The organism is Thioalkalivibrio sp. AKL19 (assembly GCF_000420165.1).
Taxonomy (GTDB): Bacteria; Pseudomonadota; Gammaproteobacteria; order Ectothiorhodospirales; family Ectothiorhodospiraceae; genus Thioalkalivibrio.
Window position 1 is genome coordinate 113998 of record NZ_ATUK01000013.1, and the last position, 56956, is coordinate 170953.

47 protein-coding genes and 2 tRNA genes (2 of these 49 running past the window's edge) are annotated in these 56956 nt (G+C 66.7%); 26 read left to right on the forward strand and 23 right to left on the reverse strand.

What is annotated here, in order from left to right; translation table 11 throughout:
* From F817_RS14770 to F817_RS0108775, 5 genes are all read left to right on the forward strand, one after another.
* Positions 1-1213, forward strand: partial view of a flagellin gene (locus F817_RS14770; RefSeq protein ID WP_024327294.1) — the 3' portion only. 248 nt of this gene lie to the left of the window's left edge; only the last 1213 of its 1461 coding nucleotides appear in the window; its start codon lies off the left edge, out of view; the stop codon is at positions 1211-1213.
* A gap of 163 nt (positions 1214-1376) precedes the next feature.
* Positions 1377-1715 carry a flagellar protein FlaG gene (locus F817_RS14720; protein WP_255347012.1) on the forward strand — a complete coding sequence of 113 codons (339 nt, stop codon included), beginning with the start codon at positions 1377-1379 and terminating at the stop codon, positions 1713-1715.
* A gap of 939 nt (positions 1716-2654) precedes the next feature.
* Positions 2655-4019 (forward strand): flagellar filament capping protein FliD, encoded by a 1365-nt coding sequence (gene fliD / locus F817_RS0108765; RefSeq protein WP_018952390.1) that lies wholly within the window; start codon positions 2655-2657, stop codon positions 4017-4019.
* Between the two features lie 58 nt (positions 4020-4077).
* Complete coding sequence (fliS, locus tag F817_RS0108770; RefSeq protein WP_024327295.1) at positions 4078-4488, forward strand: flagellar export chaperone FliS; 411 nt, start codon at positions 4078-4080, stop codon at positions 4486-4488.
* Entirely contained in the window at positions 4489-4881 is a 393-nt protein-coding gene (locus F817_RS0108775) for a flagellar protein FliT (RefSeq protein WP_024327296.1), read from the forward strand.
* A 597-nt stretch (positions 4882-5478) separates the two neighbouring features.
* Here F817_RS0108775 and F817_RS0108780 read toward each other — a convergent pair.
* Entirely contained in the window at positions 5479-5769 is a 291-nt protein-coding gene (locus tag F817_RS0108780) for a GIY-YIG nuclease family protein (protein ID WP_024327297.1), read from the reverse strand.
* 620 nt (positions 5770-6389) lie between these two features.
* Complete coding sequence (locus F817_RS0108785) at positions 6390-8582, reverse strand: bifunctional (p)ppGpp synthetase/guanosine-3',5'-bis(diphosphate) 3'-pyrophosphohydrolase (RefSeq protein WP_024327298.1); 2193 nt, start codon at positions 8580-8582, stop codon at positions 6390-6392.
* Between the two features lie 101 nt (positions 8583-8683).
* On the opposite strand from F817_RS0108785, the gene F817_RS0108790 reads away from it, so the two are divergent.
* The 6 genes from F817_RS0108790 (at position 8684) to F817_RS0108815 (ending at position 13409) form a co-directional block, all read left to right on the forward strand.
* Complete coding sequence (locus F817_RS0108790) at positions 8684-9514, forward strand: alpha/beta hydrolase (protein WP_024327299.1); 831 nt, start codon at positions 8684-8686, stop codon at positions 9512-9514.
* A 136-nt stretch (positions 9515-9650) separates the two neighbouring features.
* Complete coding sequence (locus tag F817_RS0108795; RefSeq protein WP_024327300.1) at positions 9651-10679, forward strand: hypothetical protein; 1029 nt, start codon at positions 9651-9653, stop codon at positions 10677-10679.
* Positions 10680-10750: 71 nt separating this feature from the next.
* Positions 10751-11497 (forward strand): class I SAM-dependent methyltransferase, encoded by a 747-nt coding sequence (locus tag F817_RS0108800; protein WP_024327301.1) that lies wholly within the window; start codon positions 10751-10753, stop codon positions 11495-11497.
* A gap of 8 nt (positions 11498-11505) precedes the next feature.
* Complete coding sequence (locus F817_RS0108805) at positions 11506-11763, forward strand: DUF167 domain-containing protein (RefSeq protein WP_024327302.1); 258 nt, start codon at positions 11506-11508, stop codon at positions 11761-11763.
* 57 nt (positions 11764-11820) lie between these two features.
* On the forward strand, positions 11821-12855 hold the full coding sequence (pyrC, locus tag F817_RS0108810; protein ID WP_024327303.1) for a dihydroorotase: 1035 nt from the start codon (positions 11821-11823) through the stop codon (positions 12853-12855).
* Positions 12856-12929: 74 nt separating this feature from the next.
* Positions 12930-13409, forward strand: a complete 480-nt coding sequence (locus F817_RS0108815) for a hypothetical protein (RefSeq protein ID WP_017940689.1) — start codon at positions 12930-12932, stop codon at positions 13407-13409.
* A gap of 18 nt (positions 13410-13427) precedes the next feature.
* On the opposite strand, the gene F817_RS0108820 is transcribed toward F817_RS0108815, so the two are convergent.
* Positions 13428-15395: a bifunctional diguanylate cyclase/phosphodiesterase gene (locus F817_RS0108820; RefSeq protein ID WP_024327304.1), complete on the reverse strand. Its 1968-nt coding sequence runs from the start codon at positions 15393-15395 to the stop codon at positions 13428-13430.
* Between the two features lie 102 nt (positions 15396-15497).
* Here F817_RS0108820 and F817_RS0108825 point away from each other — a divergent pair, with 102 nt between their 5' ends.
* The 4 genes from F817_RS0108825 to F817_RS0108840 all read left to right on the forward strand — a co-directional run bounded on the left by F817_RS0108825 (position 15498) and on the right by F817_RS0108840 (position 18818).
* Positions 15498-15872 (forward strand): DnaJ family domain-containing protein, encoded by a 375-nt coding sequence (locus F817_RS0108825; RefSeq protein ID WP_024327305.1) that lies wholly within the window; start codon positions 15498-15500, stop codon positions 15870-15872.
* Complete coding sequence (locus F817_RS0108830; RefSeq protein ID WP_024327306.1) at positions 15869-16957, forward strand: PA0069 family radical SAM protein; 1089 nt, start codon at positions 15869-15871, stop codon at positions 16955-16957. Before F817_RS0108825 ends, F817_RS0108830 begins: the two co-directional genes overlap by 4 nt.
* A 148-nt stretch (positions 16958-17105) precedes the next feature.
* The gene (locus F817_RS0108835; protein WP_024327307.1) at positions 17106-17915 is read left to right on the forward strand and encodes a hypothetical protein; all 810 of its coding nucleotides are present in this window, start codon (positions 17106-17108) and stop codon (positions 17913-17915) included.
* A gap of 15 nt (positions 17916-17930) precedes the next feature.
* Positions 17931-18818, forward strand: a complete 888-nt coding sequence (locus tag F817_RS0108840; protein WP_024327308.1) for a mechanosensitive ion channel family protein — start codon at positions 17931-17933, stop codon at positions 18816-18818.
* A 517-nt stretch (positions 18819-19335) separates the two neighbouring features.
* On the opposite strand, the gene F817_RS0108845 is transcribed toward F817_RS0108840, so the two are convergent.
* Both F817_RS0108845 and F817_RS0108850 read right to left on the reverse strand, forming a co-directional pair.
* Positions 19336-21042: an ExeM/NucH family extracellular endonuclease gene (locus F817_RS0108845; protein WP_024327309.1), complete on the reverse strand. Its 1707-nt coding sequence runs from the start codon at positions 21040-21042 to the stop codon at positions 19336-19338.
* Positions 21043-21061: 19 nt separating this feature from the next.
* Complete coding sequence (locus tag F817_RS0108850; protein ID WP_024327310.1) at positions 21062-21499, reverse strand: Rrf2 family transcriptional regulator; 438 nt, start codon at positions 21497-21499, stop codon at positions 21062-21064.
* Positions 21500-21745: 246 nt separating this feature from the next.
* Here F817_RS0108850 and F817_RS0108860 point away from each other — a divergent pair, with 246 nt between their 5' ends.
* Complete coding sequence (locus F817_RS0108860) at positions 21746-23053, forward strand: methyl-accepting chemotaxis protein (RefSeq protein ID WP_024327311.1); 1308 nt, start codon at positions 21746-21748, stop codon at positions 23051-23053.
* Positions 23054-23172: 119 nt separating this feature from the next.
* Entirely contained in the window at positions 23173-24054 is an 882-nt protein-coding gene (locus tag F817_RS0108865; protein ID WP_024327312.1) for an undecaprenyl-diphosphate phosphatase, read from the forward strand.
* 10 nt (positions 24055-24064) lie between these two features.
* Here F817_RS0108865 and F817_RS0108870 read toward each other — a convergent pair whose 3' ends face one another.
* Both F817_RS0108870 and F817_RS0108875 read right to left on the reverse strand, forming a co-directional pair.
* Positions 24065-26587: an ABC transporter permease gene (locus F817_RS0108870; protein ID WP_024327313.1), complete on the reverse strand. Its 2523-nt coding sequence runs from the start codon at positions 26585-26587 to the stop codon at positions 24065-24067.
* Entirely contained in the window at positions 26584-27294 is a 711-nt protein-coding gene (locus F817_RS0108875; RefSeq protein ID WP_024327314.1) for an ABC transporter ATP-binding protein, read from the reverse strand. The genes F817_RS0108870 and F817_RS0108875 overlap by 4 nt, the downstream gene beginning before the upstream one ends.
* Between F817_RS0108875 and F817_RS0108880 the strand changes: the two genes are divergently transcribed.
* Positions 27293-27979, forward strand: a complete 687-nt coding sequence (locus tag F817_RS0108880) for an arylesterase (protein WP_024327315.1) — start codon at positions 27293-27295, stop codon at positions 27977-27979. The genes F817_RS0108875 and F817_RS0108880 overlap by 2 nt on opposite strands.
* 18 nt (positions 27980-27997) lie before the next feature.
* Here the strand turns inward: F817_RS0108880 and F817_RS0108885 are convergent, their stop codons facing one another.
* The 7 genes from F817_RS0108885 to F817_RS0108915 form a co-directional block, all read right to left on the reverse strand.
* Positions 27998-28324: a hypothetical protein gene (locus tag F817_RS0108885; protein ID WP_024327316.1), complete on the reverse strand. Its 327-nt coding sequence runs from the start codon at positions 28322-28324 to the stop codon at positions 27998-28000.
* A gap of 64 nt (positions 28325-28388) precedes the next feature.
* Positions 28389-28465, reverse strand: a tRNA-Arg gene (locus F817_RS0108890).
* Positions 28466-28513: 48 nt separating this feature from the next.
* Positions 28514-29431: an HPP family protein gene (locus F817_RS0108895; RefSeq protein ID WP_024327317.1), complete on the reverse strand. Its 918-nt coding sequence runs from the start codon at positions 29429-29431 to the stop codon at positions 28514-28516.
* 423 nt (positions 29432-29854) lie between these two features.
* On the reverse strand, positions 29855-32110 hold the full coding sequence (locus F817_RS0108900; protein WP_024327318.1) for a bifunctional diguanylate cyclase/phosphodiesterase: 2256 nt from the start codon (positions 32108-32110) through the stop codon (positions 29855-29857).
* Positions 32107-32952: an alpha/beta hydrolase gene (locus F817_RS0108905; protein ID WP_369774208.1), complete on the reverse strand. Its 846-nt coding sequence runs from the start codon at positions 32950-32952 to the stop codon at positions 32107-32109. The genes F817_RS0108900 and F817_RS0108905 overlap by 4 nt, the downstream gene beginning before the upstream one ends.
* Positions 32953-33198: 246 nt before the next feature.
* Positions 33199-34014, reverse strand: a complete 816-nt coding sequence (locus F817_RS0108910; RefSeq protein ID WP_024327320.1) for an OmpA family protein — start codon at positions 34012-34014, stop codon at positions 33199-33201.
* Between the two features lie 4 nt (positions 34015-34018).
* The gene (locus F817_RS0108915; protein ID WP_024327321.1) at positions 34019-34858 is read right to left on the reverse strand and encodes a motility protein A; all 840 of its coding nucleotides are present in this window, start codon (positions 34856-34858) and stop codon (positions 34019-34021) included.
* Between the two features lie 122 nt (positions 34859-34980).
* Here F817_RS0108915 and F817_RS0108920 point away from each other — a divergent pair, with 122 nt between their 5' ends.
* The 5 genes from F817_RS0108920 to F817_RS0108940 all read left to right on the forward strand — a co-directional run bounded on the left by F817_RS0108920 (position 34981) and on the right by F817_RS0108940 (position 41134).
* Entirely contained in the window at positions 34981-35571 is a 591-nt protein-coding gene (locus F817_RS0108920; RefSeq protein ID WP_024327322.1) for a LemA family protein, read from the forward strand.
* Positions 35572-35584: 13 nt separating this feature from the next.
* On the forward strand, positions 35585-37552 hold the full coding sequence (locus tag F817_RS0108925) for a M48 family metallopeptidase (RefSeq protein WP_024327323.1): 1968 nt from the start codon (positions 35585-35587) through the stop codon (positions 37550-37552).
* A gap of 55 nt (positions 37553-37607) precedes the next feature.
* Positions 37608-37694: transfer RNA gene (locus F817_RS0108930), tRNA-Leu, on the forward strand.
* Between the two features lie 322 nt (positions 37695-38016).
* On the forward strand, positions 38017-38766 hold the full coding sequence (locus tag F817_RS0108935) for a 7-cyano-7-deazaguanine synthase (protein WP_231369401.1): 750 nt from the start codon (positions 38017-38019) through the stop codon (positions 38764-38766).
* 211 nt (positions 38767-38977) lie between these two features.
* On the forward strand, positions 38978-41134 hold the full coding sequence (locus tag F817_RS0108940; protein WP_029681081.1) for a diguanylate cyclase domain-containing protein: 2157 nt from the start codon (positions 38978-38980) through the stop codon (positions 41132-41134).
* Here the strand turns inward: F817_RS0108940 and mnmD are convergent.
* The 4 genes from mnmD to F817_RS0108960 all read right to left on the reverse strand — a co-directional run bounded on the left by mnmD (position 41104) and on the right by F817_RS0108960 (position 46404).
* On the reverse strand, positions 41104-42915 hold the full coding sequence (mnmD, locus tag F817_RS0108945; RefSeq protein ID WP_024327326.1) for a tRNA (5-methylaminomethyl-2-thiouridine)(34)-methyltransferase MnmD: 1812 nt from the start codon (positions 42913-42915) through the stop codon (positions 41104-41106). The two genes, F817_RS0108940 and mnmD, sit on opposite strands and share 31 nt — an antisense overlap.
* Before the next feature lie 133 nt (positions 42916-43048).
* Entirely contained in the window at positions 43049-44548 is a 1500-nt protein-coding gene (locus tag F817_RS0108950) for a peptidoglycan DD-metalloendopeptidase family protein (RefSeq protein ID WP_024327327.1), read from the reverse strand.
* Between the two features lie 99 nt (positions 44549-44647).
* Positions 44648-45430: an ABC transporter permease gene (locus tag F817_RS0108955; RefSeq protein ID WP_024327328.1), complete on the reverse strand. Its 783-nt coding sequence runs from the start codon at positions 45428-45430 to the stop codon at positions 44648-44650.
* Positions 45427-46404, reverse strand: a complete 978-nt coding sequence (locus F817_RS0108960; RefSeq protein WP_024327329.1) for an ABC transporter ATP-binding protein — start codon at positions 46402-46404, stop codon at positions 45427-45429. The genes F817_RS0108955 and F817_RS0108960 overlap by 4 nt, the downstream gene beginning before the upstream one ends.
* 103 nt (positions 46405-46507) lie before the next feature.
* Here F817_RS0108960 and F817_RS0108965 point away from each other — a divergent pair, with 103 nt between their 5' ends.
* The gene (locus F817_RS0108965; protein ID WP_024327330.1) at positions 46508-47893 is read left to right on the forward strand and encodes a M17 family metallopeptidase; all 1386 of its coding nucleotides are present in this window, start codon (positions 46508-46510) and stop codon (positions 47891-47893) included.
* Positions 47894-47955: 62 nt separating this feature from the next.
* Here the strand turns inward: F817_RS0108965 and F817_RS0108970 are convergent, their stop codons facing one another.
* Positions 47956-49383, reverse strand: a complete 1428-nt coding sequence (locus F817_RS0108970; RefSeq protein ID WP_024327331.1) for a Glu/Leu/Phe/Val dehydrogenase — start codon at positions 49381-49383, stop codon at positions 47956-47958.
* A 56-nt stretch (positions 49384-49439) separates the two neighbouring features.
* On the opposite strand from F817_RS0108970, the gene dusA reads away from it, so the two are divergent.
* Positions 49440-50429 carry a tRNA dihydrouridine(20/20a) synthase DusA gene (gene dusA / locus F817_RS0108975; protein WP_024327332.1) on the forward strand — a complete coding sequence of 330 codons (990 nt, stop codon included), beginning with the start codon at positions 49440-49442 and terminating at the stop codon, positions 50427-50429.
* Positions 50430-50452: 23 nt separating this feature from the next.
* Here dusA and F817_RS0108980 read toward each other — a convergent pair whose 3' ends face one another.
* Both F817_RS0108980 and purB read right to left on the reverse strand, forming a co-directional pair.
* The gene (locus F817_RS0108980) at positions 50453-51625 is read right to left on the reverse strand and encodes a cupin domain-containing protein (RefSeq protein WP_024327333.1); all 1173 of its coding nucleotides are present in this window, start codon (positions 51623-51625) and stop codon (positions 50453-50455) included.
* Positions 51626-51638: 13 nt separating this feature from the next.
* Positions 51639-53006: an adenylosuccinate lyase gene (gene purB / locus F817_RS0108985; RefSeq protein ID WP_024327334.1), complete on the reverse strand. Its 1368-nt coding sequence runs from the start codon at positions 53004-53006 to the stop codon at positions 51639-51641.
* Between the two features lie 95 nt (positions 53007-53101).
* Between purB and F817_RS0108990 the strand changes: the two genes are divergently transcribed.
* On the forward strand, positions 53102-54484 hold the full coding sequence (locus F817_RS0108990) for a lyase family protein (RefSeq protein ID WP_024327335.1): 1383 nt from the start codon (positions 53102-53104) through the stop codon (positions 54482-54484).
* 7 nt (positions 54485-54491) lie between these two features.
* Here F817_RS0108990 and F817_RS0108995 read toward each other — a convergent pair whose 3' ends face one another.
* Positions 54492-56441 carry a bifunctional diguanylate cyclase/phosphodiesterase gene (locus F817_RS0108995; RefSeq protein WP_024327336.1) on the reverse strand — a complete coding sequence of 650 codons (1950 nt, stop codon included), beginning with the start codon at positions 56439-56441 and terminating at the stop codon, positions 54492-54494.
* A gap of 29 nt (positions 56442-56470) precedes the next feature.
* Positions 56471-56956: the 3' portion of an HDOD domain-containing protein gene (locus F817_RS0109000; protein WP_024327337.1), read on the reverse strand. Its footprint extends 354 nt past the window's final position; 486 of the gene's 840 nt are visible here — the last part of the coding sequence; its start codon lies off the right edge, out of view — the gene reads right to left on this strand; its stop codon occupies positions 56471-56473.

The window sequence follows — 56956 nt, forward strand, 5'->3', positions numbered from 1 at the left end:
GGAAGTGCAGAACAACCTGCAGCGGATCCGCGAGCTGGCCGTACAGTCGGCGAACGCGACCAACTCAGAGTCTGACCGTGAAGCCCTGAACCGGGAAGTTCAGCAACGCCTGGAGGAAATCGATCGCGTATCATCGCAAACGTCGTTCAATGGCCAGAAGATTCTGGATGGCTCGTTTGGCGACGCCAAATTTCAAGTGGGCGCGAACGTTGGTGAAACGATCGATCTCAATCTGGAATCCAGCACGCGACTTGACGCGCTGGGTTCGCTGGCCGTAGCTGAAGGCGATTTGGCGAGCGTCTTCACGGATGCTATTGCGACCACTTCCGGAGCTGACACTGGTTTCACCGATGGAACATCGGATGCCGCTGGTGAAGAATTCACTCTATCGATTGATAACGAGACGGTGTTTTCGAAGACTTCTGGGGCTGCCAGCGAGTCCTTGACCGGTGCAGAAGTGCAGGAGGCCATTGATGCATTCGTCGAGAATTCCGATGGGGCCTACACTAAGACGGGTAGCCTCGGTGACGGCGATCTGGTGATCTCGAGGACCGATGGGTCGGACATGGAGATCGCGCTCGTGAATGAATGGGACTCGGGCGATTTCAATAATTCCACGTTTGTAGCCACGCATACTGATGGGGAAGAAGCGGGGACACTGGAGGTATCTGACGATTTCAACATCACGGTCGGGGACCTTGATCCGGTAGCGGTGGCGGACGGCGAATACGCGAATGCGGATGAGTTGCTCGCTGCAGTGTCCGAAGCGCTTGGGGATTCTGCATTCGCTGCGATCGATGCGGACGGAAATCTGCGGATTAGTTCGGATCAAGCCATTTCGTTTGACGGCGCCGCAGCCACGGAGCTGGGCTTTGCCGAAGAATACGAGGCGGATTCCGGCAACCTTGGCAACGCGGATGTTCTGACGGTTTTTGGTGCGAACGACGTGATTCAGCGTGTTGATGTCGCATTGACTGAAGTCAGCGACATCCGCAGTGATTTCGGGGCAATCCAGAACCGCTTCGAGTCGACTATCTCCAACCTGACCCAGACGACGGAGAACCTCGAGGCCTCCCGGTCGCGTATCCGCGACGCGGATTTCGCTTCCGAGACCGCCGAGCTGACCCGGGCGCAGATCCTGCAGCAGGCGGGTACCTCGGTGCTCTCCCAGGCCAACGCGGTTCCGCAGAACGCCCTGGCGCTGCTGCAGTAAGTAAGAGCCGTACGCAGGGTAGGTTAAGGACGGAGGCGCCGGGGTTCCCTCGGCCCTCCTTCCGTCTGAAGAGGACAGTGCCATGAGTGATCAGGTGGGTAATGTCACTTCACCGCCAGTCTTGATGACGCCGCGGGGTCCGGCATCGGACAATCGTCCGGGGATGGACGCCGCGGATTCTCGTGTTTCCGGTCCGGATCAAGGCCCGCGGAGTGGGGAAGAAACCCGCACCCGGTCACCGGAGACGCCTCGATCGGCGCCGCCGGTGGAGGCGTCGGATCTCGAGAAAGTGGTGGAATCGATCAATAACTATCTGCAATCGAGCAAGCGTTCGCTGGAGTTCGCGGTGGACGACGTGAGTGGCCGGACGGTCATCACGGTGATGGACGGTGACCGCGAGAACGTGATCCGGCAGATACCACCGGAGGCGGTGCTGGCCCTGGTTGAGCAGTTCAAGGAAGATCAGGGGCTGGACGGGACTGGACTGGTGGACAAGGCCTGACGGCTTCGCTTCTACCGCCAACGTGTTTGATTGATTGAGCCGGATCCGGCATGGGTCCGGCTTTTTTTGTTGTGGCATCGTCATCGGAGCCGCAGACCATGCCGGCCACCATTAACGTCATCCCGGCCGTAGCGCAGCGGAGAGCCGGGATCTCTTGCGCCGGGATGCCCCGACGTTTGTGCCACCTTCAGTGGCGGAGATCCCGGATAACCGCTGCGCGGTTTCCGGGATGACGGATTTTGGGCGGCAATTTCGAATGTTCGAGTAGGCATCGGGCCCTGGGGGCATTCTTGCCATCCTCCAGGCCGGGCTCCCTTGATCGTCATTCCGGGCGTAGCGCCCCCATCGCGTCATCCCGGCCGTAGCGGAGCGGAGAGCCGGGATCTCTCCATGCTGGGGGATGCCCCGACGTTTGTGCCACTTTCATGGCGGAGATCCCGGATAACCGCTTCGCGGTTTCCGGGATGACGGGGTTGGGGGTTGGGATGCGTTTCCAGTGTTTGCGCCATCGTATTGGCTGGTGCTTCCGGGGCCGTGATTGCGGTTACGCCTGCTCCACCCATCTCCACGACGAAAGTCCTACTATCGTCATCCCGGCCGTAGCGCAGCGAAGAGCCGGGATCTCCATCGTTGGAAGGTCCACACGGATGGGGCATCCGTTGCTCTGGAGATCCCCGATAACTGCTGGGCAGTTTCCGGGATGACGGGAAGCTGCGGGATGATGGAGGCAGGGGCGGTTGGCGATTGGTGTCAGGTTTTGGAGATTGCTTCGCCATGATGGCCTGAGCCTGGAGCGGGGCGGGTAAACCCGATTGGGACTGAAGTGCGGCTTTGAGCGGGTTTTTTCTGTGGTGGGCTCAAGATTTGGGATAGTCTGTCGTTGTAGAGGGTATAGCGATTGCAATGGCTTCGAGACGTCGAATGCCGAGGAGCAAGAAGATGGCGATCAGTTCGTTGGGTGTCGGTTCCGGGCTGGATCTGAATCAGCTGGTAGGTGAGCTGGTTCAGGCTGAAAGGGCCCCGAAGGAAAACCGTTTGAACCAGCGCGAGGAGCGGCTGGAGGCCCAGGTTTCGGCGTTTGGCGCCCTTCGCAGCGGCATTGATCAGGCGCAGCAGTCCATGTCTGATCTGTCGCGCTTTCGCCCGGAACAGACCGTGGAGATGTCGAACGAGGATGCGGCCTCGATCACCACAGACGGTACGGCGGACAACGGCCGCCTGTCGCTGGAGGTCCAGCAGCTCGCGCAGTCTCAGGCGGTCGCCAGCCAGGCGGGTGCCTTCGAGAGTCGTGACGACGAGGTGGGTGCCGGGCGACTGAATATTCAGGTCGGGGCGGGTCAAGCGTTCCAGATTGACGTGGGCGAGGGCGATACGCTGCGCGATGTTCGCGATGCGGTGAACGCGGCTGATGGTGGTGTCACCGCGTCCATCGTGAACGACGGCCAGGGTTCGCGCCTGGTGTTCAGTGCGAACGAGACGGGGGAGAACAACACCATCTCGGTGTCGGTGGATGGCGATCCGGACCCGGCCAATGAAGGTATTGGCCGCCTCGCATCCAGCAACCTGGAGCAGACCCAGGAGGCGCGCGACGCCATCGCAACAATCAATGGCATGACCGTGACCAGCAGTTCCAACACGCTGGACGATGCGATCGAAGGCATGGAGATCGAGTTGCGTCAGGTCACCACGGGCCCGGTCAACGTTACCGTATCGGAAGACCGCGATGGGTTGCGTGAACAGGTTGCGGGATTTGTCGAGAACTACAACGCGATTGTTTCGCAGATGCGCGACCTGACGGCTTACGATGCCGACGAGCGCCAGGCCTCGATCCTGACGGGCGACGGGACAGTGCGAAACATCCAGGGCCAGCTTTCTTCGGCACTGATGCAACGAGCCGACGTGCCCGGAGCGAGCAACACCATGTTCGTCGAGCTGGGGATTACCACGAACTCGGACGGCACGCTGCGTTTCGATTCCGACCGCTTCCGTGAGGCGGTCGAGGAGGACGGGTTCGAAAACATCTCGCAGACGGTGCGCCAGGTCGCCGGCGGGATGAATGACGTGTTGAGCTCGTTCCTGGGCTCCCAGGGCATCCTGCAGATGCGCACTGATGGCCTGCAAAACGATCTGAGCCGGATCGGGGAAGATCGAGAACGCCTTGATACTCGGATCGAACAGCTGGAACAGCGTCTGGTGCGGCAGTTTTCGCGCATGGACCAGACTGTCGCCCAACTGCAAAGCAGTGGCGACTACCTGATGGGGCAACTAGCCAATATGCCGCTGGCGCAGAACCGCAGCAGGTGATTGGCGGGTCATTAAGGCGTGCCGGCGGGGACGGCGAACGGATAACGGAGAAGAGCGGATGTACGGACCAGGCATGAATCGGGGCGTGAACCAGTATCGTCAGTCGGGCGCTTTGGCGGAGGCACAGGTGGCCGAGCCGTATCGCCTGATCCAGATGCTCTTCGAGGGCGCACTGGAGCGGATTGCGGTCGCGAAAGGGGCGATGCAGCAGGGTAATGTGGCTCTCAAGGGCGAGAAGATCGGCAAGGCGATCGACATTGTGGAAGCACTGCGCGCGGTGCTGGACCACAAGCACAGCCCGGAGCTATCCGGAAACCTGGATGCGCTTTACGAGTACATGAGCCGTCGCCTTTTGGAGGCGAATGTGCAGAATGATCCGGCGGTGTTGGATGAGGTGTCCTCGCTGATCCGGGAGATCAAGGCAGGCTGGGACGACATTCCTCCCCAGGAACGCCGCAAGGCTGGCTGAATGTCCTCGCATACCGCCTCCCAGTCGGGAGCACCGGACGCCAGCGTCACGCTGGAAGACGGGATCGAGGGCGTTCGGGGGGCCATGGATGCCGCCTTGGCCGACGAAGATTGGGACCGTTTACAGGAGCTGGACGGGATTGCCCGTGCGTTGGTAGAGCGCGCCTTTGGCGTTGAACCCGCCCCGCAGCGGGATGACGACGGTACCTCACTGCGGGCTGCCTTGCAGTCCCTGGCGCGCTTCTATGAGCAGCACCTCCCGGAGCTCCAGGCGCGGCAGGCCGATGTAAGCCGGCAACTCCGAGACCTGCGCAGCGGTCGCCGGGGTATCTCCGCGTACGAAACGACCCGCCGGCATACCATGCGGGCGAACCCGGGCAAGCCGAGCGACTAACGCGGTCCCGCAACGGGTCGAAACTTCTCCGTTACTCCCAAAAGCCCGATTATCCCCTCCCGTCATCCCGGAAACCGCAACGCGGTTGTCCGGGATCTCCACGGCCAGGGTCGCCCGAGCTCTGGGCGATATCCGACGTGATAGATCCCGGCTCTTCGCTGCGCTGCGGCCGGGATGACGATGAGGGGGAGCGTCTAGCCGTACAGGCGTTGCGAAAAGCACTCGGAATCGCTACGAACCTTTTGTCATCCCGGAAACTGCGGAGCAGTTATCCGGGATCTTCGTGGTGTGGGCTGCCCGTGCGTTGGGGTGAATCCGGCGTGCGAGATCCCGGCTCTTCGCTTCGCTGCGGCCGGGATGACGATGAGGGGGGGGCGTCTAGCCGGACAGGCGTCGCGAAAAGTACTCGGAATCACCACAAACCTGTTGTCATCCCGGAAACTGCGGAGCAGTTATCCGGGATCTTCGCGGTGTGGGCTGCCCGTACGTTGGGGTGAATCTGGCGTGGGGAGATCCCGGCTCTCCGCTGCGCTGCGGCCGGGATGACGGGTTGAGCGGGTGCCCTGCCAACTTCGAGTCTGCCACTAAGCGAATCGGCTAGAAGAGGTTGTCGTAGAGGTCTCTCCAGGTGGGGTTTTCTGTTTCGACAAGGTCGATCTTCCAGGGGCGTCGCCAGCGTTTGATCTGCTTTTCTCGGCGGATGGCTTCGTCCATGGACTCGTGTTGTTCGAACCAGACGAGGCGGTAGAGCTTGTAGCGGCGGGTGAAGCCGGGTACGAAGTCGTCGCGGTGTTGGGCGATGCGGCTGGGGAGGTTGCTGGTGACCCCGGTGTACAGGGTGCCTTCTCGCCGGTTGGTCAGGATGTAGACCGCCGGGTGCTTTTCCATGGTTCGCGTCCTTGCGAGGCCAGGTGTTGAGTTTGCCATGGATGTTGCGGTCGTCGCGCGTTCACCGCGTTTCGGGTGCCCTGGTCCGTGGGAGGCACAAGGGATTCCTCTGACTCCTACTTGTCATCCCGGAAACCGCGGAGCGGTTATCCGGGATCTCTGCGGTGTAGGCTGCCCGTACGTTGGGGTGTGTCCGGCGTGGGAGATCCCGGCTCTCCGCTTCGCTACGGCCGGGATGACGGGGGGCTCGCTTGTGGTCAGGAGGGTGAGCCTGGCGCTGGTGTGAAGGGCCAAGAAGCAGGTCGTAGCTACCGACGTCATCCCGGAAACTGCGGAGCAGTTATCCGGGATCTCTGCGGTGTAGGCTGCCCGTACGTTGGGGTAAATCCGGCGTGGGAGATCCCGGCTCTCCGCTTTGCTACGGCCGGGATGACGGGACAAGGGGGCGCTACGGCCGGGATGACGGGAAAAGTGGGCGCTGGGGCCGGGCGGGATGACGGGCCGGGTGGGGCGCGGCCGGCGCTACAGGGTGGGAAGGCGTGCGGCCGGGGGACGGGAAGGAGGGCGTTGCGGCCAGGATGACAGGCTGGGTAGGCAAGGGCCGGGATGACGTGGCGGGGTCAGGGGTTTGGGGGGAGGCGGCGGACGGTTTGGACGCTGCTGAGGGATTGGAGGCGGTCGAAGAGGTGGCTGAGTTCGCCGAGGTCGCTGAATTCGGCTTCCAGTTCCATGCGGACGCTGCGGTCTTCGCGGTTGGTTTCGGTGTTTACGCGCAGGAGGTTGATGCCGCATTCGGAGAAGGCGTTGCCGACTTCGCCCAGCAGGCCGGGGCGGTCGTGGGCATCGACCTCCAGGGTGATGGCCTCGCGTTCGGGCTCTTCGCCCCAGGAGACCGGGATCAGGCGGCCGCGCTTTTCCTCCGGCATGTGCAGGATGTTTACGCAGTCGCTGCGGTGCACGGAGACGCCGGCGCCGCGGGTAATGAAGCCGATGATCGGGTCCCCGGGCTGCGGGTTGCAGCAGCGCGCCCGGGTGGTCAGCAGGCCGCCGACGCCCCGGATCTTGATATCGTCTTCTTTCGCTTCGCCATCGTGGCGGCGCGGTCGCTGGGGCGCGGGCTGCACAGCGGTCTTGTCGCGACCACGGGTCTCGCGCATCTGCTGGGCGATGCGCCCGGCGATCTGGGTGGTGGTGATGTCGCCGGCACCCAGCGCGACCAGCAGCTCGTCGAAGGTCTGGTATTTCATGGCCTCGGCGAGGGCGCTGCGGTCGAGATCCTGTCCGCAGCCCAGGCGCTGGCATTCGCGATCGAACAGGTGCTTGCCGGTGGCCAGGTGTTCGTCCTGGTGCTGCTGGCGGAACCAGGTACGGACCTTGGAGCGGGCGCGGGCGGTGTTGAGATATCCCAGGTTGGGGTTGAGCCAGTCGCGGCTGGGGCCGCCCTCCCGGGTGGTCAGGACCTCGACGCGTTCGCCGGACTTCAGCTTGTAGGTGAGCGGGACGATGTGACCGTCGACCTTGGCCCCGCGGCAGCGGTGGCCGACCTCGGTGTGCACCGCGTAGGCAAAGTCCAGCGGGGTGGCGCCCTGGGACAGGTCCAGCACCTCGCCCTGGGGCGTGAGCACGAACACGCGCTGGTGCAGCGGCTCGCTCTGGATCTCGTCGAGCAGGTTCTGGTCGTTGTTGTCGGCGGCCTCCAGCAGTTGGCGCAGGTTGTTGATGGCACGGTTGAGTGCCTGATCCTCGCGCCCGCCTTCCTTGTAGCGCCAGTGCGCGGCCACCCCGAGCTCGGCGAAGTCGTCCATCTCGCGGGTGCGGATCTGCACCTCCACGACCTTGCCCTCCGGTCCGACCACGGCGGTATGCAGGGACTGGTAGCCGTTGTCCTTGGGATTGGCGATGTAGTCGTCGAATTCGCTGGGGAGGTGGCGCCAGTCGTTGTGCACGATGCCAAGCACGGTGTAGCAGGTGGCCAGCTGGTCGACGATCACCCGGGTGGCGCGCAGGTCGTACAACTCGGACAGCGAGGTACGCTTGCGCTGCATCTTCTTCCAGATGCTGTAGATGTGCTTCGGGCGGCCGAAGACCCGAGCCTGGATGCCCTCGGACTGCAGCCGGCTCTTCAGAGTCTTTGCGAAGTCCTCCACGTAGGTTTCGCGTTCTGTTCGATTTTCTTCCAGCCCGCGTGCGATCTCGCGGTAGGTTTCCGGTTCCAGGATGCGCAGGGCGAGGTCTTCCATCTCCCACTTGAGCTGGCCGACGCCCAGGCGGTTGGCCAGCGGCGCGATGACGTCCAGGGTTTCCTGGGCGAGGGCGCGCGCGCTGTCATCCGCTTCCCGCACCAGCAGGCGCAGGTGCTGCACGCGGAACGCCAGCTTGATCAGCACGGCACGCACGTCGTCGACCATGGCCATCAGCATGCGGCGCAGGCGTTCGGCCTGTTCCGGCCGGCCCGCCGGCGCCTCGAATCGGCGGCGAACCAGGGCCGCGACGTTGGTTGTGAGCCGGGCGATGGCCGCACCAAAACGCTGCTCGAGCTGGGCCGGCTTGAGCAGGTCCGCCAGATACACGGGCACGAGCAGGGTCGCGATCAGCGTCTGCCGATCCACGTTGAGGTGGCGCAGGATCTCCGCCACATCCATCGGGTGGGACTCGAGACCGGCGGCATCGACGGCTTCCAGGGCGCGATCCAGCGCCTCGGCCAGCTGCTGGCCGGTGGCGTCGTCCAGGGGTTGGTTGCCCGCGAAATGGCGCAGCAGCGCGTCACGGTCGAGACCCTGCAGGTCGGTGTTGGTGAGCAGCGAATGGCGCATGGGGCGGGGATGTTCCAGCGAAACCGTTCGGGGCATTGTACCGGTCCGCGCGGGCCGGCGAGAGGCTTGCGTGAGACGAGATCGGGGGTCAGGATCGGGGCATGGTCAACGTGTTCAAGATCCTGGGTCTCGCGGGGTTGGGTTATGTCCTGTTTACGGGGCTGATCTTCCTCACCCAGGACCGCTTGATCTACATGCCCTCCAGCAACGTGACCAGCACGCCGGAGCGCATCGGGCTGGATTACGAGGATGTCGAGCTGGTGGCTGGGGACGGCGTGCGTCTGCATGGCTGGTTTATGCCAGGGCCAGACGGCGATACCCCCGTGCTGCTGTTCCTGCATGGCAATGCCGGCAATATCGGCCACCGCCTGCATTCGCTGCAGCAATTCCACGAGCTGGGCCTGGCGGTCCTGATCATCGACTACCGGGGATATGGCCGGAGCGCCGGGCGACCCGACGAGGCGGGGACCTACTTGGATGCCCGCGCCGCGTGGCAGTACCTGACGGAGGAGCGCTCGATCCCGCCGGAGGCGATCGTGGTGTTTGGTCGTTCGCTGGGTGCGGCGGTGGCGGCGGAGCTGGCCACCGGCGTGGAGCCGGCAGCGGTGATCCTGGAGTCCGCCTTCACCTCGGCCGCGGATCTCGGGGTGCGCCACTACCCCTGGCTGCCGGTGCGGGCGCTGCTGCGCCACGAATACGACACACTGGGTCGCGTCGAGGCGATCACGGCACCGATTCTGTTTGCCCACAGCCCGCAGGACGAAATCGTGCCGTTCGAGCATGCCGAACGCCTGCATGCGGCAGCCGGAGACGGCCGCCTGCTGGAGATGCAAGGGGGCCACAACGACGCCTTTCTGGCCACCGGGGAGGCCTACAGCGACGGCCTGCGCGCCTTTCTGCTTGATGCGGGCCTGTCGCTCCCCGAGCCGTGAGATGGAGCCTCGCAGCATCCCGGAATCCCGGACTGCGCACGGATGCCGTGTCTCCATCGTGGGAGATTGGTAGACTGCGCCGCTGTCCCGGCCGGAATGGATGCCCATGGGGAGCGCTGGCTCCCGGTGCCACCGAATGATCGAACCTCCCGCAAAAAGTCCGCTGACGGTTACCTACCGTCGTGAAGAGGACCCCGACTGTGCGGTGGCACCCGTGGTGATCCGGTTTGGCGGATCCAGTGGCGTCGAACACCGGGCCGGGCAACTGGAGATCCGCGTGGGCCTGGAACCGCTCGGTGGTGGTTCGGGCTGGGTGGAGTGCTGGTCCCTGCCGGGTGGAGCCGCCGGGGAGACTGGCGCGGAAGGGGCGTTGACGTACCTGCGCAGCGAGGAGTGTCTGGTGGGATGCTGGACCGCGCCGCTGGACGCGATCGAAGACCCGGATCCGGTGACGCAACGCGCCTATCGGGAGATCCTGGCGGGTTGCCGGGCGCTGGGCTTCGAGTACCTCGTGCGGGTGTGGAACTATCTCCCCGCCATCAATGACCCGGTGGACGGCCAGGAACGCTATCGCGGCTTCTGCAGCGGGCGCGCGCGGGTCTTCGAGGCATTGCCGGCGTACGAACGCATCCTGCCGGCGGCCACTGCGATCGGTACGCATTCCGACGGGCTGCTGATCTACTTCATTGCCACGCGCGAGGCCGCGGCCCGGATCGAGAATCCGCGCCAGGTCAGTGCCTACCGCTACCCGCGCCAGTACGGCCCGCGCAGCCCCTCGTTTGCGCGCGCCAGCCTGTGGCAGTCGGGGCCGCGGGCCGCCGAACTGTTCATCTCCGGAACGGCGAGTATCGTGGGCCATGAAAGCCGGCATGTCGGGGACCTGGGGGCGCAGATCGACGAGAGCCTGCGTAACATCGGGGTGTTGCTGGAACAGGCCGCCACGCACCACCCGGTCCACGCCGATGCCCCGCGGGAGCTGTCGGCACTGAAGGTCTACCTGCGCCGAGCCGCCGACGCGCCGGCCGCCGAGGCGCATCTGCGGGAACGCCTGGGCCACGATGTACCCTGGCTGTTGCTGCACGGCGATATCTGCCGTGAGGAATTGCTGGTGGAGATCGAGGGACTGTACTCGGAGCGTCTGACGGAGACGCTCGCGATACCATGACGGATTGATGCCGGGCCGGACGGACTGCCGCGAGAGGGTGGTCACCGGTCCCTAGCCAGGGAGAACACGCAATGCAGCCGACCACCAAGAAGCCGCACCCGGTCCTGAAGGACTACTACGGCGACGAGGCCAGCCGCCGCGCCTACGTCGACGACCTGTTTGACCGGACCGCCCCGTATTACGACCGCATCCTGCGGGTGGGCTTCTTCGGCACCGGCCAGTCGTATCGCCGGTTTGTCCTGAAACAATCCGGTCTGGAGGCCGGTATGGAGGTGCTGGACGTGGCCACCGGCACCGGCCCGGTTGCGGAGGAGATCCGCAAGGTGGTGGGGGACGATCACCTGACCTGCGTCGACCCGAGCCGCGGCATGATGGATATCGCCCGCACCAAGATGGATGCCACCTTCATCCAGAGCCTGGGCGAGCAGATGCCGCTGCCGGACCAGCAGTACGACCGTCTGTACATGGGGTATGGGCTTCGCCATGTGCGCGACCTGCACGAGTTGTTCAGCGAGTACTTCCGCGTGCTGAAGCCGGGCGGGCGCTGCACTATCCTCGAGGTCTCGCGGCCACGTACGAAGTTCCAGTTTGGCCTGGCACGCTTCTATTTCCGCGATTTCGTGCCGTTTGTGGGCAAGGTGCTCACCCGCGACCCGGACGGGCAACTGCTGATGCGCTATTTCTGGGACACCATCGATCAGTGCGTCCCCCCGGACGACATCATGGAAACCCTGCGATCCGTCGGTTTCGAAGACGTGCAGCGCAATGTCCAGCTCGGCGTCTTCAGCGCCTACATGGCGACGCGCCCGGCCGGGTAGATCGCCCCGTGGCCCGGCTGAAGGTGAAGGTGGCGCCGGGCAGCAAGCGCAACGCCTTGGCCGGGTGGATGGGCGACACCCTCAAGCTGCAAGTGCGGGCGCCGCCGGAGAAGGGCCGCGCCAACGAGGCCGTGATTGCGCTGCTGGCGGCCGAACTGGGTTGCCCGAAGTCGGCCGTGGAGGTGGTAGCTGGCGCGACCTCGCGCAGCAAGACGGTGACGGTGGAGGGCTGGACCGAGTCCGACTTGCGCCACGCGTTATCCTGATGACTCATGACTGTGACGCGGCTCGTGCCTGACGAGCCCCTGTGAAGGGAACTACGGATGAACCGCCTGACCCTGACCCGACCGGATGACTGGCACCTGCACCTGCGCGACGGCGACGTCCTCGCTTCGGTGCTGCCGGATACCGCGCGCCGCTTCCGCCGCGCGATCATCATGCCCAACCTGAAGCCACCGGTGACCACGGTCGAGGCCGCGGGCGACTACCGTGACCGCATCCTGGCGGCGCTGCCGGAGGAGGCGGACTTCGAGCCGCTGATGACGCTGTATCTCACCGAGGGCACGACCCCGGGGATGATCGACGCGGCGAAGGCCTCCGGGTTCATCCACGGGGTCAAGCTGTACCCGGCCGGCGCCACGACCAATGCTGCCAGCGGGGTAACCGATATCCGCCGTTGCTATCCGGTGTTCGAGGCCATGCAGCGGGTGGACCTGCCCCTGTTGATCCACGGGGAGGTGACCGATCCGGACGTGGACATCTTCGACCGCGAGGCGGTGTTCATCGAGCGCCACCTGGAACCGCTGATCCGGGACTTCCCCGAGCTGCGCGTGGTGCTGGAGCACATCACCACCGAATCCGCCGTGCAGTTCATCCACGACGGGCCGGAACACGTTGCCTCCACCATTACCCCGCAGCATCTGCTCTACAACCGCAACGCGCTGTTCGCCGGCGGGATGCGGCCGCACCACTTCTGTCTGCCGATCCTGAAACGCGAGCGTCACCGCAAGGCCCTTTTGGAGGCGGCGACCAGCGGGCACCCACGGTTCTTCCTGGGGACCGACAGTGCGCCGCATCCGCGCCACGCGAAGGAGTCGGCCTGTGGCTGCGCGGGGATCTATTCCGCGCACGCGGCCATCGAGCTGTACGCGGAGGCCTTCGCCGCGGCGGAGGCGCTGGATCGGCTGGAAGGCTTTGCCAGCCATTTCGGACCGGATTTCTACAAGCTGCCGCGCAACACCGACACCCTGACGCTGGAGCGCTCCCCGTGGAACGTACCGGAAGCGGTACTGTTCGGGCATGACCCGGGTGTGCCGTTGCGCGCGGGCGAGACCATCGCCTGGCAACTGGCTCAATAAACGCGCTCGCCGAACCCGGCACTACGGGTGCGGTCAGCAGGGTAGTAGACAATGGACAGGATGAGGACACCGGCATGACGGAACCCAACGTGCAACGCGGAACCCTGTGGTTCTGGATGGCCATCAGTCTCGGGGTGGCGTTGCTGATTATCGCGCTCGGCGTCAGGCTGGAGCCCGCCGGTGCCGCGATCCTGCGTGCCCCGCTCAGTTCGCCGGCGGCCGGCGCGCTCGGGTTTGGCCTGCTGATGGTCTGGGCAGCCTATGCCTATGCGCTGTCCGCCGGGCGTGCCGCGGGCAGCCAGGAAATGGGGGTGGTGATCCTCAATCTCGGTCTGCCGGTGGCCCTGATCCTGCTGTGGGGGGCCGAACTGAACGCGCTGGCGTTCTTTGTGGCGATCGGGTGGACGCTGACCCTGGGCGGAATGGCCATGCGCCTGTTTCGGCGCGAGGCCCTGGCCGGGGTGATGATGCTGCCCATCATCGGGGTGAGCCTCACGGGGATCCTGCTGTCGCTGACCCTCTGGGTCGTGCCGGCCGCAACGGGCGGCGCCTGACCGGGGCGGGCCCGCTGCCTACACGGCCCGGTGCATCGGGTCGGGAATGGGCAGCGATTCGGGCGCGCCCCGGGCGTGCGCGAAGAAGGCATCCGCGTCCATGGGGCGGGCGAACAGGTAGCCCTGAAAACGCAGGTCGCCATGGGTTGCCAGCCACTGGTACTGGGCGTCCGTCTCGACCCCCTCCGCAACAACCTGTAGCCGAAACTGCCGGGCGATATCGCAGATGGTGCGTACCATGGCCTGGTCGTCGGCGTCGTGGTCCACCTGACGGACAAAGCTCCGGTCGATCTTGAGTTCGTCGAAGGGCAGGCGCTTGAGATAGCTGAGAGAGGAAAAGCCCGTCCCGAAGTCGTCCATGGAGAAGCGCAGGCCCATCTGGCGCAGGGCCTGCATGATGTGGATGACGCGGTCGGTATCCTCGGCCACCACGTGTTCGGTGATCTCCAGGGTGATGCGGTGGGCGTGCTCGCGGTCCAGGTAGCGGGCGATCAGCTCCTGCATGCGATGCACGAAGTTCAGGTGGACCAGCTGGCGCGGACTGATGTTGATGGCCAGCTGCTCCAGGTGGAATCCGGTGCGGTCCCAGTCGCGCAGGGCCTGGAAGGCGCGCGCGATGACCGCGTCGCCCAGTTCGCTGATGTAGCCGGTCTGCTCGGCAATAGGGATGAACTCCGCCGGTGAGACCGGGCCGAGCTCGGCGCTTTGCCAGCGGATCAGGGTTTCGGCGCTGCGGATATGGCCGGTGGCATCCACCTGCGGCTGGAACAGGACCTCGATCTCGCGGTTGTGCAACGCGAAATGCAGGCAGCGTTCGATCTGCAAGTGCCGCTCTACGGCCCGCGACAACTCGTCGCTGAACACCACCACGCCGTCGCGGCCGCGGTCCTTGACCTCGTACATGGCAATATCCGCCTCGCGTACGAGCTGATGCGAGTCGACCGGGTGGTCCGGCTCGATCAGGCGGATCCCGATGCTGGCGCTCACGTGCAGGTGGTGGCTGCGGATGATGTAGGGCGTCTTGACCACCTGCAGGAGCGAGCGCGCCAGCCGGCGGGCGGCGCGCTCGCAGGTCTGGCGGTCGCCCTTGCCAGGGGCGACGATCACGAACTCGTCACCGCCCAGGCGGGCGAGGTGATGGCCGGGGGGAAGGGCGTTGGCGAAGTCGCGTGTCACGGATTTGAGCAGCTCGTCCCCGATGTCGTGTCCCAGCAGGTCGTTGACCGTCTTGAAGTGATCCAGATCGATCAGCAGCAGGAAGGAGTGCTGGCGGTGGTGCTGCAGCACCTCCAGGCTCTCTTCGAGGTGCTCGATGAAGGCCGCGCGGTTGTTCAGGCCGGTGAGGGCGTCGTGCGAGGCCTGGTGGAGGCTGTCGCGCAGCAGGCCGAAGCTGCTGCTCGCGGCGTAGTACAGGACCAGGGCCAGGGTCGCCGAGAAGGCCGCCAGGACGTACCCGTACCAGTCCCCGATCAGCAGGAAATAGATCGCCAGCGGTGCGATCATGGCGGGGATCAGCGGCCGGAACACCCAGGGGGCCGGATAGAGCAGGGCCGCCACCACGGTGGTGGCGCCGATCTGGGTGAAGATGGCGATATAGTGGAGGTTCTGGGAGTCCAGGCGGACGAAGACCAGGAAGATTACGGTCCACAACGCCACATAGAGGTACAGAAAGAGGGTGAGCCGGATCCGCCAGCGGATGCGTTGCTCGGGGGCCAGTGGCGATCGGTGGTAGCGCCAGTACAGCTGCAGCCCCCACAGCGAGGCGGCGGCCATCACGGCGTACCAGGACACGGCCGCGGTGAATGCGCCGTGCAGAGTGCCGAGCAGGATATATCCCAGCCCCGGCAGCAGCGACAAGGCCACCAGGACCGGGATCTGCCGGGTCAGGTAGGAGTCGAAGCGCGGGTCGGCCCGCAGCGCCTCCCGCGCCGGTGCAAGGGCATGCACGGAGGACGCCGACGGTTTGTCTCCCTGGGTGAGTGCCATCGGCTCCGTGAGGGGGCTTGTGCAGAAGGGCCGGACATTACGGTAAATCCATCCAGGGCTCAATGCGTGGGTAGGTGAGCCGCCGCAGTTACGGGGAACGAGATGCTGCTGACCGAGGCACAAATCGAGGCGCAACTGACCGATGCGGCGCGTCGGGGCGAATTCGACGATCTCCCCGGGAGCGGCCAGCCCCTGGAACTGGATGACGACAGCGCGGTGCCGGAAGAGCTGCGCATGGCCTACCGGGTGATGAAGAACGCCGGTTATGTGCCCGAGGCCGTCCAGATCCGGGGCGAGATCGCCTCCGTGGAGGCCCTGCTGCAGGCGGCGGACGACGAGGCCTCGCGCCAGCATGCCGCCCGGCGCCTGCGCGTGTTGCTGGATCGCCTGAATCGCAGCGGTGATGGCCGGGGGATGGTCTCGGAGTCCGGCTATTTTCGCCAGCTATGCGAGCGCATGGACGGCCCTGCGCGATGAACCCGCTCCATGGCCCCCTGAGAGGGCGCGGCGCGACCCTGGACCCGGACGCGCGTTTCGAGCCAACCCGGCGGGAACCCTTCGATGACGGGTGGGAAGGGGATGGCGAGGCCCCGCCACCGCTGCGCACCGAGGTCACGGTCGAGCACCCGCGCCGCGTGCTGTCGTGGAATCAGTCGCCGGATGTGCCATTCGAGCTCTCGCTGAACCCCTATCGCGGCTGCGAACACGGCTGCTCCTACTGCTTCGCTCGACCGGCACACGCCTACGTGGGGTTGTCGCCGGGACTCGATTTCGAAAGCCGCCTGTTCGCCAAGGTGGGTGCGGCCGAGTGCCTGCGGCGCGAGCTGGCAAGGCCCTCGCACCGGGTGACGCCGCTGGCCCTGGGCATCAACACGGATGCCTACCAGCCCGTCGAGCGCGAATGGCGGATCACGCGGGAGCTTCTGGAGGTGCTGGCCGAGACCGGACACCCAGTATCAATCGTGACCAAGTCGGCCCTGGTCGAGCGTGACCTGGACCTGCTGGCGCCGATGGCGGAACGCGGGCTGGTCCAGGTTGCCGTTTCGCTGACCACCCTCGACCGGAGCCTGTCGCGCCATCTGGAGCCACGCGCCGCGGCTCCGCAGCGGCGCCTGCAGACGATCGAGCGGCTGAACGCGGCGGGGGTGCCGGTCAACGTTCTGGTGGCGCCGCTGATCCCCGTGCTGACGGATGGCGAACTGGAATCACTGCTGGAGGCGGGCGCGGCGGCCGGCGCGGTGGCGGCCGGGTATGTGCTTTTGCGGCTCCCGCGCGAGGTCGCGCCACTGTTCGAGGACTGGCTGCGCCATCATCATCCGCTCAAGGCCGACCACATCCTGCAGCGCCTGCGGGAGGCGCATGGCGGCAAGCTGTATGACGCCACCTTCGGCCATCGCATGCGCGGGGCCGGCGCCTACGCCGAGCTGTTGCGCCAGCGCTTCCGGCTGGCCCGGCGGCGCGCGGGACTGGCCGGGCGCCTCGTGGAACTGGACTGCGGCCAGTTCCAGCCGCCGGCGCGGCCGCGAAAGGCCCATGCCGAGGGCCAGATGGACCTGTTCTGATCAAGGTAGCCGGGTGCGGGGCGGCGCGGGATACAGCGCCACGATCCCGGGTGGTGGCCACCGTCGGGCCGGGAAAGGGGCGGGCAGGCCCGATCCCCGGAAGCGCCGATCTGGTTTACAGTGGGCCTTCGTGAACAAGGGCGGGACGATGCCGGAGACCTCCACAACCCCTACCGATCCCGCGGCCTGGTGGGGCCGCCGGCCGCTCGCTGCTGGGCAGCACGGCCGCTGGTCCATCGGGCCGCTCGATCTCTGGCTGCTGCACGGCGATCAGGAATGGCAGTTGGTGCTCGAACGTCCTCGCGACTCCGCCGATGCCACCCTGGCGATCGATGTCCCCTGCAATGATGCGTTTCCGGAATCGGCCAAGGACCGGCTGCGTTTCGCCGGCTCTCCGGTCGGCACCGAGCCGGAATTGCGCGTGGCCCTGGCGGACCGGGCGATGGTGAGCCGTCCGCAGGATCCTTTCTACGTGCCGTCCCAGGGGGAGGTCACGCTTTATCTGAGTACGCCGGCCTGGGTGCAGCTGTACCTGGGACCGGCCCGAGTACAGGAATTCCCGGTCTACACGCCTTCCGATACGTGGTTCGGCGCGAGCACCGTGAACGGCGAACTGTGCTATGCCACCCGCACCCAGGCGCGCCTGGACCTGGCCGACGTGCCGGAACGGCCGCATCGCGTGGTGACCCCGCTGACCATTGCCAACAAGGCGGACGACGCGTTGTTCCTGGAGCGGGTGAACCTGCCGGTGCCGCGTCTGCCGGTCTACGCCGACGAGCACCACCGGCTGTGGACCCCGGCGGTGCGCATGGAGCGCGAGGAGGACCGCGACATGGCAGAGATGAAGATCGACTCCGGGCCACCGGCCGTGGCGGCCGGTGCGCGACGCATTGCCGAGCCTCGCCAGGCCGGGGGACGGCATTTGATGGTGCGGGCGTTCACCGCCCTGTTTCAGTAGGGAGCCACGTACACCATGAATGAATGGCTACAAGCGGCCGAGGCCTTCGTGACCAGCGAGGCCTTTCTCGCGGCGATCCGCGCGGTGCTGTACCTGCTGGTCGGCCTTCTGGTGGCACGGCTGGTGTCGCGCGGACTGGCGCGGATGCTGGAGGACAAGCTCGACGCCCAGCAGGTGATGCTGACCCGGCGCATCAGCTTCTACGTGATCGTGCTGCTGGTGCTGGCCTCGGCGCTGCGCGAACTCGGGTTCGACCTGACCGTGCTGCTGGGCGCGGCCGGCATCCTGACGGTCGCGCTCGGCTTTGCCTCGCAGACATCGGCCTCCAACCTGATCTCGGGGCTGTTCCTGATTGGCGAGCGGCCGTTCTCCGTCGGGGACGTGATCAAGGTCGGGGATGCCACCGGCGAGGTACTCTCGATCGACCCGCTGTCGGTGAAACTTCGGACCTTCGACAACCTGATGGTGCGGGTGCCCAACGAGAGCCTGGTGAAATCCCAGCTGACCAACCTCAGCCGCTTCCCGATCCGTCGGCTCGACATGCAGGTCGGGGTGGCCTATCACACCGATCTCAAGCAGTTGCGGGACATCCTGATGACGGTGGCGGAGGGCAATCCGGTGTGCCTGGAGGAACCCAAGCCGTTGTTCATCTTCCTCGAATACGGGGACTCCGCGCTGAAAATCCAGTTCTCCGTCTGGGCACGGCGGGAGAAATTCCTGGATCTGCGCAACTCCATGCACGAGGGCGTGAAGGCGGCGCTGGACGAGGCAGGCATCGAGATCCCGTTCCCGCAACGCACCCTGGGCAGTCTGGGCGGCCCGCTACCGGTGCGCATCGTCGACAACGTGTCGGATGTCGAGGCGGAAGCCGCCGCCCCGACGGAGCCGGGCGCGCGCTCCTAAGTGGCAAGGGCCCGGCCGGACGTGCGGGCGCGGCCCGGGGAGAACCGGCTCAGTCCAGGGACGTAGCATGGGATGAGCGGAGCGAATCCCATCAAGGAACTGGCACGACGCGGGAAGTGCTGCGTTTCGCTGCGCTTAAGGAGACGCTGATTTAATCGCGCGTCCGCGCTCGAGTCGCTTTTGCGTGCGAACAAGGCGCGGTGACTGCCGTGCAGTCATTCTGCACAAGGGAACCGCAACGCAGTTCCCACGCCCGTTGTTATCAAAAACGGCCGGCCGAGCCCCTGCGTTCAATGGCTTGTGGGGTTGGTGCCCCCTGTTCCCCGATCCTGCGTTGCGCCGCTTGCGGGTAGAACCACTACCCGCTGCACGACGTGCCTTGTCTCGGAAAACAGGGGGCACCAACGCGGACGTGCGATTAAATCAGCGTCTCCTTAACCGCACCCCTGTGTCTGCGGTTCAGGGATCGCGACCATGAACCGTTTCGGCGCGTGGGCGCGGCCCGCGGAGGCCACAGTCAGTCCAGACGCAGATCGGCCCAGACCGGGTCGTGGTCCGAGGCGCGCCAGGGGCCCTCGGCGGGTGCGCGCCCGTCAAACCCGAGGAACCGGGGTTCATCCGCATTGACCGGCCAGGTCGCGCCATCGGTTACGCGTACGCGCAGCGATTCGGGGCCCAGCAGGTAGTCCAGCTGCCCGGCCTGGCCGCGAAACACATAGGTATGCGCCCGGGCCGGGTTGTCGTGGACGAGATCGCGTTTCCCGGCGGCGGTCAGGGTCCGGATCGGGTCTTCGGTGGCGTAGGCGTTCAGGTCGCCGAGGATCAGCATGGGGGTGTCGGCATATTCGCCGCGGCGCTGTTCGCGCAGCCATTCCACCAGGCGCTCGGCCTGCGCGGTGCGGCGTTCGTTCCAGCACCCCTGGCCGCGGTCGATGTCGCCCGCGTCGGGACACCCGCTCTTGGCCTTGAAGTGAACCACCACGGCACCGAAACGCTCGTCGGTTCCGGTGGGTGCGAACCAGCCCAGCAGCGGTGGCCGATGGTGCACGTCGTCGCGGTCGGCGGCCGACGCGATCAGGCGCAGGCGTTCGGGCCGGTAAAGCAGGCCGACCTTGATGGCGTCGTCTCCAGGCGCCGGGTGCGCGACGGCGGCGTACTGGCCGCGTTCGGAGTGCCGTGTGTTCAGGCGGGTCACCAGCTTGGTGCGGGCGGCTGCGGCATTTTCCAGTTCCACGGCGCCGAGCAGATCCGCGTCCAGTCCCTGGAGCAGGGCGTCCAGCTTGGCCGTCTGCCGATCGCGTTCCGCCCGGGTCTGTGCGCCGCGCTCGCCCAGGGTGACGAAATCGTTCTCCAGGTTGGCCGTTGCGATGCGGAGGTGGCCCGCCGCCGGGGCCGGCACGGGTGCCGGTCGTTCCCCGCCGGACCAGTCAATCGTCTCGGTGGGGTGGATGCGATACTCGCCGAAGGCCCGGGTGAGGATGCCGGTCAGGCCTTCGACCCGGCTTCCCGCGCGGCGGGTGCCCTGGTGGTCGAGATAGGGGATCGGATCGGGGTTGGCACGGTAGCTGCCATCATCGAGTTCGATCTGGCGGGCCGCGTCCCGATCCGTCCCCGGGCGCCCGGTCTGGCCGGGATGGATCAGCCGCCCGCCGGCAGCGAGGGTCAGGCTGCCGTAGCGACCGAGGTCGTGGTTGGCGGTCACGGTTAGTGCCTGCGTCAGGCGCACACGCAGGTCGCGGTGTTCGTCGAGGCGGTCGGCATCCTCGGGCAGGCGCAACGGGATGGGGTCGGGCAGGCCCGCGTGGCCGCAGTTTTCCACCCGATGCAGGCGCGAGACTTGCGGCCGGCCGCGGTGGCGGCTGAAGTCACCGTGCACCTCCAGACGCTGTCCGGCCTCGACCGGGTCCTGACGCGGGGCATAGACGAACAGGCCCGTGGCATCCGCCCCCGATCCCTGTTGCAGATAGAACCCGTCGAGCTGGTCGGGCCCCATGAATACGCCGGTCGCGACGCCTTCGACGATGACGGCGTTGCCCTCGGCGACCTGTCCCGCCCGGAGTTCGGAGAGCGGCGTCCGCTCGGCGCCGGGATCGGGACAGGCGACCCGGGCCTGTGCCGGGCCCGCGGTCCACAGCGCCAGCAGGACCACGGCCATCGCCCCCGCGGCGGTGGTGGCCCTGGGGCGGGTTGTACAAGCCGGGGATGCAGGGTTCAGCCGATCCATGGCCGAAGGATAAGGGTGTTCAGGCGCTCTTGCTGGGATTCAGCAGTCCGTAGAGATAGTCCGGGGCCTGGGTAACGTCCGCGATGGTGTAGCGATCGAGCACAGCCAGGAACGCATCGCGGGCATCATTGAGCACGCCACGCAGCTGGCAGCCGGGCAGGATCGGGCAGACGGGGTTCTCGCAGTCGACCACGTTCAGGTTGGGCTCCATGTCGCGGATGACGCTGCCCACGTTGATCTCGCCCGGCTCACAGGCGAGCGAGATGCCGCCCCCCTTGCCGCGGCGGGTGATGATGTAGCCCTTCTGACCGAGCTGGTGGACGATCTTGACCAGATGGTTGCGCGGAATCGAGAACTGTTCGGAGATGTCACTGACGGTCACGCGCTGTTCGCGCGGCTGGACGGTGAGGTACATCAGGACACGAAGGGAGAAGTCGGTATAACGGGTGAGTTGCATAGGGGGATCGTCGGCTGGTTTCGAAGGATATGCTTGAACGTATATTTCGTTGAACCTTAATCGCTCCGGACTTTCGTCACAAGCGCGGTGGTCACGACGTTAGGGCAGTACGCGTCCGTTACCGACCCGGAGTCGCTTCAACAGTTCCGGACGAGCGTTGTGCTGGAAGCGACCGGGACCTTCAGGATTGCCACCGTGGGCCGTTAACGTGCAATGGCCGGGATGGACTGGGACCAGGGGGATTCAATGGAGCGGGGAAACGGGTGGCTGAGTGGCCTTTCGCTGGCGGGGCGTTTCTCGCTCGCGCTGAGCGGCATCGTCGGGGTGTTCTTTCTGATCGCGGCCGCGGCGGTGTTCTGGCACACGGCGACCCTGAAAAGCGGCATGGAGAGCACGCTGACCGGGGTGATGCAGCAGCACGAGACCACGCCGGCCCTGGAGGCCGAAGTGGCGGCCGAGGTGGACCGCCTGCTTGAGCTCGCGGCCTGGCAGGTCAACGCGATGATGCTGGGCGTCGCGATCGGCGTCGTCGTGGTGGTGTACTTCCTGTTCGTGTTCATGATCCGGCGGCGCCTGGCCCGGCTGGCGACGCGATTCCGCGCGGTATCGGAGGGCGAGGGCGATCTGCGTCAGCGTATCGAGGCGCCCAGAAATGACGGGATCGACCGGCTGGCGCGGCTGTTCAATGCCTTCATCGAGCGCCTGCAAGGCATGGTGTCGGAGATGGTGGAACATGCCCGCGAGCTGGGCGATTCCGTCGGCACGCTGCACCGGGTGGCGGAGGAGACCAACCAGGAGGTGCGGCAACAGCAGGCCCGTCTGGGGCAGGTTGCCACGGCGATGAACCAGATGACGGCTTCCGCCGAGGAGATCGCCCGGAACGCCCGTACGGCTTCCGAGGCCGCCGATCAGGCGGAGAGCGAGACACGCAACGGATCGGAGGTCGTGGATGCCACGGTCCGGACGATGCGCGAACTGGCCAGCGAGATCGGGACCGCGAACGCCGAGGTGTCGCGGCTGCAGACCGAATCGGACCAGATCGGGTCGGTCCTCGACGTGATTCGGGGAATCGCCGAGCAGACCAACCTCCTGGCCCTGAATGCCGCCATCGAGGCCGCTCGTGCCGGAGAGCAGGGACGGGGATTCGCCGTGGTGGCCGACGAGGTACGCACGCTCGCCACCCGGACGCAGGAGTCCACGACCGAGATCCAGGCGATGATCGAGCGGCTGCAGGGCGGCGCGCGTTCGGCGGCCAGCGCGATGGAGCGCAGCCGCGAAAGGGGCGAGGCCGGGGTGGACGAGGCCGCCGGGGCCGGCGAGGCCCTGCACGCCATTCGGTCCGCGGTCGAACGCATCCGGCATCTCAACAACGAGATCTCGGGGGCGGTGTCACAACAGGCGGAGGTCGCGCGCGAGGTCGACGGGACCCTCACCGAGGTCAGCCAGGGGGCGCAGGTCACGGCGGGCAATGCCGAGGCCACCGCCAGCGAGACCGATGCCCTGGTGGGGCGGATCGAGCAGCTGCGGGGGCTGACCACGCAATTCCGGGTCTGACCCGCCGCGGGTGGGGTGCGTGAACCGGGTACCTGCCCGGGTGCGATACGATTCCCGGCGTGTTCCGGGCGTTTTCCGTATACTGCGCCCCGCCTCGGGATCACGGAGTCGCTCCTGCAATGACAGTCTGGGTCGCCATCCTGCTCGGGATCGTGCAGGGCATCTTCATGTTTCTGCCAGTCAGTTCGACCGCCCATCTGGTCCTGACCCAGCACTGGCTCATCCGCCAGGGCGAACCTCTGCCACCGCCCGAAAGCCCGGAGATGATCCTCTTCGACCTGGTGGTGCATGTCGGCACCCTGGTCTCGATCGTCTTCGTCTTCCGCAAGAGCCTGGTCCGGCTCACCGGCGGGATTGCCCGGGAGAGCTGGCAATGGGCCGCGGCCCGTGGGTCGGCCGGACGTGAAATGCTGTTCCTGCGCCTGGCCCTGCTGGTTGTGCTCTCGGTGTTCGCCACCGCGGTGGTCGGTTTCACCCTGAAGGCGGGCTTCGAGCAGGTGTTTGCCCACCCGACTCTTATTGCGGGCACGCTGAGCCTGACCGGGGTACTGCTGTGGTGGACGGACCGGCTCCAGCGCCGCCCCCTGGGCCTGCGCCAATTGAGCCCGAAGATTGCCACCATCATCGGCGTGGCTCAGGGCTTTGCGCTGATCCCGGGGCTCTCGCGCAGCGGCATGACCATCACCTTCGCCCTGTTTACCGGGCTCAAGCGGCGCTGGGCGGCGGAGTACAGCTTCTTCCTCGCGATTCCGACCATCCTCGCCGCCACTGCGGTGCAGTCGCTGGATGTTCTGAACGGCAACGGGCTGGGGGAGCTGAACTGGACGGCCCTGGCGGTTGGCTTCGTGGTCTCCGCCCTGGTCGGCATCGTGTCGCTGAAGATGGTCCTGTTCTTCCTGTACCGCGCCAACCTCAAGGTCTTCTCGTTCTACCTCTGGGCGCTGGCGCTGCTGGTCCTGTTCGGTTTCCTCGACGTGGAGATCATGTACAGCGGCAAGTAAGCGGGCCGGCTCATTCCGGGCCCCGCAGTACGGCCAGCGGTGCCTGATCCAGCACCCGTCGGGTTCCCAGCCAGCCCGCCAGGGCAATCCCCAGCGTCCCGCCGCCGATCCCGTATACAAAGGTCAGCGGGTTCACGCTGTAGTCGAACTCGAACACCTGCCAGGCGAGCAGGGCGCCAACCGCGGTGGCGATGACGGCCGCCAGCAAGCCGGCCAGCAACCCCAGGGCCCCGAACTCGGCCAGCAGCCCGTTGCGGATATGCTCGCGGCGTGCCCCGAGGGTGCGCAGCAGGGCGGCTTCGCGCCGGCGTACGTCGCGGGTGGCCTGAACCGCCGCATACAGCACGGTCAGGCCGGCGATCAGCGTGAACAGGAAGACGTATTCAACCGCTCGCGTGGCCTGGTCCATCACGTCGCGCACCTGGGCCAGGATCGCGCTGACGTCGATGGCCGATACCGCGGGGAACTCCCGCAGCCACTGGTTCTGTGCCGAGCGCTGGTCGTCGGGCACGTGCATGGCCGTGATGAAGGTGCGCGGCTGCTCGTCCAGCAGCCCAGGGGGCCCGATGACGAAGAAATTGACCTGGAAACTGTCCCAGTTGACCTCACGGACGCTGGTGATCGGGCTCCGGATGGCCTGCCCGCCGACCCGGAAGGTCAGGTAATCCCCGATCTCGAGGTCGAAACGCTCCATCAGGCCGGCCTCGACCGACCAGCCCGTATCGGGATCCTGTCCTTGCGCGTCGAACCAGTGCCCGTCGACGATCCGGTTGTGCTCGGGCGGGGTTTCCGCATATGACAGGTTGAACTCGCGGTCCACCAGCCGGCGGTCGCGATCGTCGTCGAAGTCCTCCGGACGCACCCGGTCGTCATTAATCTCGATCAGGCGCCCGCGGATCATCGGGTCGAGTTGCGGGCGCTCGAGCCCGGCGGCCTCCACGCGGTCCGCAAACGCCTGTTCCTGCCCCGGCTGGATGTTGATGAAGAACTGGTTGGGCGCGTCCTCCGGGATGCTGGCATCCCAGGCCTCCAGCAGGTCGACCCGGACGATGGCCAGCAACAGGAGCGCGAGGATCCCGACACTGAACGCGACCAGCTGGACCGCACTCAACCCCCCGCGCCGGGACAGGTTGGCCAGGCCGAAGCGCAGGGCCATGCCGCCGCGATTGCGCAGCGGCCGAAGGGCCAGCACCAGCGCCATGCCCAGCACCGACAGCAGGGCGATGGCCAGGGCTGTCCCCAGCAGGACCCAGGCAGCCAGTCCGGGATCGGCCGCCTGCCAGTAGAGCAGGCCGCCAAAGGCCAGAAGCGCCAGTGCCCCGGATAACCACACCGAGGTGGGCGGCAGCCCAAGGTCGCGCCGGAGGACGCGCAAGGGCGAGACCTGGCCGATGCGCAGCAGCGCGGGCAGGGCGAAGCCCACGGCCGTGATCATCCCGACCCCGATGCCCGCGATCACTGGGCGCCATCCGGGCGGCGGCAGATCGCCGGCCAGCCAGTCCCCGAGCAGCGCCGCCAGGACAAACTGGGCGGCAAAGCCGATCGCCAGGCCGATCCCGCTGGCCACCAGGGCGACCAGCACGACCCGACCGAAATAGGTCAGCAGGACCTGGCGGCCGCTGGCGCCCAGCGCGCGCATCACCGCGGCCGGATCGGCGCGGCGCTGGGCAAAGTGGTGAGCGGCTACGGCGATCGCCGCTCCGGCGAGCAGCACGGCCATCAGCGAGGCGAGCCCGAGGAATCGCTCGGCGCGTTCGATCGCGGTACGCAGTTCCGGGTTGGCGTCTTCCAGCCCCAGCAGGCGCTGACCCGATTCCAGTTCGTCCTCCAGCCAGCCACGGAATCCCTCAACCCCGGCACTCGGGCCCGCGGCAAAGAATTCGTAGCGCACCCGGCTCCCGGGGCCGATGAGGCCGCTGGCCTCGAGGTCGTCGAACGCGAGCATCAGGCGGGGGGCAATATCGAGCAGGTTGCTGCCGCGGTCCGGCTCGTGGGTGATCACGCCGGTGACCTCCAGATCGAGGTCGCCGACCTCGACCCGGTCTCCGGTCTCGATTCGAAGGGCGTCAAGCAGCGCCGGCTCGAGCCAGGCCGTCCCGGGCTCCGGGCCCAGGTCACGAGTCTGTTCGTCGGCGTCTCGTCCAGGCCGGATCCGCGCCTCGCCCTTGAGCGGCCAGCTCGACTCCACCGCACGCAGGGCCGCCAGGCGGGATTCGTCGTCGGTGGAAAAGACCACACTGGGCAGAGAGGCTGTCCGGGCCGTTTCCAGGCCGTATTCGGCGGCTTCGGCCGGCCAGCCCGCCGGCAGGGGGTTGTCGCTGACGACCGCCAGGTCGCCACCCAGAAGCGCGGTGGCCTGCTGGGCCATGCCCCGGTCGACCCGGTCGGTGAAGAAGCCGACGGCCGCGACCGCGGCGACCGCCACCACCAGGGCGGCGGCCAGTACCCGTAGCTCGGCCGAGCGCCATTCGCGCCAGGTGCCCCTTAGCAGCGCGCGCAGGGGCCCGCGGCCCCGGTTCCGGGTCAAGGTCATGCCAGCACACCGTCCTGAATGGAGATAATGCGATCGCATTGCCCGGCGATTTCGGGGTCATGCGTGACCAGCACCAGGGCCGTGGCCGGTCCGTCGCGGTCGGGATGTCGCGCCAGCCCGAACAGCAGTTCGATGATCCGGTGGCCGGTCTTGCCGTCGAGGTTCCCCGTGGGTTCGTCGGCGAAGAGCACGGCCGGGTGATCGACGATCGCGCGGGCAATGGCCACGCGCTGCTGTTCGCCACCGGAAAGCTGGTGCGGATAGTGCGCGGCACGCTCGGACAGGCCCACCCGCTCCAGGGCCTGTTCGGCCCAGAGGCTCAGCGTCTCCTGGTCACGGCCGGCATGGGCCGGGTTGAGCTCCAGCGGCAGCAGGGTGTTCTCCATCGCCGTCAGGGCGGGCAGTAACTGGAACGACTGGAACACGAAACCGACCCGGCCGGCACGCAGCGCCGCCCGGCCGTCCTCGTTCAGTTCGCTGATCGTTTGTCCGAGCAGGCGAACTTCTCCCGCGCTCGGGGCGTCCAGACCTGCGAGCAACCCGAGGAGGGTGGACTTTCCGGAGCCCGAAGCTCCGAGGATCGCCACCGTCTCACCCGCCTGGACCGCCAGCGAGATGCCGCGCAGGATGTCCAGGGGGCCGCTGGGTCCGTTGATCCGCTGCTCGAGGTCCCGGGCTTCCAGTACAAATGACGAGGATGCATCCATGTTGCGTATTCCGTTGGTCGTGATGGGCTTGATCGCGTTGCTATGGAGTCCCGGAGCGGCCGCGAATTCCCCGGAAGGTCAAAATCCTTCCCCGGAGCCCCTGACGATCCTGGTCTTCGGGGACTCCCTCAGCGCGGCCTATGGCATGCCCGAGTCTGCCGGCTGGCCGGCCTTGCTGGAAGAGCGCCTTGAGGAGCGCGAGCGGGACTGGGAGGTGGAGAACGTATCCATTAGCGGTGATACCACAGCGGGTGGCCGGACGCGGTTGCCGGAGGTGCTGGACCGTACCGCGCCCGTCCTCGTCATCCTGGCCCTGGGCGGTAACGACGGCCTGCGCGGCCTGCCACCGGCCGCTATGCGCGAAAACCTGGAGGCCATGGTCGAGGCCATCGAGACCGCGGGTGCCGAGACCCTGTTGCTGGGTATTCGCATCCCGCCCAACTACGGGCGGCGTTACACCGAACGCTTCGAGGCGGTGTATGCCGATCTGGCCGAGGCCCGCGAGCTTGCGTTCGAGCCGTTCTTTCTCGAGGACATCCTGCTCGAAGACGGCATGCTGATGGACGACGGAATTCATCCCAGCGAGGCGGCCCAGCCCCATCTTCTGGACGCGGTGTGGTCGCGTCTCGAGCCCATGGTGAAGGCGGCCGAGGCCGGCAAACCGCCGTGCAACGGCGACGGGTAGCACGGGGAGGCAGGCGCCTCAGTCGGCGAGGAGGGCCCGTATGTCGGCGACCACCGACTCCGGAAGCAGTTGGCGCAGGACCGGGTGCAGGTCGTGTTCGACCTCGGACAGCAGTGACAGGGTGCGGACCTCGGAGTGACGGCATAACGGGTTGCCGTACTGGTTGGTCTGAATCCGGCGTTCGGCCCCCATCGTCATCAATGCCACACCGGGCAGCCCGCGCGGGCCTTCGTCGAGGACTTCGATGAGTTCCACCATGCAGCCGTCCACCTCGCCCTGGATGCCAATCAGCGGGGCGAGGAGGTCGATCATGCGGCTGGACTGTTCGGTCGTCAGCGTAGCCATTTGCCTACCTTACGACCGAAGTGGGCGCGGCGCCAGACCGGGAATGCCCGGCGCCGGCGGGAGATGGTGTCCCCGGCAGGATTCGAACCTGCGACCTGCCCCTTAGGAGGGGGCTGCTCTATCCAGCTGAGCTACGGAGACCTGGAAAACGCGGAGTATAAGCGTGGCAACCCCGCAGCCCCAAACGGCTCATGCGGCAGTCCTGTCCCCGGGGACGAGCTGGTGGTGCGCCCAGTCGAGAAATTCCTCCAGCGTTGCGCGACCGGTGTGCGGGGCTTCCGGGCCCGCCAGGTTGCGGTAGGTCACGTATCCCGAGTCGTGTTCCAGCACGCGCCGCACGGCCCAGTCCGCGTCGCCCTTCCCGTTGCTGAAACAGGTGCCGGGCCGGATCGCGTTCGGCGTAATGGGGTCGGGGTGGTGATGATGACGCCGGGCCAGCAGGTACAGGCGTGCAAGATCGTCCTCGGTCAGGTCGAGGTAGAGGTTCATCTCGCGCATGGCATGTTCGAGATCGGCGCGTCCGAGTCCGGCCTGTTCCAGGGCGCCAAGGGGCGGCTGCCCCGGGCTTTCGGGTGGGGGCGTGAGGCGCGCGGGATACCGCCGCCAGGGGAATGGATAGTTGATGATGACGGCGACCAGCAGCATGACCCCGACGCTGCTGAGGACCGGGTGCAGCAGAAACCAGGGTCCCAGGGCCGCTACCGAGTCGCCGCCCACGACGGCATACAGGGCGGTGGCGCCGCCGGGTGGATGCAGACAGCGCAGGTAATGCATCAGCCAGATCGCCAGTCCGACGGCGAACGCCGCCGCCAGTAGCGGGTGGGGCAGGAGGTCCCGCGCGAGGACGCCCACGATGGCCGCCACGCCATGCCCGCCTAGGACGTTCCATGGCTGCGAGAGGGCGGCGTGCGGCGCAGCGAAGAGCAGGACGGCGGTGGCGCCCAGGGATGCGAGAATCAGCCCGTTGATGCCGTTCTCGGTAACCGACGCGGCGACCTCCAGCGAGAGGTACAGGCCGATGATCGCGCCGACCAGCGCGATCAGCTTGTCCCAGTGGTTGGTGGTGTCGAGAAAATCGCCGAACAGCGATCCGCGTCCAGTGCGCAAGCCAGCCTCCATAAGCTTGAAGCAGAATGCATATTCGGCGCGGGGGTCTTCGGCGTCAAGTGGCCCTGTCAGGAAGCTGCCCCGGCACAGCGTCCGGCGCTACCGGGTTGCCCGGAGGCGACGTTTCGATCGGAACGCCCAGGCTTCGTACCGTGGGGTGGGGCAATGCCGCGAACGGGGTGCTGTGGTCGGAGTGGTCCGTCCGGAGAGGGTGACCGGGATGGCGCACGGGGCCATTGCGGATTGTGGCGCTATGCCTGACGGATCTTGTCGCGCGGGTTTTCCATGAACCGGTGCAGGGTCGCGCGTGGCGTCGGCGAGCAGACGGCCGTTGCGGATCGACCGGATGCCCGCGAGGCCCATCTGGCAGTCACCGGTTGGGCGACAAACCAGGGATCGCGGGAGGGGCCCTCGGGTGAACCGTCAGGTCCGGCCGGTGCCTGCAGAGGCGGGCAGGGCGGGTGGCAGCCCCTGCGAGAGTGGGGCGGGGGCTCCGAGGTAGTAGCCCTGAGCGAAGTTGAATCCCAGGTCCCGGACACGCCTGAGTTGTTCCGCCGCTTCGATCCCTTCCGCCACGGTGGTGTAGCCCGCATCGGCGATCATTTGAACCAGACTCTCGACGATTTGATGCTGGTCCGGGGAATCCAGGGAACGTATCAGGCTGATGTCGAACTTGACCGTGTCCACGGGCATGGATGCGAGGTAGCGGAGGGATGAGTAGCCACTGCCAAAATCGTCGAGGGCAACCTGAAAACCTTGCTGGCGAAGCTGCTGGAGGTTCTCCGTGGCCTGCCCGATCTCCGTGATCAGGGCAGTCTCCGTGACCTCGAGGATGATCTGCCGGTCCTGCAGGAAGGGCACGAACGCCTCCATCCACTGGGCGATTCCGGAATTCACGACGGTGGGGCCGGAGAGGTTGATCGAGATGCCGAGGCCGGCCGGGATTTGGGAGGTTCGCAGGTCCCGGAGAATGCGATTCAGTATGGCCCGGTCCAGGTCGACCTCCAGGCGACGCGCCTCGACGACGGGAAAGATATCGGCCGGGCCGATGACTTCGTCCATGTGTTCGATGCGCAGAAGGGCCTCGACATAAGAGGCATGACGGTCGTCGAGTGCGATAACCGGCTGGTAGCTCATGCGAATCCCGGTTCCCCGGGTCACGGCCTCGTACACGGCATTGTTGATCCAGTTCGAATAAAGCCCCTGCGTATCCTTCGCCAGTTCCGGGGTGAATATCACGACATGCGAGGACCCCGGGCGCTTGGCCTTGTACATGGCAACGTCAGCCTGCCACTGCATAGCCAGAAGAGACGCCTCGTCGTTGCCAGGCGCGACGGCCATGCCGATGCTGACCTTGATCGGCTCCCGCACCCCGAAACGGTTGAAATCGGTCATCCGGATCCGCTCCAGGCAACGCTCACCCAGGCTCCGGGCGCCCGATTGGTCGCAGTCGAGGAGGATCGCCGCGAATTCGTCGCCGCCGATGCGGAACAGGTGTTCCCCGTCCCGCAGGACCTCGTCGATGTTGCGCGCCACAGCCTGCAGGACCGCGTCACCCACCGGATGACCATAGCTGTCGTTAATGGCCTTGAAGTGATTGATATCGAACAGGGCAAAGCACACCGGGTAGGTGTGGCGCGCGGCCAGTCGCGGAAGGGTGTCCCAGTATTCGTCAAAGGCCCGGCGGTTGCGCACACCGGTGAGGGCATCATGGTGCGCGATACGCCAGAATTCGCGGTTCTTCTCCTCGAGGCTCGAATGGACGTCCTGGAGCTGGGCCTGGTAGGAGTTCAGCGACTCGCGGATCTTCTCCGTTTCCGCGATGGGCAATACCCCGCCGACACGTTCCAGCACCAGGCCTCCGGCGCTTTTGCGAAGCCGGTCGATATGGCCGGAAATGTGGCGCAGCGGGCGCACGATCAGATAAACGAGCGTGGCGAACAGGGCGAGCGTAATGATCCCCAGGATGCCCCCGAGATTGATTACGGCCCCTGAGAGTAGTTCCTCCACCTGGTCGGCCATGGGGTTGGGGCGAAGATCGAACCGGGCGTGCCCGACGAGATCGCTCGCCGGGATCGCGTGCTGCTCGCCAAAATCGAAGCGGATGGATTCGGGATCGATAAAGCGGAACACATGTCCCTCGCGCAGGGCATCGAGAAACCGGCTCTTCAGGCCGACGAAGCCCGGCGGCGCCTGGGCCCCATTGATCGGCGGGATTGCCTCGATGACCATCAAAAGCGGCTCTGAGTCGCCCCGCACCGCACGTGGATCGGGAGGCGGAAGGTCAATCATCCCGGGCAAATGGACCGTGTCCGAGTTCGCCAGGGCGACCCCCTCATGGTCATAAACCTGGGCGTCCAGGACCCGGTCGGCCAGAATCCCGGCCTGGTGCATGCGGTGATTCTTCCAGTAGCCATAGTACTGCGGGGTGCCGAGCTGCTGGCGCACCTCTTCCCAGCGGGCGAATCGGGATGCCTGTTGTGCCGCCTGCGTGCGGACGCGCTCCAGCGCGTTGGCAAGCTCCTGACGCGCGGCCTCGCGAGCACTTTCGTGGATCTCCCCGCGCAGTTGGTCGACCTGGTGCCAGGTGTAGAGTCCGAAGCCGGCGAGCGTGACGAGGGCAACCGCCGCCAGCAGGAGAGCGTAGTGCGTGATGGAAGGGATGCGCGTTCGGATCATTGCGCCTGTTGCCTTTGGAGGGCCCACTCGATCTCGTCCAGCAGGTCAAACTCGTGCAACTGATCGAAGAAGTGATTGGCGCCGTCGACAATGCGAACCTCCGCACCATGCTGTCGTAAGGTCTCGATCCATTCCAGGTCGATCCGGTCATCGCCACTGCCCGCAATGAGCGTGGACGGAACGCCGATCGACTGGAAGGCCTGATCGGTGCGCTGCTTGTCCCAGTCGTAGTAGGAAAGGTATGCCGCGGGCGTGGTGACATACTCGTGACAGAAACCCAGGGCGAATTTCTCCAGCCCGGGATCGTTGCGGGCAAGGGCCGCACGGGCGCGGGCAGCATGTTCGGGGGATTCAAAAGCGACTTCGCCGTACCCGAAAAACGTCACACTGATAAAGATGGCATATCCCACGGGGGCTCCCGGGGAGTGAGCAAGGTAGTCCAGCAGGTTCACGCTGCCGGCGCTGTGGCCGATCAAGACGGGTTCCTGACCGGTTTGTTCGTGGAGCCATTCGACCCACGTCGCGATTTCATCCCGTGTCTGCGGCATGGAATGGGTGTGCACGGCCTCGCAGGGCAGGCTGGCGGTGCGCCGGTCGATACCGAGTGTCAGGCTGTGGGTCAGGACACTGTATCCCGCGTCGGCGAGCGCGGTCGCGAGACGGCGTACCGTGGGGAAATGATGGGTCTGCAGAAAACCATGCTGGATCAGGATCGCGGGCATGTCCGGGTCGCCGGCCCAGTACGCCGCTTCAGCGGAATCCCCGGACGGCATCTGCAGGGTCACGGATACTTCTTCGCCACTTGCGAACGCCGGGCCCAGGCTCAACAGGGTTACGGCCATAAACGCCACCGCGCTTCGCAAACACCATCCGGACATGGTCGTATCTCCCTGACCTCAAGAGCCGGCAAATGCCAATGGAAATTCCTTGCCCACAATCTAGCAGCATCGTGCGGCCACGGCGTGGGTGGAGTCGGATGCGTCTTGATCTGGATCAAGAACCGCTTGGATACCGTATCGGTAAGGCCTGAACGGTTTTTTTCTGGATCTCCGAGGCGCGTTGCAGGCGTGTCGGGCTGCGGGAATCCGTCAGGGTGTCTCGGCCTCGAGAATGAGCGAAACCCGTCGGTTCTCCGCGCGCCCCCCGGGGGTGTCGTTGGGGGCGACCGGAAGGGTGTCGGCACGACCCACCGCGCGCAACTGGCCAGGTGCCACCCCGCGGGTGACCAGGTACCGAACGACGCCGGAGGCGCGCGCCGAGGACAGCTCCCAGTTGGACGGGAAGCGTTCGGTCGCAATGGGGACGTTATCCGTGTGACCTTCCACGGTGACGGGACCCGCGTGATCTTCCAGGATGGGGAGCAGATCCTCCAGCAGCGCCTCTCCATCCGGGCGCAGGTCCGCCTGGGCCGTGCTGAACAGGATGTCGTCGCGGATGCGGAGCTCCAGCCGGCCGGGCTGCTCGACGACGTCTACACCGTCGGGGGCGCGGGTGCGCAAGTCTCCAGCCTCGACCTCAACCTCCGATGGATGCTCCGGGTCCGCCTCCGCGACGGCCGGATCCTCTGTACGGGCGGGTTCGAGGATGGGCGCCTCCACCAGCGCGGGATGGACCAAAGGCTCGACGAGAGCGCTGCGATCCGGGTGGGCCAGTGCGATGGGGCTGGCCGAGACGGCGCGTGGGTCGTCCTCGCGCGGGTCCATGAAGGTCAACAGGATTACGAACACCACGATGACCAGGGTCAGGACGTCCAGGTAGGTGAGAATCCAGGCGTGTTCGTCGTCGCGCTGGCGCTCCCCCGGGTAGGACCCAAGAAAGGCCTGCTCCGGGCGGGTGGCGGCATGGGCGTCCATCTCCGCCTGCAGGGCGGCTCGTTCCGAGGTGGAATAGGCGGGGCCGGGCATGGGGTCAGCGCCGCTCGGTCGATTCGTCCGGATCGCGCGTTTCCTCGGCCGCGGGATCTTCGCCGTTGAGCGGGGCCTGGCGGATCTCGTCGCTGTGGTTCTCCATGAACGAGCGCAGGGTCTCGCGGATGTAGCCCGGCGAGCGCCCCTTGCGCATGAGCATGATGCCCTCCAGCACCATGGTCATCAGCACGACCCGCTCCTCGGTTCGCCGCTCCAGCTTGATGGCGATGGGCCGGAAGACCAGGTTGGCGAGCAGGATGCCGTAGAACGTGGTGATCAGGGCGATGCCCAGGTTCACCGCGATGACGGTGAAGTCGTCGCTCTCGGTGGTCAGCAGCAGGTTGATCAGCCCGATCAGCGTCCCGAGCATGCCGAAGGCCGGGGCATAGGTGGCCATGGTCCGGAACATCTGGGCATCGGCCTGTTCGCGGGCGCGCAGGCGGGCCATGCGCCAGTTGAGCAGGTCGGAGACGTCGTCCATCGGGGTGTCGTCGATGACCAGCTGGATGCCGGTGCGCAGGAACGGGTTGCGGATCTGGTCGAGGCGATCCTGGATGCGCCGCAGGTTCTGCGAGAACCAGTAGCGCGAGACCTGGACGATCTCCTCGAGGTCCTGGGTGACGTCGTAGCGCTCCTCGCGGATCGCGTTGGCGCCGGCGCGAAACACGCGCATCACTTCGTGGAAGGGGTAGCTCATCAGCGTGGCCGCGATGGTGCCGCCCACCACGATGCCGAGGCCGGGCAGGTTCAGGAAGGCGTCGAGGTCCTGCGAGGAAAACGCGATAACGCTGCCGAACACCAGCAGGCTGCCGAAAATGCCAAGGAGGGTGGAGAGATTCATGCATGCTTCCGGGAAAGGACCGTCGCAAGCTTAAAACAGGCGACCGGATGGCGTCTGCCCGCGTGTGATGGCGAGGGCATTCCCGCGTACACTCGGACCGTCAACCGATAAGGAGCGGCCGCATGGATATGACCTGGGTGGTACTCGGGATACTGGTTCTGCTGGTGATCTGGGGCGTGTGGACCTACAACCGCCTGGTGACCTCGCGCAACCGCTACAAGAATGCCTTTGCGCAGATCGATGTCCAGCTGACCCGTCGTTACGACCTGATTCCCAATCTGGTCAAGGTCGCGGAACGCTACATGAGCCACGAGCGTGACACCCTCGAGGCGGTCATCCAGGCGCGCAATCAGGCCCAGCAGAGCCTGCAGGAAGTGGCGGGCGATCCGACCAACGCCGACGCCGTGCGCAAGCTGTCCAGCTCGGAGCAGGGGCTTTCCGGGGCGTTGGGTAGGCTATTCGCACTGTCCGAGAGTTATCCCGACCTCAAGGCCAACGAGAACATGATGCAGTTGTCCGAAGAGCTGACCAGCACCGAGAACCGGGTTGCCTATGCCCGTCAGGGTTTCAATGACGCCGTCATGCAATACAACATCCTGCGCGAGATGTTCCCGAACAGCCTGATCGCCAACAACTTCGGCTTTCGCCCGGCGCAGCTGCTGGAGATCGAGGATCCGCAGAAGCGCGAGCCTGTTCAAGTGAACTTCTCCTGATTGCCGGGGCGCCATGAATTTCTTCGAGCATCAGGACCGGGCGCAGCGTCGGACCCGCTGGTTGCTGTTCCTGTTCGGTCTGGCCGTGCTGGCGATCGTGCTGGTGATGAATGCGATCGTGCTGGCGCTGTTCGGCCAGGCCGAGCCGGTGGCGGCGGGCGAACCCTGGCTGACCCGGGACTTCCTGTCCCGCAATGTCGGCGTCATGGTCTGGACGACCGTGCTGACGGTGGGGCTGATCGGGCTGGGCAGTCTCTACCGCACCCTCGGCCTGCGCGATGGCGGAGGCACCGTCGCCCGCGAACTGGGCGGGACGCGCGTGGACGGGGACACCCGCGACCCATTGCGGCGGCGCCTGATGAACGTAGTGGAGGAGATTGCCATCGCCTCCGGGGTGCCGGTGCCCGAGGTCTATGTGCTGGAGCAGGAGGCGGGCATCAACGCCTTCGCGGCCGGGTACTCACCGGATGACGCAGCCATTGCCGTGACCCGGGGAGCGCTGGAACAGCTGGATCGCGACGAGCTGCAGGGGGTGGTGGCACACGAGTTCGGGCATGTCCTGAACGGCGATATGCGCCTGAACATTCGCCTGATGGGCATGCTGTTCGGGATCCTGGTGATGGCCCTGATCGGCCAGCGCGTGCTGCTCGCCATGCGCCTGTCACGCAACAACCGCAATGCCGGCGGCATCGTCGCCGCGGGTCTGGCATTGATGGTGGTGGGTTATATCGGGCTGTTTTTCGGGCGCTGGATTCGCGCATCCGTCTCGCGCCAGCGGGAATACCTCGCGGATGCCTCGGCCGTGCAGTTCACGCGGCAACCGGATGGCATTTCGGGTGCCCTGAAGAAGATCGGTGCGGGGCAGACGGCGCTGCGCGCGGATACCGAAGAGGTCGGGCACATGCTGTTTGCTTCCGGGGCGCTGGGGCAGATGTTCGCGACGCATCCGCCGCTGGTCCGGCGCATCCAGGCGATCGAGCCGGGGTTCGATCCGGAGGAGCTGGAGACGATCCGCGAGCAGATGGAGAAGGATGCGCAGACCCGCCGTACGGAACAGGAGGCCCGGGCCGAGGCCGAGGCGCGCGACCGCAAGCCGGCGGCCGAGCCCGGCAACCTGTTTCTGAACCCGGGGCAGCTGATGGAGAACATTGGCGATCCGGGGCTGGCGCAGATCCTCGGGGCCGGACTCCTGGTGGCGGCGATGCCCGGGCCGCTGGAACGCGCCGCGCATTCCGATGCCTGGGGTGTGGAGGTCCTGCTCTATCTGTTGATCAGCGCCGATGCCGAGGTGCAGGACCATCAGCTGCTGCGCATTGCCGCGAGGCGGGGCGCCGAGAGTGAATCCCGGGTGCGCACGCTGCTCGATGCCGAACCAGAACTGCGCCCGGACCTGCGGATCCCGCTGCTGGAGATGAGCTTCCCGGTCGTGCGCCAGCGCCCGCGCGAGGAGCGTCAGGCGCTGGAAACGCTGATCGACGAGCTGATCCGCGCCGATGGCCGGGTGTCGGCCTTTGAATATGCCACGGGGCGCCTGCTGCGGCGTCAGCTTCGCGATCTGGATCAGCCCGCGCGTTCCCGCCCGGGCGGGCGGCAACGTCTGGATCACCTGGCCAGCCATGCCCGGGACGTCCTCGCCGTGCTTGCTCACCACGGCCATCCGGACAATCCCGAGCAGGCGCGGGCGGCCCTGCACTCGGGGCTCGTCGCCCTCGCGGTCGCGGATCCGGACGATGACGGGATTGCGGCCGCGCTCGAGGGGGCGGCCGATGCGTCCACCTGGGCCGACGGCCTCGATCGCATACTGGAGGCACTCGATGCCCTGCGCCCGGCCGACAAGCAGCGTCTGGTCACCGCCATGCTGGCCACGATCACCCATGGGGGAGAGACGGTGATCGCCGAGGTGGAGTTGTTGCGGGCGATCGCTGCGTCGCTGCATGTGCCGTTGCCGGTCGCGGAGATGCCTGCGGCCGAAGCGGAGTAGGTGCGCCGGACGCGGGTGCGGTGCCCCGGCACGCACGGTATGATACGGCCGCTCCGGGGGCGTGGCGGAACTGGTAGACGCATCGGACTTAAAATCCGCTGGCCGCAAGGCCGTGCCGGTTCGATTCCGGCCGTCCCCACCAGAAAAAACCATCGGTGACCGTTGGCCCCGTTTTCGGGCCCTATTTGTGGCCACGCCCTTGTGACCAACATGTCACCTGAGCCTGGGCCGCCAGGTCCGCTGGCCGAGCGCTCTTCCTCGAACTACGGAATATCCCAGGCGTCCGGCATGCGGGAGCAGAACCGCAGGGTGGCCTTGTTCTTGTGCAAACAAGAGTTCCAGCCCCTATGCTCTGCTCTGAAGCTTTGTAGTTGAGTCGCACGCAGACGAGGCCGTGGGGCCGTGGTCACGAGCGTCGCATCTGTGTCGCCCGGGAGGCCCTGATGAGCCGAAATCGGACAGCAATGATCGATATCCTGTGGACCGGGGGATGGGACTCGACCTTCCGCGTGCTGGATCTGCTGGCACGGCACGAGGAAATGATCCAGCCACATTACGTGCGGGATCGAGATCGTCGATCCTGGGAGATCGAGGAGGAAACCATCGAGGCCATCCGCGGACGTGCTAACCGCCGCTTCGGGGATCGAATCCTCTTACCGAAGCGGCGGGAGAAGTCCGATATCGAGGTGCCCGAACAGGTTAAGGCCTGGTTCCGTCCCCTGAACCGACAGTTCCGCCTCGGATCGCAATACATGTGGCTGTCGCAGTACTCCATGAGCGAGACCGGCGGTCGGCTGGAACTCTGCGTTCATGTCGATGACAAGGCACACAAGGCCATAAGCTGGGCGCAGCGCAACAGACATAACAAGGATGCCACCGAGCTGGTGGAGGCGGTGGATGGTCTGCTGCTGTCGAGGTTTCAGTTTCCAATCCTGGACGCTTCCAAAATCGGAATGCAGCGGGCAGCAAAGGAGGCCGGCTTCGACGATCTTCTGGAGCGGACCTGGTTCTGTAATCAGCCCACCCGCGATGGGCGACCGTGTGGCTTTTGCGGTCCCTGCACCTGGACGCTTGAGGAAGGCCTGGGCTACCGCATTCCCGCTGACCGGCGTTTTCGCTCCAACCTCTACCGCAGGATCGGCCGCCACTTGCCTAGCTGGCGCCTCCGCCAGGCGTTTCTGCGCAGGGTCCGGGGGCAGGACGAGGTGCGGTGACGCCAAGACGGAACGTTTCCGTCTGGGAAGCGGTCTTGTGCGGGCGCTTGACCGTTTCCGTTCGCCGGCCGATGACGCATAGTAGAATCCTCTGCGAGGCCCAAAAAGACGCGGCATGAGCCCACCCCCGGACACGACAAAAGAATCGGATGCCCGCGCGGCCACGTCTTCGACGCGGGTCCGAACCACCGAGCCTCATGTCACGGGCTCGGTGGTCGCGGCGCTTCTTGCGGGGGCACTGTTCGCGTTGCTGTTCCTGGCGATCGACCACGGCTGGAAGCAGCAGATGGCCGAACGCTATCAGCAGACCCTCGCGACCGAGGCGAACAGCCTCCGCTCGCGCCTGGAAAGTGTGCTCAACGCCTCGGTGCACGCGACGATCGGGCTTGCCGCCTACGCCTATGTGCATCCGGAGCTGAACGAGGACGAGTTTGCCCGTGCCGCGGAGCGGCTGTATCGCGGGCAGCCCGAGTTGATTCGATCCCTGACCCTGGCACGCGGCGAGATCCTCGAACTGGTCTACCCGCGTGAGGGCAACGAGGACGCTATCGGGCTCAATCTGGCCCGGCATCCGCAGCAGTCCGCCTCCTTCCATCGAGTGCTGGAGAGTCGCGAGACCGTCGTCGCAGGGCCCTGGCCGCTGGCCCAGGGCGGACGCGGGCTCCTGGTGCGGGCCCCAGTCCTGACCGAGCCGGAAGACGTATCCGCCCCGGGCAATCCATGGAGCCTGTCGAGCATCGCGCTGGACTTCGACACCCTGTTGCAGCAGGCCGGCCTCGATCCGGGACCCGGCGGGCTGCAGGTGGCTCTGCGTGGCCGGGACGGTACCGGTGCCGAGGGCGAGGTTTTCTACAACCCCGGCGACATCGATGTCGCCGGCGCGCCGCTGGAATTCGATGTGAACTTTGCCGGCGGGCAGTGGGGCATGGTGGCCGAACCGCTTCCGAGCCCGTCGGCGACGGCCCGGCCTGCGGCATGGTGGGTGCTGGGGGTGGTGGGAGTGGTGGCGGTCAGCGGCTACACCTTCCGCATCGGGCAGGGCATGCGTCAACGCCGGGACGCCCTGACGCGCTATCAGGCGCTGGTCAATCGCCTGGAGGACGCGACGCTGGTGGTCGCCGGGCGACGGATCCTGTGGGCGAATCCGGCCTTCGAGCGCATGACCGGGGTGGCGCCAACACCTGGCCAGCCCCTTTCCACGCTGGACGTGATCCACCCCGACGACCGTGCGCGCCTGCCGCCGGAGCTGGACTTCTCCAGTGCCGACGTGCCGCAGGAACCCCGTGGGCGCGAGATCCGTGTGCGGGTGTCGGGTGGGGACCAGCGTTTCCATCTGTTGCGCTGGGTGCCGATCGACTGGGAGGGGCAACGGGCTTCTCTGCTGAGTTTTGTCGATGTGCACGAAAATCGGATGCTGTTCAATGCCCTCAGCGAGGCGCGCGATCTGCAGGACGCGCTGTTCGAGGCCATGCCGGGTGATGCCCTCGTGATTGACGAGGACGGGCTGGTGTTGCGCGTGTTCGGGGAGGCCCGACGAGGCCGCGACCCGCGCACCTCTGCCGCGGGGCACAGCCTCCCGGAGCTGCTGCCGGACGAGGTGGCCCGGCGCTTCTCGAGTCTCGTGCAGCGGGCATTGCGCGAAGGCCGGATGCAGGAGATCCAGTACCGCCTCCACGCCAGTGCGTTTCACGGGGGTGACCCCGCCGTCGCGCCGGAGGAAACGCGCTGGTACGAGGCGCGCGTACGGCCGATTCACACGCCGTTTGAAGGCACGTCCGCGGTGGTCTGGCACGCCCTGGACGTGACCGAACGCAAAAAGCTCGAGGATCGCATGCAGGCCCTCGCCTGGGAGGATCCATTGACGGGGACGGCCAACCGCGCCGCGCTGGAGCGAGCGTTCCCGCGGCTGGCCGCGCGGGCGGATCGCAAGGAAGGCCAGCTGGCCCTGCTGTTCATCGATCTGGACCGCTTCAAGCCGGTGAACGACCAGTACGGCCACGCGGTGGGGGACGATCTGCTGCGCCAGCTGGCCCGGCGCCTGGCCGGCAGTCTGCGCCCGGATGACCTGCTGGTTCGTCTGGGGGGCGACGAGTTCATCGTGCTGAGTGCTCCCCTGCATCGGCCGGAGGAGGCGCGGGGCCTGGTGGAACGCCTGCGGCAGGCATTCAGCGCGCCCTTCGAGCTGCATCCCGGTCACATGGAGGCGGTGGAACAGTCCTTGTCCTGCAGCATTGGCGTCGCGTTCTATCCACGAGACGGCCAGCGTCTCGCGGACCTGATGATGGCGGCGGATCACGCGATGTATCGCGTCAAGGCCGCCGCCCGCGATGCCGTGGCCTACGCCTCGGAGGAACCGCCCGGGCCCTGATCCGCATGCCGGGCGGGGTCGAGACGTGCCGCGGTGGCGGCCTCCAGGGGCTCGATCAGTCCCAGTAGATGGTCGGCCAGCCATTCGGCCGCCAGGGGGGCATACAACAGGCCCCGAGAGCCGTGAGCAAGGTTCAGCAGGATACGTCCGTGCCGGTCCAGCCGGCTGCGGCCGACGAGCGGCAGGCGGTCCCGCACGACGGCCCGTTCGCCGGCCCAGTGGTCCAGAACCTGGATGGCTTCGGCATGCTCGAGGCCCGGAACCCAGGCAAGGTGGCGCAGGTTCGCCGCATCGTCCTCGGCGAGGGGGGAGCGGTCGCGGGCCTCGCCAGCGCCCTCCGTGCGGCGGTACGTCGCGCCGATCCAGGCGCTGGTGCCCGGCCCCGGGATGCAGTAGCCCTGACCGGTGGCAACGTATCCGCCCCAGTCGGGCAGGGGGGCTGCAATGCGGGTCATCTGTCCGGTAACGGTCGAGATCGTGGCCTGTTCCGGACACAGGGATGTCCCGCAACCGGCGGCATTGGCCAGGACGACGGCGTCGAACGCCTCCGTCCCCGCCGGGGTCTCCAGGCGCACGCCACCGTCCGGTACGGTTCCCGGCTCGACCCCGGTCACTGGCTCCGGTCGCACGGGCGGCAGGTCACGGGCCAGGGCGCGACACAGGGCCGCCATGTCCACCGCTAGGCCCTGCGGGTAGTAAAGATGGGGCGCATCGGCGCAGCGCGGCCCCTCCGGGTCGAATAGCAGACCGGTCGCCGCATGGCCGGCCTTGCGCAGCCGCGTGACGCGTTTCTGGCCGTGGGCGCTGATCCCGTGGAAGGCCACCCCCGATGCCAGGCGAAGCGTCTCGCGGGTTGTGCCTTCCAGCTCGTCGATCAGGGCACGGGTGCGGCGCATGCCCGCCAGGGCGATATCGTTCAGCTCGGTGTCCCGGGGATGGAGGTTCGGCAGCAGCACGGCGGCCGGGTTGCCGGAGGCACCCCCGGCGACGCCGTCCGGGTCGAAGATTGTCGTGCGGATACCGCGCCGCTGCAGGGCATGCGCCGTGGCGAGCCCGGCGAGGCCGGCGCCCACCAGTGCGACATGCCGAGCGTCATGGGCGACAGGGAAGGGCGGTTCCGCCGGTGGGCCCTGGAAAGTTCCGGTCAGGCGTTCGCGCTTGTGCCCGTGGCCGGCCACCCGCTGGACCGTGAATCCGACGGCTTCCAGATCGCGCCGGACCTGGCCCGCCGCGGTGTAGGTCCCGAACGTCGCCCCGGGCGCGGACAGCCGCGCCACCTGGCGGAAGACGCCGGTGTTCCAGAGTGCGGGGTTGCTGCGGGGCGCGAAGCCATCGAGGAACCAGGCGTCGATGTAGCCCCGGACCTGGGCCAGCAGGGGAGCCGCATCGCCGAGGCCAAGGGTCAGCACCGCCCGGGCCCCCGGAAACTCGATGCGGTGCAGTCCCGGAACCGGTGGCGGGTACTGCTCGCGCAGGGCCCGGCTGTCGGGATCATCCAGCCCCAGATGACGATGCAGCGTGGCAAGGTCTTCCGGCGAGAGCGGGTGGGCCTCCAGGCTCAGCAGCGACAAAAAGGCGTCGCGTGGCGCGTACTGCCGCCATTGGTCCAGTGTCTGCAGGAGGTTCAGGCCGGTGCCGAAGCCGGTCTCGCCGATGGCGAAGTGCCGGCATCCCGCGAAACGTCCGGGCAGCCGGTTGGCTTCGATGAAGACCTCCTGGACCTCGGCCCGGGGGTCCCGGGAGCCGAAATAGCCGTCGCCGTAGTCGACAGCATAGGGCATGCCGTCACGCCATTCGAGGCGTGCCCAGTCGAGGATCGGGCGCGGAGAGTGGGAGGTCACGGGTCCGGAAAAGCCGGCGGAGCGCAGGGTTCTGCGCTCCGCGAGCGGTACAGGGAGTGGACGGGTCAGTTCGTCAGCGCGTCAGTTCGTCGAACGAGGTAAAGGCAACCTGCTGGTTCCGAACCCCGTTGTCGAGTTGTGCCAGCAGGGTCTGGCTGATGGACTTGAAACGGTCGAGCTCGTCGCCTTCCAGGGCATCGCTTTCCGGGAGCTCCACGCGCATCGGGTTCTGCGGCCGGCTGTTCACGTGAATCTCGTAATGCAGGTGAGGCCCGGTGCTGCGCCCGGTGTTGCCGGACAGCGCGATGCGGTCGCCGCGTTCCACGGTCTGGCCGGGGCGCACCAGCTGACGGTCCAGGTGCAGGTAGCGCGTGGAATAGCCCTGGCCGTGTTCGATGACGATAAAGCGTCCGGCGTAGGGATGGTTCTCCACGCGGGTGACGCGGCCATCGGCCGGGGCCAGGATCGGGGTGCCCACCGGCATGGCGAAGTCTGTCCCGTGGTGCGGGGCGACCCGCCCGGTGACCGGGTGGCGACGGCGCGGGTTGAAGCTGGAGCTGATGCGGTAGTTTCCGGCAAACGGTCGGCGATCAAACGGCGGAAGAAGGCTCTCGCCCTCGGGGGTGTAGAACCGCCCGTTGACGTTGCGCGCGGCGCGGATCTCGATGCGTTCGCCCTCGTAGTCGAAGGCGAGCAGGCGCAGATTGTGCGGGGTATCGTCGCCCACCAGGGTTTCCTGTTCCACCAGCAGCGTGAACTGGTCCCCGGTGCGGGCGTGCGTGCGCACCGGCAGGTAGCGGTCCAGGAGCACGGCGAGGGCGTTGGCGGCCCCCGGCGAAATATCGGCGCGTTCGGTCAGGGCCGAGGCGATGTTGCCGTCGATCTCCGCGTTGATGATCAGGTGACTGACCTCGCGACCGTTCTCGACTTCCGCGCGCTCGAAGTCCCAGCCATCGGCCTCGCGGATCCATTCGTGTCCGCTGGCGCGAGAGGTCCACAGGCGCATGCGGGTCAGGTAGCCCTCGTCGTCCACCTGCCATTCGATCTCCTGGCCGGGACGCACCCGGTTCAGGATCGAGGCGTTGTCGTCATCGTCCAGCAGCCGGTAGAGCGTCGCGAGCGGGAGATCCCATTCGCGCTCCCAGAGGCCGGTCAGGCGCTCGCCGTCCTTCAGGGTATGACTGTGCCACTCGTCATCGGTGGCCTCGGCCTCGGAGACCGAATCGGCGTCACCATCGAGATCGAAGGTCTCGTACGAGGTGGGGGCCTCGGCATCGGGGTCGACGGTGGTGTCGTCAAAGCCGGGGGCGGGCTCGTCCATCATGTCGGTGGCGAACGCGACGGTCTGTGCGCCCTTGTCGAGCGATGCCGGGCTGATGCCGGCCCCGCCGGCCGGGTGGTCGGCCTGCGCCAGCGACAGTTTGGCGTTGGGGAGCGGGTTGCCGGCACCGATCGGGAGCGGCTGGGAGGTCTCGGCAGGCTGGGAGGCGAGCAGGAGGCTGGTCCCCACCAGGATGGCGAGTCCGGCGGTGCCCGCCAGAAAGAAATGCGATGTCTTTCTGCTGTAACCCATATGGCCCTTGCCCCGGAGAGTTTCCGCTTTATACCACGTTTTTTCGGGCAATAAACACCGTCCGCCGGAGCGCGCGGGCCGTTTCGCCGCCGAGGTTCCTCAGGATCGGATCCCGACTCCACGATTGAGAAGCACCAGGGCGATGCCGTAGAGGACGGCGATGAAGCCGGCGATGATTGCAAACGACATGGCGATCGGGAAATCACTGTGCCCCAGGCTGCCGTAGCGGAAGGCGTCGACCATATAGAGGATCGGATTCAGCATGGAGACCCCTTGCCAGAACTCCGGCAGCAGGCTGATCGAGTAGAACACTCCACCCAGGTAGGTCAGCGGGGTCAGGATGAACGTGGGGACGATGGCGATATCGTCGAAGGTACGCGCGAACACGCCGTTGATCAGACCGGCCATGGCAAAAAGGATGGAGGTCATGAGCACGATGACCAGCATCACCAGTGGGTTGTGAATGCTGAGCGGGCTGAAGAACAGCGAGACGAGCAGCACCGCAACGCCCACCGACAGGCCGCGGGCCACACCACCGAAGATGAACCCGAGGATGATCACGCTGTTGGGGATGGGCGAGACCAGCAGCTCCTCGATGTGGCGCTGGAACTTGGACCCGAAGAACGACGACACCACGTTGGAATAGCTGTTGGTGATCACCGCCAGCATGATCAGGCCGGGTACGATGAAGTCCATGTAACGGTAGCCTTCCATCTCCCCGATGCGCTCGCCGATCAGGCCGCCGAAGATGATGAAGTACAGCGCGGTGGTGATTACCGGGGGCAGGACCGTCTGCACCCAGATCCGCGCGAAACGCAGGACCTCCTTGGTGACGATGGTGCGGAAGGCCGTCCAGTAGTGGCGCAGGTGCGAGTCGCTCATGCCTGGTTCTCCGGCTGCTCGGTGGTGCCGCTGGCGCCCGGTGTCAGGTGACTGGGGCTCTGTCCGGGGCGGGTCATGCGGATGAACAGCTCCTCCAGCCGGTTGGACTTGTTGCGCATGCTCTGAACCCGGATGCCGGCCTGATCCAGCACGCGGAACAGGTCGTTCAGGTGCTGGCCACTGCGGATGTCCGCTTCCAGCGTCAGATCGTCAATCTGGCGCAGGACGATCGGGGCATCCTGCGGGATGCCGGGCGGGGGCTCGCTGAGATCCAGCACCATGGTCTCGGTCTCGAGCTTGGCCAGCAGCTGCTTCATCGTGGTGTTTTCGACGATGCCGCCGTCGTCGATGATCGCGATGTTGCGGCAGAGCGTCTCCGCCTCCTCGAGGTAATGCGTGGTCAGGATGATGCTGCGCCCGTCGGTGTTGATCCGGGTGAGGAAGTCCCACATGGAACGGCGCAGTTCGATATCGACGCCGGCGGTGGGTTCGTCGAGGATCAGCAGGCGTGGTTCGTGAACCAGGGCGCGCGCAATCATCAGGCGCCGCTTCATGCCGCCGGAGAGTGTGCGCGCCATGTCCTTGCGCTTCTCCCACAAGCCCAGTTCGTTCAGGTAGTGCTCGCAGCGCTCCCAGGCCTCGCGGCGCGGGATCCCGTAGTAACCGGCCTGATTGACCACGATCTCGCCAATCGGCTCGAAGTTGTTGAAATTGAACTCCTGGGGGACCAGTCCGATGGAGCGCTTGACCGCCTGCAGGTCGGTGTCCAGGTCGTGACCGAAGACCTTGACCGTTCCGGCCGTCTTGTTGATCAGCGAGGTGATGATGCCAATGGTCGTCGACTTGCCGGCCCCGTTGGGGCCGAGCAGGGCGAAGAAGCTGCCCGGTGCCACCTCGAGGTCGATGCCCTTGAGGGCCTCGAATCCGTTCTTGTAGGTCTTCTTCAGCCCGCGGATTTCCAGCGCTGGCGTCATGGTCACGTCCTGTAGCGGTCGGGGTTTCCCTGCATGGAGCGATCCCGGGGGATCGACAAGGTGCGTATTATGGAGGCTTTGAATCGTTGTCGAGGAAAGCCGCGTGGATTCTGTTTTTGTTGCGTCGTCGGAAACCGCCGTTTTGCTGATCCCGGTCAGCCGCGAATCCCTTCCGGTTCGCCTGGAGAGTGCCCCGGCCAGCTGGGGCAAATGGGTGGAGGCCTCCGGGTTCGAGGCGGAGCCGGGGGCCACCCTGCGCATCCCGAACGCCGAGGGCGGGCTGGAGGCGGTCCTGGCCGGCTTCGATGCGGAGACGCCGATCTGGATGCTGGCAGGCGCGGCGGAATCCCTGGGTACGGGGGACTATCGCCTGGAGACGGATTTTCTCAACCCCGAAGTGCAGAACCTCGCCGCGATCGGGTGGGGTCTGGGGCGGTACCGCTTTGACCGCTACCGCGAGGCCCCGGAACGCGCGCCACGCCTGGTCTGGCCGGAGGACGCGGATCCGGCCAGGGTGCTGGCGTTCGTCGAATCCATCAGCCTCACCCGTGACCTGATCAACACCCCGGCGGCCGACATGATGCCCGCCAACCTGGCGGTGACGGCGCGGGAACTGGCCGAGCAGTTCGGTTGCAGCCTGCATGTGGTCAGTGACAGCGACAAGCTGGAGCAGGACTTCCCCTGCATCCATGCCGTGGGCGCGGCGAGTCACCATGGTTCAAGGGTCATCGAGCTGACTTGGGGCCCGCCGGACGCGCCCTCGCTGGTGCTGGTGGGCAAGGGAGTGTGCTTCGATTCCGGCGGGCTGAACCTCAAGCCCGGGAATTCCATGCGCCAGATGAAGAAGGACATGGGCGGGGCCGCCATCGTGCTGGGCCTCGCGCGGCTGATCATGGCGCAGAATCTGCCTCTCCGGCTGACCGTGCTGGTCGGCGCGGTGGAGAACGCTATCGGCGCCGGGGCCTTCCGGCCGGGGGACGTCCTCACCGCGCGCAACGGCAAGCGCATCGAGATCGACAACACGGACGCCGAGGGGCGGCTGGTGCTGGCCGATCTGCTGGATCGTGCGGGGGCCTTCCATCCCGACCTGCTGGTGGATTTCGCCACCCTTACCGGGGCTGCGCGGGTGGCCGTGGGGACCGAGATCAGCGCTTGCCTCACCCAGGACGAGGGCTGGGCCCGGGCGCTGGTCGAACCGGCCCGCGAATGGGACGACCCGGTCTGCCAGCTGCCGCTGCACGCGCCGTACCGGTACATGCTCGACAGCGACGTCGCGGACATCGCGAACAGCTCCAGCGGTGGCCTCGCCGGGGCCATCACGGCCGGTCTGTTCCTGAAGGAGTTTGTCCCCGAGGGGACGACCTGGATGCATTTCGACATCATGGCCTTCAACGAGCGCGCACGGCCGGGTCGGCCCAAGGGGGGCGAGGCCATGGGCCTGCGGGCATTGTTCGCGGCGCTGGAGTCGCGCTACGGGCAGGCCGGGTAGCGGGCCGGGCCGGGGGAGAGATTCCCCCCTGCCGCCCGCCCTCCAGTCGCCGACTATAGCGGTCAGATGAGCTTGAGGTCGCTGCGGGCGCGGATGATCTTGCGCAGGGCGATCAGGTAGGCAGCGGTGCGGTAGTCAAGGATCTCGCCGTTGCTTTCCACCTCGCGGACCTCGTGCATCTCGCGGAAGGCCTCGCGCATGGTGTCCTCGAGGCCCGAGCGGACCAGGTCGATCTCCTCGGCCCCGCGCACGACGGCGTCACGAATCCATTCCGGGATGCTCTCGTTGGTCATCATCTCGATGGCCGTGACGATGTGCTGGCCCTGGGCCTGGTCATACCGGCGTTCCAGGCGCCCGAAGCGCATGTGGGAAAGGTTCCGCACCCACTCGAAGTAGGAGACGACGACGCCGCCTGCGTTCACATAGACGTCGGGCAGGATCGTGACGCCCCGGTCCCGCAGCGCCTGATCCGCCTCCCACGTGCAGGGGCCATTGGCGGCCTCGGCGATCAGGCGGGCCTGGATGCGGTCGGCATTGTCGCGGTGGATCGCCCCTTCCAGCGCGGCGGGGATCAGGATGTCGCAATCGCGTTCCATGATGCGGTTGCCATCGCGCACGAACTCGACCCCCGCAAAGCCCTCCATGGTGCCGCTGCGGCGCACGTAGTCGTGCAGCGCCTCAACATCGATACCGTCTTCGGAATACACCCCGCCATCGCTCTTGATGACGCCGACAATCTTCGCGTGGTCATCGTGCTGCAGAAAGCGTGCGGCGTAGTAGCCCACGTTGCCAAAGCCCTGAATGATGATGCGCTGGTCGCCCAGGCCGCCCTTGAAACCGGCCTCGCGGGCCGCCGAGCCTTCGCGGAAGAAGGCCTGAAGCGCATACTGCACGCCGCGCCCGGTCGCCTCGAGGCGACCGACGATGCCCCCCAGCTCGACCGGCTTGCCGGTGACCGAGGCGGCATGGTCCAGGTCCTCCGGGTGGCGCTCGCGATAGGTCTCCATGATCCAGGCCATTTCGCGCTGCGAGGTCCCGACATCCGGGGCGGGCACGTTCTGGGCCGGGCTGATGTAGTCGCGCTGGATCAGTTCGTGGGCGAAACGCCGGGTGATGCGTTCCATCTCCCATTCGTCGTATTTCTGCGGGTCGATCCGCAGCCCGCCCTTGGAACCGCCGAAGGGGATATCCACGATGGCGCACTTGTAGGTCATCAGGGCCGCCAGTGCCTCGGCGTGCTCCTGGTCCATGGTCGCCGCAAAGCGCAGCCCGCCCTTGGACGGCATCCGATGCGCGGAGTGCACGGCCCGCCAGCCGCTGAACACTTCGATGCGGTCGCGAAAACGGATCGGAAAGCTCACCTGAATGACAGAATCACAGGTCTTCAGCGCCTCCCGGGCCCCCTCGGGCAGCTCAAGGTACGCCATGGCCCGGTCGACCATGTGTGAGACACTATCGAGAAAGGTTTCAGGGACTTCGCTTTCCGACATGATGGCAATCCTTTCTGGTGTGGCCATGCCGCCCGCAAGGCATGGAGGCTTCGCTGATGAGTGACGCGGGATCCGCTCCCGACCCGCGGTTTTCGGTGGCACCGATGATGGACTGGACGGACACCTGGTGTCGCCGGTTCCATCGGCTGCTGACCCGGCGGGCATTGTTGTACACCGAGATGGTGCATGCCAACGCGGTGATTCATGGCGATCGCGACCGGTTGCTGGGGTATGCGCCGGTGGAGCACCCGCTGGCCCTGCAACTGGGCGGTTCCGAACCGGCCACGTTGGCCGACGCCGCCCGGATCGCGGCCGAGCGCGGCTACGACGAGATCAACCTGAACGTTGGCTGCCCTTCCGACCGCGTGCAGTCGGGCGCCTTCGGCGCCTGCCTGATGGCACAGCCGGGCCTGGTCGCCGATTGCGTCGCGGCGATGCGGCAGGCCGTGGATGTCCCGGTCACCGTCAAGCACCGGATCGGCATTGATGACCAGGATTCGGAGGCGGACCTGCATGCCTTCGTGGAACGCGTGGCACAGGCCGGTTGCCGGCACTTCGTAGTGCATGCGCGAAAGGCCTGGCTGCAGGGCTTGAGCCCCAGGGACAATCGCGACGTCCCGCCGCTGGACCACCAGCGCGTGTACCGCCTGAAGACGGAATTCCCGGACCTGACCATCGTGCTGAACGGCGGACTGGACGATGTGCCCGGCGCCCGCAGCCATCTGGAACACGTGGACGGCGTGATGTTCGGCCGCAAGGCCTATCACGAGCCCTGGAGCCTGGCCGCGGTCGATCGCCTGTATTTCGGCGCGGCGCAGGACCCCACTCGCGAAGCGGTGCTGGACGGCATCCTGGCGCTGGCGGAACAGATGCGCCGCGACGGCGTTCCGCTGGCCCGCCTGACCCGTCACATCCTGGGGCTGTTCCACGGCGAGCCCGGGGCCCGCCGGTGGCGCCGCATCCTGACCGAGGGTGCCCACCAGGCGGACGCCGGGCCGGAACTGATCGTGCAGGCGGCGCAGGCCTGTCTGCCTCGGGCCGCCTGACGACCCCCGACGGGCGTGCCCGGTTATTCGGCCGGGTCGTCCGGCGCGAGCCAGCCGGCCTCGAGCCCGTCCGCGAGGACCTGCCGGATCGCGGGGATTGCCTCCTCCCACTCCGCGATGCTGAGCGTGTCGGCGCCACAGAAGGTCTCGAGCACTTCGGGTGCAACGGCCTGTGCCGGATAGTCAGTGCCGGCGATGCACAGCACCGGACCGTCCGGGCCGCGGAACCATGCGCGCCGCACGCCCGGATGAACGATGAACCGGGTCGCCGGGGTCGCGCGGGCCGCGAGCGACGGGTCTTGCGGGGCGAGCTCCACGTTTCCGGCCGGTCGGGTCAGGAAACGGCCCAGGTAAGCGTCCAGGTCGTGGTCCTCGGCCGCCAGCAACGCGCGCAGGGCCGCGCGCAGTTCGCCCCGGTCCGCCGCCGGGATCTCGGTGGCATGCGTGACCGGGTGCCGACCGGGATCCTCGAAGCGCGCCTGGTCGCCGATCACGTTGGCGCGTTCCTCGAGAAAGCCGGTCAGTACGTCGAGGATGGTCGGGGCCCGGAAGCCGACCGACCAGGTCATGCACGCCTTGTCCAGGGACATGCCGTAATGCGGCAGTCCGGGCGGCAGGTAGAGCAGGTCGCCGGGCCCCAGCTCCCAGGACTCTGTGGGCTCGAACGCCTGCAGGATGGCCAGCGGGAGGTCGTCGTGGCACGCCAGCGATCCGGGCGGGTCCTGGATCTGCCAGCGGCGTCGCCCGGCGGCCTGGAACAGGAAGACGTCGTACTGGTCCACATGCGGGCCGACCGAGCCGCCGGGCGGGGCATAGGAGATCATCAGGTCGTCCCGGCGCCAGCGCGGGACGAAGTCGAAGCGCGCGAGGAACTCCGGACCCCCGGGCCAGAAGCGCTCGACATCGGTGACCAGCAGCGTCCAGTCACGCTGGGGCAGCCCGCCCAGGCGCTCGGCATCGAAGGGCCCGTACTCGACATCCCAGTCCTGGCGATCGACATGACCGCTGACGATACGGCTGGCGGCGTCGGCATCGGTCGCCAGCCCGGCGAGGTCGTCGGGCTCGATGGGGTTGTCGAAGCCGGGGATGGCGCCGCGCACCAGCAGCGGGCGCTGCTGCCAGTAGTCGCGCAGGAATTCGGCGGGGGTGAGGCCGCCGAGCAGGGCGAGCGGTTGGTTCGGGTCCGGGGCCGCCATGCCGCGCGCCGGATCAGATGTCGCGGGCGAGTCGGTCGGCGATGCCGGTGTAGGTGCCCGGTGTCAGCTCGCGCAGGCGGGCGCGGGCCTCTTCCGGGATGTCGAGCCCATCGATGAACGCCGCCAATGCTTCGGGGGTGATGCGCTGTCCGCGCGTCAGCTCCTTGAGCTTCTCGTAGGGCGACTCGATGCCATAGCGGCGCATGACCGTCTGCACCGCTTCGCCGAGAACCTCCCAGTTCTGGTCCAGATCCTCCGCCAGGCGTCCCGGCTCGATCTCCAGCTTGCCGAGCCCGCGGCCGAAGGCCTTGTAGGCGATCAGCGACCAGGCGAACGCCGGGCCGATGTTGCGCAGTACGGTGGAGTCGGTCAGGTCGCGCTGGAAGCGCGAGACCGGCAGCTTGCTCGCCAGGTGGTCGAACAGGGCGTTGGCCAGGCCCAGGTTGCCCTCGGCGTTCTCGAAGTCGATCGGGTTGACCTTGTGCGGCATGGTCGAGGAGCCGACTTCACCGGCCACGACCTTCTGCTTGAAATACCCCAGCGAGATATAGCCCCAGATGTCGCGCGCGGCATCCAGCAGGATGGTGTTCGCGCGCATGAAGGCGTGAAACAGCTCCGCGAGGAAGTCGTGCGGCTCGATCTGGGTGGTATGGGTATTTGGCTCCAGACCCAGGCCCTCGATCATCCGGCGCGACAGCGCGGGCCAGTCGACCTCGGGATAGGCGACGGCATGGGCGTTGAAGTTGCCGACCGCCCCGTTGATCTTGCCGCGACAGGCCACCCCGGCGATCTCGTCGCGCTGGCGCTCCAGGCGGGCGACCACGTTGGCCAGTTCCTTGCCCATGGTGGTGGGGGAGGCGGGCTGGCCGTGGGTGCGCGCGAGCATCGGCTGTTCGGCGAAGCGGCCGGACAGTTCGCGCAGCGGGGCGAGCACGGCATCCAGGGCCGGCAGCATCACCATGTCACGGGCCTCGCGGACCATTACGCCATAGGCGAGGTTGTTGATGTCCTCGGAGGTGCAGGCGAAGTGCACGAACTCGATCTGGCTCTGCAGGTCGCCGCGGTCCGCCATCTGCTCCTTGATGTAGTACTCGATCGCCTTCACGTCGTGGTTCGTGGTCGCCTCGATCTCCTTGACGCGCGCCCCGGCCACTTCGTCGAAGCTGAAGGCGATCTCGTCGAGGAAGGCGCCGGCCTCGTCGGTCAGCGCCGGGACCTCGGGGATGGCCGGTTCGGCGGCCAGTGCCTTGAGCCAGGCGATCTCCACCCGCACGCGGGCCTGCATCAGGCCCTGTTCGGAGAAATAGGGGGCCAGGTCGCGGGTGTGGCGGGCGTAGCGGCCGTCGACGGGGCTGATCGCGGTCAGGGGGCTCAGGGACATGGGAATTCCGGGGTCGGGTTCGGGACAGGCGGCGCAGTATACTAAGGCGCTCAACTGCAATACAGCATCGCACCCGCGCAAACCAGGAGGAAGGCATGTCGAAGCCCGCAACGCGTCAGGAACAGGACAGCCTCGGGACAGTGGAGGTCCCGGAACAGGCCCTGTGGGGCGCCCAGACTCAGCGCGCGGTGGACAACTTCCAGATCGCCCAGCGGCCGCTGCCCCCGGCCTTCATTTATGCACTGGCCCAGACCAAGGCGGCCTGCGCCGAGGCCAACCAGGCCCTGGAACAACTGACGCCCGAGGTGGCCGCCGCGATCGTGGCGGCGGCCGAGGCGGTCGCCAGCGGCGAGCATGCCGACGCGTTTCCGGTGGACGTCTACCAGACCGGCTCCGGGACCAGCAGCAACATGAACATGAACGAGGTGATCGCGCACCTGGCCTCCACCGAGTCGCTGCCGGTTCATCCCAACGATCACGTGAACCGCTCGCAGAGTTCGAATGACGTGATCCCGACCGCCCTGCACGTGGCGGCCTCGGTCCAGCTGGAACAGGAGCTGATTCCGGCCCTGCGCCACCTGATCGCCACCATCGCCCGGCGCGAGGGCGAGCTGACCGAGATCGTGAAGACCGGCCGCACCCACCTGATGGATGCCATGCCGGTGCGCCTGAGCCAGGAGCTGTCGGGCTGGCGTACACAGCTCGAGCTGGACGTCGAACGCCTGCGCGAAACCCGCACCCGGGTGAATCGCCTGGCGATCGGCGGCACGGCGGTGGGCACGGGTATTAACGCCCCCGCCGCCTTTGGTGACCGTGTGGCCCGGCGCCTGGCGGAACGCACCGGCATTGCCTTTGAACGCGAGCCCAACGGGTTTGCGGCCCTGGCCAGCCAGGACACGGCGGTCGAGCTGTCCGGCCAGCTGCGCACCACGGCCACCAGCCTGATCAAGATCGCGAACGACCTGCGCTGGATGAACTCGGGGCCGCTGGCCGGGCTCGGCGAGATCGCGCTTCCGGCCCTGCAGCCGGGCAGTTCGATCATGCCGGGCAAGGTAAATCCGGTGATACCCGAGGCCGTGATCATGGCCGCGCAGCAGGTAATCGGGCTGGATGCCGCGATTGCCGCCGCGGGGCAGGGGGGCAGTTTCCAGCTGAATGTGGGGTTGCCGCTGATCGCCGACAACCTGCTCAACCAGACAAGCCTGCTCGCGCGTGCGGCCGGTCATCTGGCGGATCGGGCCATGGCCGGTTTTACGGTGAACGAGGATGTCCTGCGCGCCGCCCTGGATCGCAACCCGATCCTGGTGACCGCCCTGAACGCGGAGATCGGCTACGAGGCCGGCGCCCGCATCGCCAAGGAGGCCTACGCGACGGGGCGCCCGATCGTCGACGTAGCGGCGGAACACACGGACATCCCGCGCGAACGCCTGCAGGCGCTGCTCGACCCGGCGGTCCTGACCGGGCCGCAGGACGGATAGGGAACGGTCAAGCGGTCTCGACGGGAAGCACCACGGCCGGGCGGAGCAGCTCCCGGAAATTGGCAAACGGGACCGGGTACGAGTAGAAATAGCCTTGGGCCGTATGGCAGTCGAGCGCCTGCAGGACTTGCGCTTGGCGCTCGGTCTCCACGCCCTCCGCGATCACGTCCAGGCCCAGCGTGCGGGCCATCAGCACGATCGCGCGCACGATCTGCGAGTGACCCTCGCCCTGGTCGAGGTCCTTCACGAAGGAACGATCGATCTTCAACGTGTCCGCGGGGATCTGTTTGAGCTGCATCAGCGAGGCGTGGCCGGTACCGAAGTCGTCGACCGCCAGGGACATCCCCACCTGGCGCAGGCGCTGGAAGACCCGGGCCGCTCCCTGCGGGTCGTCCATGATGCTGGTCTCGGTCAGCTCGAGCTCGATGCAGCGGGGCGGGATGCCGGCCTCGCGGATGATGCGATGGAACCCCCCGGCGAGGTCCGGCTGGCGCAGCTGGCGGGCGGAGACATTGATCGCGACGCGCGGCAGTTCCTCCTCCGGCATGTGCAGGGACTGAAGGTCCCGGCAGACCTGGCGCAGGACCCATTCCCCGATCTCCTCGATCAGGGTCATGTCCTCGGCCAGCTCGATGAAGTGTCCCGGCGGGAGCAGGCCCAGTTTCGGGTGCTGCCAGCGAATCAGGGCCTCCGCGCCGATGATGCGTCCACTCGCGAGTTCCACCTTCGGCTGGTAGTGCAGCACGAGCTGGTCATTGGCGATCGCCTGGCCCAGTTCGTTCTCCAACTCGAAGTGGCGGAAGGTCCGGGCGTTGAGATCCTGGGTGTAGAAGCGGAACCCGTTGCGGCCGCGCTGCTTCGCCTCGTACATCGCGGCGTCCGCGTTGCCCAGCAGGGTATCCGGATCCTCGCCGTCGTAGGGGTAGATCGCGATCCCGCAGGAGACACTGCTGACCACCGGCTGGTCGAAGATCTGGCGTTCGGTGGCCGTCTTGCGCACGACGTCCGTGACCAGACGGACCACCCCTTCCAGTCCCTGGCCGTCCTCGACGAGGATGCCGAACTCGTCGCCGCCCAGGCGCGACAGCGTGGTCCGCAGGTGGCGGCCCGAACGCTCGCGGGCCTGGTTCAGGAGCTCGGAGAGATCCTGGGCGACCTTGCGGATCAGCTCGTCGCCCGCGCGGTGGCCGAGGGAGTCGTTGGTACGCTTGAAGTTGTCGAGATCCAGCAGGATCAACGCCACGTGCCCCGCATTGTCCGCGTGGCGCTCCATGGCCTGTGACAGCCGGTCGCTAAACAGCATCCGGTTGGGCAGGTTCGTCAGCGAATCGTGCGACATGTGGTGCAGCAGCTCGCGTGACTGGCGTTCCGTGATCCGCTGCAGGGCCTTCTGGCGCCGGTCCATCATCTGGAACAGGTCGGCGCTCTCCAGCGCGTAGGCGGTGTTGAACAGCACCATGGTCAGCGTCGACAGGATCATCTCGTAGCGCTGCAGCTCCGCCTGGTGGAAGCGGGCGACGAACATGCCGCGAATGCGGGTGCGCGTGGAGATGACGTGCAGCAGCACGCTGTCGCCCGCCGCCGGGGAGGGCAGGCAGACCGGGTGATTTTGGTGCAGCGCCCAGGAGAACTGCCCGTCCTGGATGAGCTGTTCAACGGTATCCGCGAGGTCCGGCTCCAGCTCGCCCGGTTGTTCCTGGTAGGCCAGGTTGAAGGAACAGTCGTTGTCCAGGACATACACGGCCATGTCCTGCGCCGGGAGCAGGCGGCGGATGGACTCGATGGTGTTCTGGATGATGAGCTCGGGGCTGCGGTTGCGGTCGGTGTCGCCAAAGATCGCCGTGGTCGAGGCGAGCACGTCCATCGCGTAGGCGTTGGCCTCCAGGGCCTCCTCGAGGAAGCGGATGCGCTCATGGAGGGCGTTGACCTCCTCGGGCGTTCGGTACGATGGGCTCATGCAACAGCGTCCTTTGCCTGCATACGGGCTCAGTCGAGGAGGATCGCCTGCATCTGGTCCAGATGCTTGCGGGCGTGGCCGATGATGTCTTCGTAGATCGGCATCTCCAGGCCGATGCGGTCGAAGGTCTCGGGGGCGACCGGCGGCACAAACCGCTCGCCGGACGATCCCAGCCGCAGCGAATTCGCGATGCTGTCGGCGACGTGCACGATGGCGGTCTCCACCGGAAACGCGCGGGCCTGGTCCGGGGCGTGGTGGTAGCGCGTGGCCTCTACCTGGGCCGGGGCCATGCCCCATTCCTCCAGCAGGGCGGAGCCGATCGCCGCATGATCGAAACCGAGCAGTTCGCGCTCGGCCTCGAACAGCAGGCACTGCTCGCGCTCGCGGATGTTGATCAGTTCCTCGGTGCGGCTGCCCAGGCGCAGGAACAGCAGCAGTCGTCCCAGGTCGTGCATGATCCCGTACAGGTACAGGCGCTCGATGTTCGCCTCGCGCCGGAAACGCGCGATGGACCG

What these genes read in the sequence shown, in the direction of transcription:
- F817_RS0108980 (WP_024327333.1), bottom strand. Translation starts at nt 51,625, where the DNA reads ATGGCGGCCCCGGACCCGAACCAACCGCTCGCCCTGCTCGGCGGCCTC.
- F817_RS0108875 (WP_024327314.1), bottom strand. Translation starts at nt 27,294, where the DNA reads ATGGATGCATCCTCGTCATTTGTACTGGAAGCCCGGGACCTCGAGCAG.
- F817_RS0108835 (WP_024327307.1), top strand. Translation starts at nt 17,106, where the DNA reads ATGCCGGAGACCTCCACAACCCCTACCGATCCCGCGGCCTGGTGGGGC.
- F817_RS0108955 (WP_024327328.1), bottom strand. Translation starts at nt 45,430, where the DNA reads ATGAGCGACTCGCACCTGCGCCACTACTGGACGGCCTTCCGCACCATC.
- purB (WP_024327334.1), bottom strand. Translation starts at nt 53,006, where the DNA reads ATGTCCCTGAGCCCCCTGACCGCGATCAGCCCCGTCGACGGCCGCTAC.
- F817_RS0108865 (WP_024327312.1), top strand. Translation starts at nt 23,173, where the DNA reads ATGACAGTCTGGGTCGCCATCCTGCTCGGGATCGTGCAGGGCATCTTC.
- F817_RS0108880 (WP_024327315.1), top strand. Translation starts at nt 27,293, where the DNA reads ATGTTGCGTATTCCGTTGGTCGTGATGGGCTTGATCGCGTTGCTATGG.
- F817_RS0108920 (WP_024327322.1), top strand. Translation starts at nt 34,981, where the DNA reads ATGGATATGACCTGGGTGGTACTCGGGATACTGGTTCTGCTGGTGATC.
- F817_RS0108830 (WP_024327306.1), top strand. Translation starts at nt 15,869, where the DNA reads ATGAACCCGCTCCATGGCCCCCTGAGAGGGCGCGGCGCGACCCTGGAC.
- F817_RS0108850 (WP_024327310.1), bottom strand. Translation starts at nt 21,499, where the DNA reads ATGCAACTCACCCGTTATACCGACTTCTCCCTTCGTGTCCTGATGTAC.
- mnmD (WP_024327326.1), bottom strand. Translation starts at nt 42,915, where the DNA reads ATGCCCTATGCTGTCGACTACGGCGACGGCTATTTCGGCTCCCGGGAC.
- F817_RS0108825 (WP_024327305.1), top strand. Translation starts at nt 15,498, where the DNA reads ATGCTGCTGACCGAGGCACAAATCGAGGCGCAACTGACCGATGCGGCG.
- F817_RS0108915 (WP_024327321.1), bottom strand. Translation starts at nt 34,858, where the DNA reads ATGAATCTCTCCACCCTCCTTGGCATTTTCGGCAGCCTGCTGGTGTTC.
- F817_RS0108900 (WP_024327318.1), bottom strand. Translation starts at nt 32,110, where the DNA reads ATGATCCGAACGCGCATCCCTTCCATCACGCACTACGCTCTCCTGCTG.
- F817_RS0108910 (WP_024327320.1), bottom strand. Translation starts at nt 34,014, where the DNA reads ATGCCCGGCCCCGCCTATTCCACCTCGGAACGAGCCGCCCTGCAGGCG.
- F817_RS0108905 (WP_369774208.1), bottom strand. Translation starts at nt 32,952, where the DNA reads ATGGCCGTAACCCTGTTGAGCCTGGGCCCGGCGTTCGCAAGTGGCGAA.
- F817_RS0108995 (WP_024327336.1), bottom strand. Translation starts at nt 56,441, where the DNA reads ATGAGCCCATCGTACCGAACGCCCGAGGAGGTCAACGCCCTCCATGAG.
- F817_RS0108775 (WP_024327296.1), top strand. Translation starts at nt 4,489, where the DNA reads ATGTCCTCGCATACCGCCTCCCAGTCGGGAGCACCGGACGCCAGCGTC.
- F817_RS0108885 (WP_024327316.1), bottom strand. Translation starts at nt 28,324, where the DNA reads ATGGCTACGCTGACGACCGAACAGTCCAGCCGCATGATCGACCTCCTC.
- pyrC (WP_024327303.1), top strand. Translation starts at nt 11,821, where the DNA reads ATGAACCGCCTGACCCTGACCCGACCGGATGACTGGCACCTGCACCTG.
- fliS (WP_024327295.1), top strand. Translation starts at nt 4,078, where the DNA reads ATGTACGGACCAGGCATGAATCGGGGCGTGAACCAGTATCGTCAGTCG.
- F817_RS0108960 (WP_024327329.1), bottom strand. Translation starts at nt 46,404, where the DNA reads ATGACGCCAGCGCTGGAAATCCGCGGGCTGAAGAAGACCTACAAGAAC.
- F817_RS0108790 (WP_024327299.1), top strand. Translation starts at nt 8,684, where the DNA reads ATGGTCAACGTGTTCAAGATCCTGGGTCTCGCGGGGTTGGGTTATGTC.
- F817_RS0108815 (WP_017940689.1), top strand. Translation starts at nt 12,930, where the DNA reads ATGACGGAACCCAACGTGCAACGCGGAACCCTGTGGTTCTGGATGGCC.
- F817_RS0108840 (WP_024327308.1), top strand. Translation starts at nt 17,931, where the DNA reads ATGAATGAATGGCTACAAGCGGCCGAGGCCTTCGTGACCAGCGAGGCC.
- F817_RS0108820 (WP_024327304.1), bottom strand. Translation starts at nt 15,395, where the DNA reads ATGGCACTCACCCAGGGAGACAAACCGTCGGCGTCCTCCGTGCATGCC.
- dusA (WP_024327332.1), top strand. Translation starts at nt 49,440, where the DNA reads ATGAGTGACGCGGGATCCGCTCCCGACCCGCGGTTTTCGGTGGCACCG.
- F817_RS0108780 (WP_024327297.1), bottom strand. Translation starts at nt 5,769, where the DNA reads ATGGAAAAGCACCCGGCGGTCTACATCCTGACCAACCGGCGAGAAGGC.
- F817_RS14720 (WP_255347012.1), top strand. Translation starts at nt 1,377, where the DNA reads ATGGACGCCGCGGATTCTCGTGTTTCCGGTCCGGATCAAGGCCCGCGG.
- F817_RS0108925 (WP_024327323.1), top strand. Translation starts at nt 35,585, where the DNA reads ATGAATTTCTTCGAGCATCAGGACCGGGCGCAGCGTCGGACCCGCTGG.
- F817_RS0108990 (WP_024327335.1), top strand. Translation starts at nt 53,102, where the DNA reads ATGTCGAAGCCCGCAACGCGTCAGGAACAGGACAGCCTCGGGACAGTG.
- F817_RS0108870 (WP_024327313.1), bottom strand. Translation starts at nt 26,587, where the DNA reads ATGACCTTGACCCGGAACCGGGGCCGCGGGCCCCTGCGCGCGCTGCTA.
- F817_RS0108800 (WP_024327301.1), top strand. Translation starts at nt 10,751, where the DNA reads ATGCAGCCGACCACCAAGAAGCCGCACCCGGTCCTGAAGGACTACTAC.
- F817_RS0108845 (WP_024327309.1), bottom strand. Translation starts at nt 21,042, where the DNA reads ATGGATCGGCTGAACCCTGCATCCCCGGCTTGTACAACCCGCCCCAGG.
- F817_RS0108950 (WP_024327327.1), bottom strand. Translation starts at nt 44,548, where the DNA reads ATGGGTTACAGCAGAAAGACATCGCATTTCTTTCTGGCGGGCACCGCC.
- F817_RS0108970 (WP_024327331.1), bottom strand. Translation starts at nt 49,383, where the DNA reads ATGTCGGAAAGCGAAGTCCCTGAAACCTTTCTCGATAGTGTCTCACAC.
- F817_RS0108935 (WP_231369401.1), top strand. Translation starts at nt 38,017, where the DNA reads ATGATCGATATCCTGTGGACCGGGGGATGGGACTCGACCTTCCGCGTG.
- F817_RS0108785 (WP_024327298.1), bottom strand. Translation starts at nt 8,582, where the DNA reads ATGCGCCATTCGCTGCTCACCAACACCGACCTGCAGGGTCTCGACCGT.
- F817_RS0108795 (WP_024327300.1), top strand. Translation starts at nt 9,651, where the DNA reads ATGATCGAACCTCCCGCAAAAAGTCCGCTGACGGTTACCTACCGTCGT.
- F817_RS0108860 (WP_024327311.1), top strand. Translation starts at nt 21,746, where the DNA reads ATGGAGCGGGGAAACGGGTGGCTGAGTGGCCTTTCGCTGGCGGGGCGT.
- fliD (WP_018952390.1), top strand. Translation starts at nt 2,655, where the DNA reads ATGGCGATCAGTTCGTTGGGTGTCGGTTCCGGGCTGGATCTGAATCAG.